The organism is Haloactinopolyspora alba (genome assembly GCF_003014555.1).
Lineage (GTDB): Bacteria > Actinomycetota > Actinomycetes > Jiangellales > Jiangellaceae > Haloactinopolyspora > Haloactinopolyspora alba.
On record NZ_PYGE01000016.1, the window covers coordinates 57,672 to 115,342 of the forward strand.

Genomic DNA, 57,671 nt, shown 5'->3' on the forward strand with positions numbered 1-57,671 from the left:
GCTGGCCCGGGACACCCCGCTGCTCGTCGACCTGAAACCGAGCGGGCGGTTCCTGATGTCGGAGTTCGCCGACGCCGGCGGCCTGCCCGCGGTACTGCGCGAGCTGTGGCCGATGCTGCACACGGATGCGCTGACGGTGGACGGGACGACCGTGGGCGAGAACGTGCGCCATGCCGGCCGGTACCTGCCCGAGGTGATCCGCGGCCGCGACGACCCCGTGCTGCCCCCGGACAGCGGGACCGCCGTGCTGCGTGGCAGCCTCTGCCCCCGCGGGGCCGTGATCAAACAGTCGGCCGCCAGCCCGGCGCTGATGCGGCACCGCGGACGTGCCGTCGTCTTCGACGACGTCGAGACGTACCAGAAAGCAGCCGAGGACCCCGCTCTCGACGTCACGGCCGACTCGGTGCTGGTGGTGCGCAACGCCGGCCCGCGCGGTTACCCCGGCATGCCCGAGATCGGGAACCTGCCGATCCCCGTCCGCCTGCTCGAGGAGGGAGTCACCGACATGGTGCGCATCTCCGACGCCCGGATGAGCGGGACGTCCTACGGCACGGTCGTCCTGCACGTCGCCCCCGAGTCGGCCGTCGGCGGGCCGCTGGCGCTCGTGCGCGACGGCGACCCGGTGGTGCTCGACGTGCCGGCCAGGAGGCTCGACCTGGACGTCGACGACGCCGAGCTCGAACACCGACGACGGGAATGGTCGCCGCCGACGCCCCGGCACGACCGGGGGTACAGCCGGATGCACGTGGAGCACGTCCTCCAGGCCGACCAGGGGGCCGACCTGGACTTCCTGGTCGGAGCCAGCGGCCACGACGTCCCGAGGACGCCGTTCTGATGGGGGCGCACGCGGACACTCGGTCCGATGGCCGCGCCGGCGTCCGTGCTCCCGCGCCGGCCGGTGTCTGCCCGGTGCTGCTGACCCCGTTCCGGCCGGACGGCGAGGTCGACGAGGACGGGTTCGTCCGCGTCGTCGACCACCTGCTGGCCGTGGGCGCGCGGTCGGTGATGTTCCCCGGCTTCGCCTCGGAGGTGCTCGCGCTCTCCGACGACGAGCGCGAGCACCTGTCGATGGTGCTGCTGGAGCGCACCGCCCGGCGCGAGGACGTCACCGCCGTCGTCTCGGTGCCCGACTACGCCACACACCACGCCGTCCGGCGAGCGGCGCGGCTCGTGGAGGCGGGAGCCGACGCCATCAACGTGTTGCCACCGCACCAGCTGGCGCCACCCGTCGAGTCGGTGCTCGCACATCTGGAGCAGCTGCTCACGGCGGTGCACCCGGTGCCGGTCGTGCTGCAGCACGCGCCGCTGCAGACCGGGACGGCGCTGACCGTGCCGACCATCCGGGCGCTGGCCGAACGCCACCGTAACCTCGCCGCCGTCAAGGTGGAGTCGCAGCCGCCCGGCCGGACGATCTCGGCGTTGCTCGACTCGGAGACGCCGATCCCGTCGATCATCGGGCACGCCGGCCAGCAGCTGCCGGACGCGCTGGACCGCGGCGCGATCGGCGTGCAGCCGGGCTGCTCGTTCACCGAGCTGTACCTGCGGGTGTGGCACCAGTGGGAGGCCGGCGAACCAGCAGCGGCACGTCGCCTGCACACCCGGATGCTTCCGTACCTGTCCTCGTGGATGCAGGATGTCAACGTGATCGTCGGGGCGGAGAAGATCGTCGCGATGCGGCGCGGGCTCATCGGCAGCGACCACTGCCGTGCGCCCGTGCGCGAGTTGGACGATGGTGAGCGGGCGTCGGTGGATGCGTTTCTGGACGAGTTCGGCGCCGAGTTGCCGGAGGTGGGGCCGTGAGCGCCGGCGGGACGCCGGGCCGGCTGGCCGGCGAGGTCATGGTCGTCACCGGCGGCGCACGCGGCATCGGACGGGCGATCGCCGAGGTCGCGCTGCGTGAGGGGGCACGAGTGATCGCCGCCGACGTCGACGGGGAGTCCGGCGCCCAGCTGATGGCCGACATGGGTGACGACGCCCGCCTGTGGTTCCGCCAGGTGGACATCACCGACGCGGACGCGGTGGCGGCCCTGGTCAGTGAGATCGAGACCGCGTACGGGGCGGTGACGGTGCTGGTGAACAACGCCGGGCGGAACGTCTACGCGGACCCGGTGGCGATGACCGAACGCGAGTGGGACGACGTGTTCGCCGTCGACCTCAAGGCGCCGTGGATCTGCACCAAGCACGTGCTGCCCGGCATGATCACGTCCGGGCGGGGGAGCATCGTGAACATCGCGTCGCTGCACGCGACGCTGACCATCGGCGGCATGTTCCCGTACGCCGCGGCCAAGTCGGGGCTGCTGGGCTTCACTCGCAGCCTCGCGCTCGAGGTCGGCCGGCACGGCGTCCGCGTCAACGCGGTCAGCCCGGGGTACGTCCGCACCGCGCTGGTCGACGAGTACTTCGCGCAGCATCCGGAGCCGGACGCCGAAGCGCTCGAGACCGACAAACAGCCGCTCGGGCGCTTCGGCGAGCCGGCCGAGATCGCCGAGGTCGTGTGCTTCCTCGCCTCGCCGGCCGCGTCGTACGTCACCGGCGCCGACTGGGCCGTGGACGGGGGACTGGGCTCACGGTTCGCCTGACCTTGCGCTACGGCGTTCGTAGCGCGCCCGCGCCAGCTCGTGCGCCTTGAGCAGCAGCTCGCGTGTCGCCGCACCCGTCCGCTCTCCGGGGTTCACCACCGCGAGCCAGCCGAGGCTGCCGTAGACGGGGTGTGCGATGACGGTGTCGTCGGCGTCGGTGTCGGCGTCGGCGTCGGTGCCCGTGCCGGGGCCGGTCGCCGTGCTCGCGGCCGGTGCGCGTGGGTCGTGGCCGGTCCAGTGCACGAAGGAATCCTTGCCGGCGGCGACGTTCACCCGGAACGCGTCCGGACGGTCGAGGCGTGACGCCTCGTCGTCCGGGTAGTTCTTCGTCACGATCGTCGCGAACGGCTGCGTCGTCGTCGGCATGACGCCGTCCGGAGCGTAGTAGAAGAACACATCGCCCCAGGCGATCTCCGGCGTGCCGTCACCGGGTCCCGGCCGGACGGTCAGGACTCCGTCGAGGTCGTCCACCAGCGCGGTGATCTCGTCGATCTTCATGGCTTCCAGCGTTCCATTAAAGTGCTCGTGGAGACTTTTGCCTCTGCATCCCAGGAGAACGGTTGCCAACCCTCGACTCGTGGCACCTGCGTACCGCGGACGTGGCGGAGCGGTCCGGCTACTCGGTGCAGCAGGTGCGCAACCTCGAACGCGACGGCGTGCTGCCGCGCGCGACGCGCACCGCTTCGGGGTATCGCGTCTACACCGAGGTCCATCTACGTTCCGCGCTGGCCTACCGCGCCCTCGCGGCCGGGACCGGCCCGGTCGAGGCGAAGCGGATCGTCCGTGCTGCGCACGAGCGTCCTGCGGCGGAACTGCTGGCCATGCTCGACGCAGTGCACGCCCGGCTGGACCGGGAACGCGCGGAGCTGAAGGCGGCTGAGGAGGCGGTCGAAGTGATCTCCGCCGAACCGATCGGCGACGTGCGCCCGGGCGATGCGATGAGCGTGTCCGAACTCGCCGGGGCGCTCGGTGTGCGCCCGTCGACGCTGCGGCACTGGGACGCAGAGCGGCTCGTGGTGCCGGACCGCCTCACCGGCCGCGGAACGCGGCGGTACTCGCCGGCCCAGGTGCGTGACGCCCGGATCGTCCACCAGCTACGCAGCGCCGGATACCGCGTCGATACGCTGCGCGCCCTGATGGCCGATCTTCCGCGCGGGCGCCGCTCGGAGGAGCTCGCCGCCGCGCTGGCCGCCCGGGACGCCAGCATCGCGGCGCGCTCCCGCGCCCTCCTTGAGGCCGCCGGCGCTCTCGCCGTGATCATCAACGATCCTCGGTACCATGACCTGGAGTATCGTTGACGATCACCAGAGGGGACGAGCCGACGGCTTTCCGAACACCTGCCGCCACACGCAGCCGTGGTGGCTATGCTGTCGCTTCAGCGTCTCGGGAGCTGCGGAGGAACGGAACAGCAATGAAGATCGTCTTACATATCGGCATGCCCAAGGCCGGCTCCACGGCCCTTCAAGAAGGGCTGAGGAGCCTCCGCGACCCGCTGGCGGAAGCCGGAGTGCTCTATCCGAAGAGCCCCGTGATCCGTAACAAGCAAGCACTGCTGGTCTCCGGCCTGACGTCGCACGGGCGGTTGCCCCGCCATTTGCGCCACAAGTACAACGATGACAGCGAGAAGATCGAGCAGGACGCGCAGACCTGGCTCCAACAGTTGCGCGAGCGGATCACGAACTCCAGTCTCGACACGGTGGTCCTCTCGGACGAGTCACTGTTCCGCATCAACAGCGAGAGCGCGCTCACGACGTTGGCCGAACGGCTACGGCCGCTGGCCGACACGATCGATGTCGTCGTCTATGTCCGTCAGCCGTCCGACTACTACCTGTCGATGGCGCAACAGACGCTGAAGGCGTCACACGAGATTCGGTCGGTAGAGCCGATCAATTACCGGGCCACGCTGGAAGGCTACGCCAAGCACGTTGCCGACACGCTTCACGTGCTGCCGTACGACCGCCGGAACTGGCCGAACGGTGACATTCTGCGGCACTTCTTCGAGAAGTTCCTGCCGAACGTAGACGTGTCACTCGACGACGTGCCGAAGCAACCGAACACCTCACTGAGCGCCGAGGCCATGTCGGTGGTGGCCGAGTACCGCAGGTTGTTCTGGTCGGACGCCAACCAGCGGTTCACGCCGGACACGGGGCGCCTCATCCGGGCCCTGAACGCTGCCGACGCGGAGGTGGACGGCTCGCGGCGCCCGCGTCTGCACGAGTCGGTCCGTCAGGCGGTCGACAACGCGTCCACCGAACTGCTGTGGCTACGCGACATGCACGGCGTCGTGTTCGACGAGCTGGGCGACTACGAAGGTGTGGGCGAGTCGGTCGAACTCCCGCCGCGCCCCGAGCGGGTCGAAGACATCTGCCAGGTCGACACCGAGCGCAAAACGGCCCTCGTCTATCGCGCCCTGCGCGAACTGGCCGAACCACCCGCGAAGTGAGTGGCGCCGCCGGGGTTTCGCCCGTCGCCACGACGCGCAACGGGCGAAGCCCCGGCGCCGTCTACGGGGTCGAGGCGACCTCGGCAGGCACACAGGTTGCCACGGCGGAGTACCACTCGCGGAAACGGTCGTCGAGCTCGGCGGGGATCGTTCCGGGCCAGAACAGCCAGTCGCGCTCCGGCTCGTCGCCCGCCTGCGCTTCCGGCGGCTCGATGTGCCGGGCCTCGTATCCGTGCGCGGCGAGGAGATGCTGTACCTCGTCACTCTCGCTCCGGCCCGGTAGCAGCTCGGCGACGATAACCGGACGGTGCGTGTCGAGCAGTTCGGCCGCACCTCGGATGACCGCCGGCTCGTGCCGCTCCACGTCGATCTTGACGACCGAAGGAACCAACCCGGACGAACGGACGTAACTGTCCAGCGTGATGGCCGGTACCGTGACGGTGCCCTTCGGCTCACGATGCCGGCTGACGAGGGAGTTGGACGCGTCGGTACGTGCGGACAGGTACAGCGTCGCCTCACCTGCCGTGTCGCTGACGGCGGCACGCTCCCAACGGACCTTGAGATCGTTGGCGGCCTGGAACGACTCACCGGCGTCGGCGACGTCCGGCGTCGGCTCGAACGCCACGGTCGTCCCGTCCGGCCGGAGCCGACCGTGCAGCGCCGCGTAGATGCCGATGTTGGCACCGACGTCGAAGAAGACGGGAGACGGTGCGAGGTCCCACGTGGCCAGCAGCGCCGCTGTCGTGGCAGCCTGCCAGCCGCTCAGGCCGTCCTCGCGGAGCAACCGTCCGATGAAGAGGCTCTTGCCATACGGCACGCTCAACTCGCCGAGCTGAGCGTCCATGCCCGCGGCCAGTGGGATCGAGATCGTTGTCCATTTCAGGTTCTTCACAGTTCGGAACTCTACCTTCTCGGCATAGCCGTTGTACTCGCCCAGCTCAGCTCGCGCTCCGGTGGCCGCGGATCCGCCCCTTGCGCACCGGCGGCCAGGGAACACCGTGATCAGCGGCCGGATCGACACGGCCCAGCGGTCCCACGAGGCCCTCTTTCATGCCGACCACCGCGAACTGCTTGCCGGTCTGGCGGACATAATCGGCGAAGTGGCTGTTGTCGCGGATGTCGTCGAAGACGACCGTGGCATCACGTGACAGCGCTGGCTCGACGGCGGCCATGGTGCGCTCGCGGCCCTCATACTCCTTGTCCGAGTCGTAGTGGAAAAAGTCCACCTCGCCACCGACGAGACGGAGAGCCTCCGGTAGGTGCTCCTGATCGGAACCGAGGAGCAGGGTCCACCGGTCGCGAAGGTGCTCGTCGACCATGATGCCCACCTGGTCGTCAGTCAGGTGTGGCTTGTCGGCCATCCGCTCGAGCCGGGAGAACGGCAGGTCGATGCTGACCAGCCGGCCGTGGTTGTTGGCGTGCATGGCGTCGAGGATGGCCCTGCTGCTCCAGCCGGCCGCCACGCCGGTCTCTACTGCCGCGGTTGGACGCAGGTGCCGCACGAGGAAGTACAGGAGTTCGTAGAGCGCCGGCCCGCCCACTCTGATACCGCGCTGCCCGCGGCTGACCGGCAGCCCAGCCAGTCGTGCCCGACCAAGCTGGTCGAGACGCTCAGCGTACTCGCTGGCTTCTTTGGCGAGCGCCGGATCAATAGTGTCGTTCATGGTTCGGAAATCCACATTGTGGCTCTCGCACCAGGTGGTGACCGGGTGTGGTCGTTTCGACTGATCCATGCCGCGGACCTTACCGCTCGTACGTCCCTGGAGGCGATACGCGTCGTTGTCAGGGTGGACGCGATTGTCGACGGACCTCCGCGCCGCGCGACCGGCGCGTGCGGTGTCTACGGATGCGCAGACGGGCGGTTCCGCTCGCCGTGCCCGATGGAGGGGCCGTGGTCGTGGACAGCGGGCCGTTTGGGCATCTTGCTCCGGGCCGCGGGACGGCCGCGCAACCGACGCACGAAGCGTCCTGCGACCCGGGCGGGCGCCATGACGCGCCACGTCCTGCTTTGCAGCACACCGACGTAGCGCTTCTGCAGGCCGTCGGCGTATTTCACGAACTCGTCCCGCTCGTGTGTGAGGCGCTGCTCCACCTCGCGGGCTTGCTGCTCGGTCTCGGCCAGCTGCTTGGCGGCGGTCGCGGCCGCCGTCCTGGCCTCTTCCCGCTCACGTTCGAGCGATCGGATGGTCGACACCTGCTCGCGGAGCGTCCCGACCTCGGTGAACAGCTCGTCGATCCGTTGCTGCAGTGCGTCGTTCGCTGTGGACAGCTCGTCGTTCTTCTGCTTGAGCTCGTCGTTGGTCTCGGACAGCTGATCGTTGCGCTTGCGCAGCCGAACGAGTTCTCGAGAGAGCTTGTACGGGTGTCGCTCGGCAAAGCTGGAGCTCACGAACGCGATGTTGGTGCGCCGCAGCACCGGGCTGTCGTCGAGCCACTCGTTGCGCTGTTCGTAGAAGCGCAGAACGCGGTAGCCGTAAGGCTGGAGTGCCTCTTCGACGTCCTTGTAGAGGACGTGCTGTTCCGAGGCGGGATCCAGGCCCGTCTCGATGTAGAGGATGTCGACGGCCTCTTCGGTCAGCGCCTTGCTGGCGCCTTCGAGTACCTGGAGTTCGTGGCCCTCGACGTCGATCTTCAGCAGGTTGATATGACCGATCCCGCTCCGCTGGATCAGGTCGTCGAGGGTCGTCGTCTCGATCTCGAACGTCCCCGAGTCGGAGGGCTCGTGCGACGGGTCGGCGACCACATGGGTCATGGAATCCTCGTCGCGCATCGTGACCGTCCCGGCGGCCGAGCTGAGTGCGATGTTGTGGCATGCGACGTGGTTGACGTTGTGGACGTCCTCGGCCGTCGCGCGCAGCGCTTCGAACGTTCGGGGATTGGGTTCGACGAGGTGCGCCTCGCGCACGTAGAAGCCGGACGCGAGCAGCTGACGGAAGACGCTGCCGTTGTGCGCGCCCGCATCGACGTACGTGACGGGCCGGCCGAAAAAGTACGGCTCGATGTCGGTGACGAACGGCCGCGCCGCCTTGCCGTCCTTGCTGATCTCGCTGGTCACGGCTCTCCCAATATGCACGACACGGCCTGGCGGATCCGCAAGGCGCGCAGGCCTTATGTCACCACGGCATCGTCAAGAGGACAAGTGCCGCAACGACATCAATATGATCTCTATCTTACGTCACTCGAAAACGTGCACGATGGGCGGTCGCGGCCCGATCGGGCCGCTGTCGTCACGAGTCCGGCGCCGCCTGCTCGGACGCCCACTCGGTGGCGACCTTGCCGGCGATACCGGCGGCCTCGGCGACGTCGCCGACCGTCGGTGCGTCCGGCTCGGAGCCGGACGAGTAGCCGAGCTCGTCGATGCTCCCGGTGACACGGACACCGGACCGGCGTAGCTCCGCGATGACCTCGTCGTTCCACTGCTCGACCTGCTCGCGGTGACCTTCCGGAATACTCACCCGCGGGCCGCGTTCCGCTCGTTCCCCGAACGCGTCGATGATTCTCTTGTCCAGACGCTTGATCGCGGGGACGGACCAACCAGCCGACGTGAGATTGAGGTTCAGGGAATTCAGTATCTCGGCCTCTGCCATGGTGACCCCGCCGTGAACGGGCGTCTTCTCCGGCGCGGAAAGTTTCGTGCCGTCGACGGCGGCGGCGTCGAGAAAGCGACTCCACAGCTGTTCGGGCGGTGATCCCGGATTGGTGATCACGGTGACGCGGTCCGTCCCGACGACGGATGCCCACCGTTCGGCGAGCCGCCCGAGCGCGAACGCGCGCCACATGGGCGTCTGCGGGTCCTTCTCGAGGACGTCCCACCCCATCGAGCGCTCACGAGCGCGTTGGTTCAGGAAGGATTCGAAGTTGGCCGAGCGGCCGTTGCGCAGGTGCTGCTGCCATGCCGACGGCAGCAGCTTGCCCAGGCCACGCGCGGTGATGAGGATATCGGTGTTGTCCGGGCAGCCGAACGCCTCCACGGTGCGGCGGGCCGCGTCCGCGCGGATCACCGACAGCGCCTCGGCCGAGACGATGGCGGTCCCGCGCCACCCGTGCACGCGATCCTGCAGTCTCTCCCACCAGCCGCGTTCCTTCTCGGCTTGCTGCTCGGAGACCCACGAGTACTCGGTGCCGAGCAGGCCGTAGGTCGCCAGCTCGTGATGGTTGATCCGATTGGTCCGCAATCGTCTGCGGCTGGGGAGCTGGTACAAGACGCCGATCTTGGCCAGCTCGTGTGCACGGTGCTGCATCAGCTGTTGCAGATATGTCGTTCCCGACTTTTGCACGCCGATGTGCAGCACGAGTCGCTCGGCCACGAATTTACTCCAGACACAAGAAGCGCGCCATGACGGCTGCGCTCTATTTCAACAGACTTGCCACCCGACGCATCCCGACCTCCGAGCCGCAGTACTCGGTCACGAACTCCGCTCCGCGTCGCGAGTATTCGTGGTATCTGTCAGCGTCGGCCCACAGCTCACGGATCGTCTCCGCGACGTCGTCAGCCTCTGCGTAGACGGCCGCGTCACCGAAGATCTCCGCGTATTCGGTGGGCAGCACGCACGGGACGCCCATGGCCATCGCCTCGGCGATGTTGCGGCCGAACTCCTCGATGTACTTGCTGTGGTGGAAGTGGACGAAGATGTCGATCTCCTGGACGAAGTCGGAGACCGCCACCGAATCGAACGGATACACCGTCCAGTTCTTGGGCCAGTAACCCAGGACCTCGTGCGCCGCTTTGGCACCACCCACGAGCCTGACGTCGTAGCCCGTGTCCGCCAGGTAGGACTTGGCCAGGGTCGAGGCGTCTTCGGGCCACTTGGTCGCGTGGTCGCGGCTGTGCCGGCCGACCACCGGAGCGCTGGCAGGACCCCGGGTGCGGATCGGCGGCGACATGTCGGCCCAGTCGACGATCGGGTACCAGTCCTCGGAGAGGATGGCCTCCGGCGGCAGCACGTCTCCCAGGTGCCGGCGCACGCGCGGGCTGATGGAGATCCAGGTCGGCTCGTCGCCGAACGCGTCCGCGTAACGACGGATGACCGACGACGTCTCGTACTGGAAGGCGCCGTGGTCCTTCATCTGCCAGGGCAGCTGATTGACCAGCAGGTAGTGCTTGGACGCCGTGATGTTGGGGTAGCCGGCGAAGGCGTAGCGCAACACCGGCGGATGGTGCACGAGCAACGCTTCGGCGGAGACGTGGTCCTCGGGCAGGATCAGGTCGACGTCGTCGGCCTGGAACAGCTCTCGGTACGACGGGTCGATGGTGCCGCTGCCACGGCTTCGATACCGCGGCATGTTGAAAACGCCGATGCGCAGGCCGAGCTTCCGCGCACAGTCGATGTACGCGAGGTTGCACCGCCTGGTGCCACCCAGCAGCGACAGGTCGGAGCCGATGATCAGGTCGTAGGACTGCGAGATCTGGTCCCGGTTGCCGGCCAGCGACCGCGGGCTGAAGAACGGTGACTTCGCGTCGCTTCGCCGATGCTCGGAGTACGAGGGAATCTCGCCTTCACCGAAGGTCTGCTGACGCCAGAACCGCGCCTGCTCGGTGTACTCCCGGCGCGCCCCGAAGTCGATCGAGCGCATGCCGGTGTCTTTGCGTTCGGTGAGGTTGTTCCCCGCGACCAGGAAGAACGACAACGGAACCTCGGTGTCGGTCTCGACAAGGGAGTCCTCGCCGAAGTGCTCACGCAACCGCTCGATGAACTCGGAGTCCGCGTGTGCGCGCACGGTGTCCCAGCCGCCGAGGTCGCGCATCGTCTGTGTCGTCGTGAGCAGGGACGTGTAGTTCCAGTGGATGGGCTCGAGCATCGGCCGGTAGGTCCGAAGCTGAAATTCCATCTGCGGGCTGACCCGAGCCAGCCGGGAGAAGGACCCGGTGGCGTTGTGTGAGCGCAGCATCTGCAACTGACGCTCGAGAAGCTGCGGGTGCGACCAGTCGTCGGCGTCGTGCACGGTGAAGTACGTGCCGGAGGCGTTCGTCAGGCCGGTGTTGCGGGCGCCGTACGCCCCTTGGTTCTGGTCGTGCCGCAGGACCTTGACCCGTGGATCGTCCGACGCCAGCGACTTGGCGACCGAGCTGGTGTTGTCGGTGCTGGCGTCGTCGACGACGAGAATCTCGATCTTGCGCAGGGTCTGTGCCCGCAGGCTGTTGACCGAGGTGACGAGTGTGGACTCGGCGTTGTAGGCCGGCACCACGATCGAGATCGTCGGATTCTCGGCCTCGGACTCCCCGACGGGCGCGATGTCGGTCTTGAGGGAGGCGAACTCCAGCGCCCTCGAACTGTCCACCAGCCGGCTGATGGGCGTCACCGCGTGCCGGTGGAACACCTCGTCGATGAGTTCGAGGCGGTCGCGGTCGGCCTGCTCGCGCGGCACGACCCCCGCCTCGGCCTGGCGCAGGCGGAGGTTGGCCTGGGCGAGGTGCAGGTCGGGCGACTGCGCGCCCCAGGTCTGGAAGAGGAGTTCGGCCTCCTCGAAGTGGCCGAGCTGAGTGAGAATGTGGTGTTCGAGCACACGGAGCCGGTCGGTGTGAAGGCTCCCGTTGAGCATGCGGGTGAAGACGAGCCGGTCGAGCGCCAAGTCGTACTTCTTCTCGGTGGCGTACCAGCGGGCCAGCGCCTCGGCGGCGCGGGCGACGGGAAGACGCGGAGTGTTCTCGATGGAGCGACGGAAACTTTCCAGCTCGGCGAGAGCATCGTCGGTGAAGCCCATCCACAGCGCACGAGAGAGCGAGCTCACGTGCCGGTCGAGCACTCGCTCGCGCTTGGTGCGGTGCTGCGACGGCTGATCGTCGTCGGTCATCGAGCCATCGGCCATACTGCGCTGGGTCAGCCCACGGCTGCTCTGCGTGCCCGTGACCATTCGCCGCAGGTACGGTCTGAACCGGCGCGGCGTCAGCCGTTTGGCGGCAGCCTTGATCGTCTGTCGGCGCTGGTGCGAAAGTCGGCCACTGACGACGCGGTACGCGCGGCGAGCTAGGTTCCTCATGCTCTCGGATTACTCCATCTGTCTCAGGCGGTCGTGGCCGAGGGCCTTCGGGCCGAGGTGTGCCGGGCGACTCGGTCTCGGGCGGGTCCACTCGCCATGGCAGTGGATCGCAGCAGTTTCTGCCGACAGTACTGGGTAATCGAGCGGCTCGACCACCGGGACTGCCGTGACAGAGCTCCACTGGCGGCGTGGTTAGGCACGGGACGTCATGATGCCACATCTGTTGTAACGACGTGGTTACGGCTGCTGCATCAACTCGAGACTGCAGCGTCCCAGCTCCTGGCTTCTGTCAGCGCGGTCTGGGCCGCCTCCGGGAGGCCAGCACGCTGAGGCTCGTCTGAGCGTGTCAGCCCGTCGCGGTGCGGTCGGCGCACGCGATGACTGACACCGACACCGCGAGGGACTACAATCACCTGGCCCAGCAACATCTGGATATGGAACAGCAGGAGGTCTACAGTGAGCGTCGAGAGCCGAGCAAGATTCAGCCTCGACAAGGTGCTCGAGCGCAAAACGGCAGCCGACTGGGAGCGCAGCACGTACATCTCCCTGAAAAATCGATATGTCTTCTTGCGCGTGGGTAAGGCTGCCAGCAGCACTGTCACACAGCACCTTGAACGAGTGGAGTCCGAGGGGTCACCGTTCACCGTGGGGAACCCCAACAGGCGCGACACGTCGCCACACCTGCTCCCGTTCCAACTGCCCGCTGATCAAGTAGCCGACATCATGGAAAGCCCGGACTGGAAACGGGTGACCTTTGTTCGGAATCCATTTACTCGCACGCTTTCGTGCTACTTGCATCGCGTTGTCGCGACCCCGAGATCACCAACTGCTCGAGCGTTCCGCAGGGTGTCCGGCGACAAAGGAACTCCAACGTTCGCACGGTTCGTCGAGGTCATCTGCCAGCAGCCGAGCGTCGAGATGGAGCGTCATTGGCGTTGCCAGGCCGACGAGGTGCTCGACGGCCTCATCGAGCTCGATTTTGTCGGGCGCCAAGAACATCTCGATCGCGACGTCCCAGAGCTGAGTAACGTGCTGTTCGGCCGGCAGGTGTTCGAGGACAGCGTGGACGTCGACAAGTCTCCGAAGCCGACGGGGGCATCCACGAAACTCGGCGAGCACTACACGGACAAGCTCGCGGCGATGCTGGTGGAGCGGTACGAGCGCGACTTCGAACTGTTCGGCTATTCGACCGACTTGTCGCAGGCAACCTGACGTAATCCGCGCGTCGTTGGTGCGGCTGTGGCGTGGCTGTACCACCTCGACGCTCCCCACCGCCGGGTTACACCACGAGCCGGTACAGCGTGTGGGGCCGCCCCGCGCCGCCCGGGTTGAGCTTGCCGGCACGTTCGGCCAGCCCTCCCAGCTCGAGGCGCTGGACGATCCGGTGCGCGGCGCGTACCCGGATGCCGAGGTGGTCGGCGATGTCGCGGGTGGTGACCGGCCGGTTGTCGGTCGCCTCACGCAGTTTCTGCAGCTCACGCAGCGTCGCGGCGGCCACGCCGACCCGGCGCGCCAGCACCGAGAGGCTGGTGGTGTCGGTCGCTCCGCGGCTGGCCGGAACGTCGAGGATCATGTCGGTGCCGTCGCGCAACGACAGGACGGCGCGGACGTCGCCGAGCACGCGGGCGCGGGCGAGGGCGTGCCGGGCCCGCGTCTCGGCCGCCGCGGCGGTGTCGCCGAGCCCGAGCCCGACCCGGACGACGCGGTGGTGGTCGGCGAGTCGGCCAAGCATCGGCAGCGAGGTGAAACCGGAGGTGGCGGCGTACAACGGACCGCGGGTCGTGATCAGCAGGTGAGAACCGCCTACCGCGGCCGCGAGACTGCCGCCCAGCGCGGCCGCTTCCGCCGCGAGCCCCACGTCGCCGCCGGAGGTCTGGATCAGCCCGACGGCGACCTGCGCGTCCTCGGCGAGCTGGTTGCTGCCGGCCAGAAGAACCTGCCGCAGGGCGACGCGGACGGACGCGGCCAGCGGCGCGAGCCGCAGCGCCGGCTGCTCACCGGCGATCGCCTCGTGGACGGCCGAGTTGCAGGTGACGGCGACGTCGGTGCCGGCGGCGTGCCGCTCGCGGTGGAAGCCGATGATCTCGGCCGGCTTCAGCCCGGGGTCGAACGGGAGCACGTGCAGGTGGTCGGTGGGCAGCCCCGCCTCGGCGTAGGTGTGGTGGACGTCGTCGAGCGGCACCGTGTCGATGGACAGCCGGGCGACGTCGTGCCCGCGCTGCGCGAGCACCAGCAGCGCCTGCGCCAGCGTGGGTCCGCTGTACTCCAGATACGTCGCGGGCGCGGTCGGGGGGCCGTGGGCGGCGACGGTGGCCGCGTACGGGGCGATGCCGGCGAACAGCCACCCGTCGACCTCGGCGAGGTGAGCGTCGACCAGGGCGGGGGCGTCGGTGTCGTCGGCGTAGGGCAGCTCGAGGATCACCGTGCCGGGCTGCTCGCGGACGACGGAGGTGATGCCGGGGATGAGGTCGGCCGGGCCGACGACTCCGATCGTGGCGCTCATCGCACGTGGATCCGGTAGAGCGTGGCGGGCCTGCCCGGAACACCGCCGGAGTCCTCGCCGGCCCGTTGCGCGAGGCCGGCGCGTTCGAGCTTCGCCAGGATCCGCCGGGCGCTGCGGGTCTGCCGGCCGAGCCGGTGGCCGAGATCCGCGGCGGTCAGCGGGGTGGTGGAGTCGAGCCGGAGCGCGCGGATGGCGGTCAGCGTCGCCGGGGCGATGCCCGCCTGCTGCGCGCGCTCGTCCATGGTCGGCTCCTGCGCGGGCGCCACGGACGTGCGGTGCGCGAGGACGACGTCCGGGTCGTTGCGGCGCGACAGCACCGCCGCGACCGGCCCGGCCCGGCGGGACCGGACCAGCGCCCGGCGGGCGAGATGCTCGGCCTCGGCGGCGGTGTGCCCGAGACCGAAGCCGACGTGGACCCGGTCGCTGACCGCGGAGAGCCGGCCGAGCAGCGGCAGGTCGGTGAACTCGGCGCTCGCCTCGGCCAGCCGGCCGCGGGTCGACGCGATCAGCACCGTGCCGTCCGCGCGCTGGCCGACGCATCCGCTGAGCTCGGAGACGTGCCGGACGACGTTCGCGGTGCCGTCGGCGGTCTCGACCAGGCCGACGACGATCTGGGCGTCGCCGAGCGCGGCCTCGTCGATGCTCAGCGTCAGGTGGTCCAGCGTGCTGCGCACGGCGTGCCGGGTGGGGCGCAGCCGGATGGTGGGCAGTTCGCCGTCGAGGCGGGCGTGCACCGACGACAGGCAGGTGATGGCGTGCGTGCCGGTGCCGTCGCGGTGCGCCCTCCGGTGGAACTCGGCGTAGTCGTCCGCGCTCAGGTCGGGCCGGAACGGGAGGACGCGCACGTGCGTCGGGTCCAGCCCGGCGTGCTCCAGGCAGCGGCGGACGGCGTTGTGCGACATGGTGTCGACCGAGAGCCGGTCGATCCGCTGGTTCGTGCGCAGCAGCCCGACCAGCGCGAGCTGGAGCGCTTCGCGGGTGTAGGGAACGTAGACGGCGGGCCGGTCGAGCACGCCGGCCCGCTCGGCGCGGGTGTACGGCCCGATCCCGGTGAACAGCCATCCGGTGACGTTGTCGGCCTGCGACTCGACGATGGCGGTCGTCTCCGTCTCGTCGGTGTAGTCCAGGCACAGCGCCGAGATGTCGGCGTGCTCCCCGCAGTACGGAGCCACCTCGTCGACGACGTCGTGTGGTCCCACCACACCGATCACGGATGCCACTTCAGTATCACCTGCCCCTGATGCCGAGCGTACGGCAGCAGGGGCAGGTGACCTGGAGTGGTGGCGCAGCCACGGGCCGGTACCGGCGCGTCGTCCGTCAGCGGCGCGGCCGGGCCAGCACCGGGCGGGACGTCTCCTCGCGGTTGCCGGCTCCGTCGACCGCGGCGGCCGTCACCCGGTGCATGCCGGGCCTGGACAGCGGGACCGGCCCGGTGTACGCGGTCCACGGGCCGTGGTCGAGCCGGTACTCGACCCGCCAGAGCCCGGAGCCGCCGGCGTCCTCGGCGTTCACCTTCACCGACGGCAGCCGTTCACCGGAGACGTACACGGTGTCGATCGACACCTGCGGAGCGGATCCGTCGTCACCCGCCGGGTCCCAGTGGAACAGCTCGGCCCCCCGGGCCAGCGCCAGGGTGCCGTCCGGCAGGACGGTGAACAGCCGGTAGCCGGACACCCCGAGGTCGGTGACCGCGCCGGTGCGGGTCCACACCTGCCACAGCCGCCCCGCCGACTTCACGTAGAGCAGCGGCGCGTCCGGAGCCTCCCGCAGGATCGCCACCGTGTTGGGGAACGTCCGGCCGCCGCCGACGGTGTCTCCCAGTTCGATGGTGCGCACGACCGTGCCGTCGGCCGGGTCGATCTCCGCGAGCGTGGTGTCGGCGATGGTCCACAACCGCCCGTCCCGGTCGGCGACGACACCGGCGTAGGACGTGGCTCCGGGAACCGGCTTGGTACGCCACAGCACCTCGTCGGCGACCGGGTCGTAGGCGAACATGTCGCCCTCGGTCAGGGTGGGCTCCGGTGCGCCGGAGCCGCCGTGGATCCAGGTGCCGCAGTACACGACGTCGCCGATGACGGCCAGGTCGCACACGGCCCGGTCACCGAGACCGACGTCGCGCACGTCGTAATCGCCGGTGCCGGTGTCGTGCACCACCAGAGCGCCGCCGAACGTGGGGCTGCGCGGCCCGGTAGCCGCGACCACCCGGTCGCCGACGCGGGCGATCGCGAAGATGCGGTCCTGCGGGTCGGCATGATCGTGCAGGTCCCAGACCTTCTCCGGGTTCGGGGCCGTGCCGGGCGGGCCGGGCGAGTACTCGACGCTGTTCCACGGCTGGTCCGGGTCGTAGCGGTACCCGCGGGCGTCCGGATAGGCACCGACCCACACCGACTCGCCGTCGTCGAGCAGGCTCTCGGTCTGCGAGAAGCGGTGGAACCGCACGCTCGCGTCGGCGGGGTCGATCCGCGCGAACCCGGCGAGGTACCCGCCGGCGAGGATCGTCCCGTCCCGAGCGGTCTCGAGCGAGATCATCTCGGCCGGCTCGCCGGGGACGGTCGGCCCGTCGGTGACCGAGTGCGCACCGGTCTGCGGGTTGTACCGCCACATCTCCCCGCGCCAGAACCAGCCGGTCAGCGTCTGCCCCGGCCATTCGGGATCGCCGAGGTCGACCCAGCCGACGCCGCGGTAGTTCCACACCCGGCCCGGGTAGACCAGCCCGGTCGCGGTGACCGTGCCGCTGACCGGGTCCCAGCCGGTCAGCTCGTTGTCGTGCATGACGTAGACGAGACCGTCCGCGTCCGGTGCGGACAGCCCCAGGCCGGCGACGTTGGCCAGCTCACCGATCCAGCTCCCGGTGGCGGGGTCGAACGCGTAGAGCGGCGCGTGCTTGATGTCCACGCCGATGCGGACGTAGAGCAGGCCGCCGGAGGCGTCGACGTCGAATACCGACACCGACGTGTCGCCCGGGGTCAGCCCGGCCGGCAGCGGCAGTTCGGTGGTGTCGCCCGACGCCGGATCCAGCCTGAACAGGTGCGCACCGCGCGACGTGCCGACGTAGACCGCGCCGTCGAGCACGCCGATGGCGCGGGCGTACTTCGTGTCCGCGGCGACCGAGCCGAAGTCGTGCACCTCGGCGGTGTTCACATCGAACGAGAAGACTCTCGTCCCCGGGTAGGTCGCTCCGTAGATGCGCGAGTCGGCGCCGGCGGCCAGCCCGAACAGGAACGTCTCGCCGGCCAGCGGCGAGCCGAGGTCGTCCACCGTCCCGGCCCGGGGGTCCACCCGGTACAGGCCGGCGTTGGAGTACGAGCCCACGTACATGTTCCCGTCGGCGCCGATCGCCGTGGCGTACGCGCCGCCCGCGCCGGGCAGCGGCCGGGTGAACAGGGCCTCCCCGGTCCGGGCGTCCACGGCCGACACCTTGGCCGGCTCTCCGCTGGTGACACCGCACAGCAGTGCTTCGCCGTCGGATCCGCCGAAGATCTGCGCGCCGACCATGTTGACGTCGGTGATCGGCACGGTCAGCAGTTCGGGCGCCGTCCCCGACGACGGTCCGAGGGCCCGGGCCGGCCCGCCCGGCCCGTCCGTCCCGGTGGTGGTGCTCGCCGTGGCGGGCAGCCAGGACGTCGCGTACGCCACGGGCGGGCCGGCCAGGGCCGCGGTCAGCAGGGTTCGTCTTCGCATCGGGTCTCCTCGTGGTTTCGGTCCGGCTTCGTTTCGGTCCGGCGGGCGCGCCGGTGTCACGCGTCGCGGGCCGGTGTCACGGCTCGCCGGCGGCGGCCAGGATCGTGGCGCGTTCGCGGGCGCTGATGATCCCGTCGTCGCGCAGGTCCGCCGAGACGGTGGCGACGTGGCGGACCCACGCGCCGTGCGTGTCGAACTCGTCCGGCGCTCCGAGCAGGTCGGACACGCGGCATCCGTCGTCGGCGTAGCGGTTCGGCACGGTGGTGTCCTCGCCCCCGACGGCCACGGTGTCGCGCTGGTCCGGTTCGGGGCACCGTGGTTCGGCCACGTCGTACCGGAACAGGTTGGCGTCGCGGCTGTAGTACAGGTCGCCGTGGTGATCGATGACGAGGCGCTCGACGTGGTTGCCGGCCAGCACGTCGACCTCCCACGTCGTGGGATGCACGCGGTGCAGGAAGCCCCCGGTCGTGACGAACAGCCGGCCGACGTCGTCGAAGACGATGTCGCGGTCGGTGCCGTAGCGGCTCACGCCGGTGTCCTGCAGCTGCTGCCGGCGGACGATCTCACGGGTCTCCGGGTCGAACGCGAACAGCCAGCCGCCGGCGAGCCCGTACAGCAGGCCGTCGGGGCCGAAGGTCAGCCCGGACAGCGACGGCTCGCCCTCGACCGGCGCGTTCTCGTACACGACCTCGCCGGTGTCCGGGTCGTAGATGAACAGCGTCCCGGACTCCTCGATCGGGTCGACGCCGTAGCCGCCCCACACGGTGGACCCGCCGTAGACGAGGCCGTCGCCTCTCGTGGCCAGCGTGACCGGGCTGCGGTTGCCCAGCACGCCCTGGTCGACGGTGAGGTCGCCGCTGACCGGGTCCCACAGTCCGATGGCGCCGTCCAGGCGGCCGGACTGCGGCACGGTGCCGACGGCCACCCGGTCGCCGAGATCGGCGAACGCGTGCGGGCGGTCCTGGAAGTGCTCCATGTAGACCGGCGGATCCTGGTCGAACCCCTCGTCCCACGGCAGGCCGGTGTCGTAGACGGACAGCACGGCCCGCGGATAGCGCCCGATCAGCAACCGGTCGCCGAAGGTGCCGAACCCCTCGACCTGGCGCACGCCGCGCAGCCGCTCGACCTTCTCGGTGTCCGGGTCCCAGCGGGCCATGCCCGACTGCGAGAGGTAGCCGCCGATGTAGATCTTGCCGTCCGGGCCGGTGCCCAGCGAGTGGATCGGCGGCGGCGCGCCCTCCAGGTCCGCGTAGACCCGCCGTGTCTCGCCGCTGGTGACGTCGAAGACCTCCATCCGGGACGAGCCCTGGTACGTGACGGCGAGCGTCGGCCCGGGGAAGTCCGGGTGGTCCAGGTCGACCCAGGCGAACCGCCCGGGGATGACGCGTGGCCGCCAGCCGATCTCCTCGTGCTCGCCGGTGCCGAGGTGGTAGCGGGCCATCTCGCCGTTCTTCAGCCGGAAGTAGACGTGCTCACCGGTGGCCGGGTCGATCGGGGAGACGGCCTGGCCCTGGAACTCGGTGACCTCGTCCACCCACTCGCCCGTCGCCAGGTCGTACACCAGGAGGACGTGCGTGGACTGCAGGAAGGCGAAGAGTTTCCCGCCGGCCGCGAACAGCCGGTAGACCGCCTTCTCGTCCTCGTACCCGGCGGGCAGCGCGATCTCGTCGACGCTGCCGGCGTCCGGGTCGATGCGGAACAGCCGCCCGCCCGGCTGGCTGCCGGCGTAGACGACACCGTCGACCTCCACGAGGCTCTGCACGTACGTCTCGCTCGGTGCGACCTGGCCGAAGTCGCGGACGTCACCGGTCTCCGGGTCGACCGAGAAGACGTGCCCGCCCGGGTAGGTGCCGCCGTAGATGGTGCCGTCGTCGCCGGTCTCGAGGCTGAAGATGCCGTCGTCCTCCAGCGGCGTGCCCAGGTCCTCGATCGTCTCGGTGCCGGTCGGGTGCCGGAACAGGTCACCCTGGCGGGTGCCGATGTACACGCTGCCGTCGGCGGCGGAGTAGTCCAGAGCCTTGCTCCGGTTGCCGCGCGGCAGCCGGGTGGAGAACGTGGTGTCGCCGGTCCGCATGTCGGTGACGACGAACTCGACCGTGTACAGCGGCTGGCCGTCGGCGACGTGGTAGGCCTGCGGGCGGCCCTCGGGGCTGCGGCCGAACTCCTGGGCGAACGCGACGACGTTGCCGGCGATGGGTGTGCCGAGGTCGGTCTCGCGGCTGTCGGCGCCCGACGGTGCCGTGGGTGCGGGCGAGGCGGCCGCTTCGGGTGCCGGTGTGGCGGCCGCGCCGAGCCCGGCTGCGCTCAGGCTCGCCGCCAGCGCGGCCACTCCTGCGCGGGCGAGGGCCGAACGGCGGCCCGCCCGGCGGTCGGTTCGAGGGTTGGCTTGAGGGCTCGTCGGGGGAATCATCGTGTGCCTCCCGGATGGGCGTCGACGCGGTGGCGGAGCAGTTCCGCGCCGTCGGTGACGTACACGTCGCCGGCGTCGCTGACGGTCAGGCGGTAGAGGTCGGGGCGGTCGTGCAGCAGCTCGACGCGCCGGCTGCGCGGATGCAGCCGGACGAGTCCGCGGCCAGGGACGGTGGCGTAGACGCGTCGGTCGGCCGGGTTGTAGGCGAGATCGCCGACGACGTAGGCGCCGTCGGACGGCCAGGTGTAGGAGGCGTAGCGCCGCCACCACACCCGTCGGCTCCCGCGCGGGTCGACGCTGAAGATCACGCCGGCCGTCAGGCCCCACAGCCGGCCGTGGCCGTCGAAGTCCAGTGCCGACACCGTCCGTTCGCCGGCCACCGGCACCATCGACCACAGCATCCGCCGTTCGGCCAGGTCGAAGGCGAACAGGACGGCCTCGGACGCGGTCTCGTCCGCTCCGTACCCGCCGTACACCGACGTCCCGGCGTAGAGCACGCCGTCGCGGTGGGCCAGCGCCATGATGCTCTGGTCGGGGACCAGGTCCGGGTAGACGTCGCGAGCGCCGGTCGCCGAGTCGTACAGGGTGAGCGCGCCGCCCAGGAACCCGCTGGACGGCACCGTTCCCACGGCGAGGTGTGCGCCCGCCGACGTCATTGCGAACGGCCGGTCCTGACCGTGGTCGGTGCCGTCGAACAGCTTCCGCGGGTTCGGCGTCTCGCCGGGCGGGACGGTGGTGTACTCCGCGCTGTAGAACGGCGTGTCCGGGTCGTAGTGGTAGATCCGCGCCTGCGGGTAGAGCCCGAGGTAGACCTCGCCGCGGTGCACGGCGATGCCCTGGTGCTCGCCGAAGCGGTGCGACTCGATCTCGTCGGTGCGTGTGTCCAGCACGGCCAGCCCGCCGACACCGGTGCCTCCGATGTAGACGCGCCCGTCGGCCCCGGCGCCGAGGGCCCGCAGCCGCACCGGCACCTTGGCGATGTCGGTCTCGAACGTCTCGCCGGCGCCGGTCTCCGGGTCGTGCCGGAAGCCGTACCCCTTCCAGCCCATGCCGATCAGCGACGGGCCGGGATAGTCGGGCAGGTCCAGTTGCCCCCAGCCGACGCCGCGGAACTGTGTGACCCGGCCCGGGAAGAGCAGGCCGGTGGGCGTGGTGGTGCCGGTGCCGGGGTCGTAGCCGGTGACCTCGCCGCCCTGGACGACGTAGACCCGCCCGTCCGGACCGGGTGCCGAGACGTCGAGGCCGCCGACGTCGTCGAGCTGGTCGACGACCTCCTCGGTCGCGACGTCGATGACCACCAGCGTCCCGGTGACGCCGGTCGGCGAGATCCGTGCGTACAGCAGCCCGTCGTGGACGTTGAGGCCGTAGACGCGGTGATCCGGCTCGATGTTCGGCGGGAGGGCGATCTCACGTCGCTCGCCGCTCGCGGTGTCGAACGCGACCAGATGGGCGTTGGGCTGGGTGCCCGCGTAGACGGTGTCGCCGTGCACGATCGTGCTGCGCGCGTACGTCTGGCCCTCGAGGGCCTGGCCGTAGTCGCGGACCTCGCCGGTCTCCGGGTGGTACCGGAAGACCCGGCCGCCGGGGTACGTCCCGCCGTACAGCCAGCCCTGGTCGTCGAACGAGATCTTGAAGATCACCCGCTCGGACTCCAGCGGCCGGCCGAGGTCTGTGAGCTGCGCCGCGCCGTGCGGCCACCGGTAGAGGTGCCCGTTCTGCGCGCCGATGTAGACGGCGCCGTCCGGTCCCGTCGTGACTCCCCAGGCTGTCTGGGTGCCGGTCAGGGGCACGGCGTGCGCGACCGACCCGTCGGACGGGTCCAGGACGTTGAACGTGCCGTCGGCTCCGGCCGAGCCGGCCGCGATGGAGTACAGCCAGGTCCGGTTCTGTGCGTCCATGCCGACCGCGCCGCCGGTGGTGGTGACGTCCTCGATCGGCGTGCCGAGTGAGTCCAGGGCCGGTGCGGCGCCCTGTCGTGGTGCGGCAGCGGCGGGCGCTGACGGCAGCACGGTGGCGGACGCGCCGGCGGCGAGTGTGCCCAGCACAGCGCGTCGTGAGACGGGGCGATGGGGGTGTTCCGAAGACATCGAGACCTCCCGATGTAGGCATGGTCTTCGAATAACGGTCGCTACCGTAATCACGGATTGTTCGAACTGACAAGATCTGACGCCGCAGATCAGCACCTCTTGACCCGGATGTTCGCCGGGCCTACATTACGGCCACGCCCTAAATTGACAGGCAGGAGCCCAGCCATGCGATCTGCCCGATGGCGAACGACATCCGCCCTCCTCTGCGGCCTGGTGCTCGCGGCGGCCCCGCTGACGGCACCGGCACAGCCCTCCGACACCATCGCCGGCACCTCCACCGGCACCTCCACCGGCACCGAGCAGGCGGCGACGGCGAGCCCGTCCACGGTCCCGACGGGCACGCCGGAGGACCTGGGACCACCGCTGCCGCAGCGGCCGCTCTCACCGGACCAGGCGCTGGGCGAGGGCCTGAACGGCGAGCCGCTCGCGTTCTTCCTGCCCCGCGGCAACGACGACGTGCCCGCGGAGTTCACCGTGGTCGACATCCGGACGCAGGAGGTGGTCTTCCGGCAGAAGGTGCCGAGCGGCAACGACTCCTGGGGAGTCGAGTACTCGGCGGCCGAGAAGGCGGTCTACCTCGGCATGCGCAGCGGTGAGCTGTACCGGTACGAGATCGGCAGCGAGACGATCGAGCCGCTGGGAACGCCGATGCCGGGCGAGCAGATCCTGATGCTCGAGGTCGCGGCGGACGGCGTCGTGTTCGGCGGCACGTATCCGAACGGGCACGTGTTCAGCTACGACCCGGCCACCGGTGACGTGCGCGACTACGGGCAGGTCCTCGGCCAGCCGTACGTGCGCAGCATCGCCGTGACCGACGACACCATCTGGGCCGGCACCAGGGGAGAGGCGCGGCTGGCCGAGATCGACCGGAGCAGCGGAGAGCTGACCGAGATCCCGCTGCCCGAGCAGTACCGGTCCAGGCTCGCCGTCTACGACCTGTTCCACGTGCGTGACGACCGGCTGTTGCTGCGCACCGAGTCACCGCCGGAGCACGAGGTCCACGTCTTCGACCTCGGCACCCGCGAGTTCGTCGACACCGTCGAGGTGGCCGGTCCCCGTATGGTCTCGCCGGTCGACCCGACGACGGGCAAGCACGTCTACTTCCGGGTGAACGAGGGCGAGCACTCCGGCCAGATCGCCCGCTACGACCTGGACGCGCTGAGCTGGGAACCGACGGACTGGTCCCCGAGGGTCATCCCGGGCGACTTCCGCTGGGTCGACATGGATGACCCGGACTTCCCCGGGCTGAGCCTCGCGGTGACCTATTACCGCGGCGACATCGACGTGCACAACTTCCGGACCGGGAACAGTACGTCCCAGGAGGCCGACCTGCACGCCCCGCCGGCGCGGCTGGCATCGCTGGACCGCAGCCCGGACGGCGACATCTACGTGTCCGGCCAGCCCGGCATGGCGAGGTGGAGCGTCGAGGACGACGCGCTGGAGGAGCTCTCCGGTGGCGGCGGCGCGCAGGGGTTCGGATCGTGGGGTGAGGACCTGCTGATCGGCAAGTACCCGGGTGGCGGCCTGCGGGTCTACGACACCGCGTCGCCGTGGGACCCGGGCGCCGGCAACCCGACGGGTTCGATGCCCATCGGCGCCGAGCAGGACCGCCCGTTCGCCTTCGCGGAGCTGCCCGGCCGCGTCGCCGTGGGGTCCGCTCCCGAGAGCGGGCTGCTCGGCGGCGCGCTGACACTGTGGAACCCCGACACCGGCGACACCGAGGTGTTCCGCGACGTCGTGGCGGACCAGAGCGTGGTGTCCCTCGCCTTCGACGGTGACCTCGTCTGGGGCGGCACCTCGATCACGGGCGGCTTCGGCGCCGAGCCGAAGGCGAGCGAGGCCGTGCTGTTCGCCTTCGACCCGCGGACCCGCGAGGTGGTCTACGAGACCGCCCCCGTCCCGGAGGCCGAAGCCGTCTCCGGGCTGGCGGTGCACGCGGGACAGGTGTGGGGGATCGCCGACGGCACCCTGTTCGCGGTGGACCTCGACACGCGCGAGGTCTCCGGCACGATCGACCTCGGCCACGACACCACCGAGCCGCACGGGCGCGACTTCGAGATCGTCGTCGACGACGCCGGCCGGATGTTCGCGAGCAGCACGAAGAAGCTGCACTACATCGACCGTGCCCGCTGGCAGGCGCACGTGCTGGCCGACAACGCGGTGGAGGACCTGGCGCTCGACGACCACGGTGACCTCTACTACCGCTCGGGCGCGCGGCTGTTCCGCTTCAGCCCGTCGCCGGCCACCGGCCCGGAGTGCGACCGGATCGTCGACGGGCACCACGCGGGCGCGCTCGCGGTCACCGACGGCGTCACCTGCGTGCACGGCGCGGCGGTCAGCGGGCGGGTCGAGGTGTCGGCGGGCGCCGGCCTGGTGGTGACCGGCGGTGAGCTGTCCGGCGGGCTGACGGCGCGCGGCGCGTCGACGGTCCGGCTGAACGGTGCCGACGTCGCCGGCGCGACCCGCATCGAGTCCACGACCGGCCCGGTCGTCGTCACCGACGCCACGATCTCCGGCGCGGTCACGCTCGCGGACAACGCCGGCGGCGAGAACGTCATCACCGGGACGACCATCAGCGGGACGCTGGCCTGCACCGGCAACGAGCCCGCCCCCGTCCACGACGGTACGACGGCCTCCGCCGGCGCCACTGGGCAGTGCGCCCCCGACGGCGCGCCCGGTATCGAGGTGCTGTCGTCACGGCCGGACGCGGTCTCCGGTGGCGACGCGCTCGTCCGGGTCACGGCGCCGCCGGGCGTCGAGCCGGGAAGCGTCGACGTCGAGCTCGACGGCGCCGACGTCACCGGTCAGCTGTCACCGGACCCGGCCGGCGGGACGCTCACCGGCGTGGTGAGCGGCCTGCCCGACGGCGCCGGCACGCTGACGGCGAGCACGGCCGACGGCACACCGGAGGCCGAGCTGCGGCTGACCAACCACCCGATCACCGGGCCGGTCTTCTCCGGCCCGCACGAGGAACCGTTCGTCTGCGACACCGAACGCTTCGAGCTGGTCACCGGTGAGCTGCTCGGCCCGCCGCTGGACGACGACTGCTCGGTGGCGACCCGTGTCGACTACATGTACCGCACGACCGGCGACCGTTGGGCTGCGCTGCCCGACGGCGAGACCCGTCCCGACGACCTCGCCTGGACCACCACCAGCACCGGCGCCGAGGTGCCGTACATCGTGCGGGTCGAGACCGGGACCATCAACCGCGGCATCTACGAGACCGCGGTGCTGCACGACCCGGAGACGGCCGCCCCGGCGCCGGGCGCACGCCCGGCGGGCTGGAACGGCCGGCTGGTCTACCGGTTCGGCGGCGGCTGCCCGCGGGGCTGGTACGTGCAGGGCGATCGCACCGGCAGGGTCCTGGACGGCGGGATGCTCGAACAGGGCTACGCGGTCGCCTCGTCGTCGCTGAACGTGTTCGGCAACAACTGCAACGACGTGCTCGCGGCGGAGACCATGAGCATGGTCAAGGAGCGCTTCGTCGAGGCCTACGGCCCGCCCGAGTCCACCCTCGGATGGGGCTCCTCCGGCGGCGCCTACCAGGTGCACCAGATCGGCGACAACTATCCGGGCCTGCTCGACGGCATCATCGCCGGCGCCAGCTTCCCGGACGTCGCCTCGGGAACGCTGCTCAGCGCGACCGACGCCGGCCTGCTGCACCGGTACTTCACCGAGACCGCACCCGGCGCGCTCACCCGCGAGCAGCAACGGGCCGTCGCCGGGTTCGGCAAGTGGGGGAGCATCGCCAAGGGCGCGAACAGCGCGCGCCGGATCGACCCACGCGACCAGTGCCCGGAGCAGCTGCCGGAATCGCTGCGCTACGACCCGGAGACCCACCCGGACGGCGCCCGCTGCGACGTCTACTCGCACCATGCGAACGTCTACGGCGTCGACGACAACGGGGTCGTGCGGCGGCCGCTGGACAACGTCGGCGTGCAGTACGGGCTCGGCGCGCTGGAGGACGGCGTCATCAGCGTGGAGGCGTTCCTCGACCTGAACGAGCGCATCGGCGGGCTCGACGCGGACGCGAACCACGTCCCGCAGCGCACCGAAGCCGACCCGGAGGCGCTGGAGACCGCGTACCGCACCGGGCGCATCCTCCGCGGCGGAGGCGGGCTGGCCGAGATCCCGATCATCGACTTCCGGCTCTACTTCGACGACCGGCCGAACGGCGACAACCACCAGCGGTACCACTCGTTCTCCACCCGGCAGCGGCTGATCGCGGCCAACGGCACGGCCGCCAACCACGTCATGCTGGTCGACGAGCGCGAGCACGGCGGATTCAACTCCCGCGACCCGGTCGGCCGCCGCGCCCTCGCCGAGCTCGACGCCTGGGTCACCGCGATCGAGAACGACGACCGGCCCGCGGACGAGCCGATCGACCGGATCGCGCGGAACCGGCCGGACTGGCTGGTCGACTCCTGCTGGACCAGGGGCGAGAACCCGCGGCGCATCCGCGAGCGCCAGCTGCCCGAGACCGAGGGCTCCACCTGCGCCGAGCAGTACCCGGTGTGGTCGTCGCCGCGGATGGTCGCCGGCGGTCCGCTGGCCAACGACGTCCTGAAGTGCCGGCTCGAGCCGGTCGGCGCCGACGACTACGCGGTCGAGTTCACCGCGGCGCAGCTGGACCGCGCGCGGGAGATCTTCGACGACGGGGTGTGCGACTGGTCCCGGCCCGGGGTCGGTCAGCAGGAGCTGGCCGGAACCTGGCTGCGGTTCCCGAGGCCCGGGGCCGGCCAGACGGAGGCGGTGCGGTGAGCGCGCACACCGGTGCACGGCGACGCCGCGAGCGCAACCGCCGCTACAGGATCGAGCTCGAGCACTACCTGCGCGGCAGCCTGGTCGACGGCTACCCCGCCCGCGCGGCATCGGCGTGGGCGCGGGACTACACCGACCCCGGCGCCTACGCCCGCAGCGTCGAGGCCAACCTGCGGCGGTGGGCGCGCTTCCTCGGCACCCCCGGCCTGGTGGCCGACGGGCCGGCCGAGATCGAGCCGCACCCGGTCCGCGACGGCGTGACCGCGAGCTGGGTGCGACTGCCGCTGTCCGGCGGACTGACGGCCGAGGCGGTGCTGGCGGTGCCCGACGGCGCCGAGCGGGCGCCGCTGGTGGTGTTCCAGCACGGCATCGCCAGCGCGCCGGAGTCCGCGTTCGACCCACCGGGCGAGAGCGGCAGCGGATACCACGAGTGCGCGGTCGCGCTGTTGCGCGCGGGCTTCGCGGTACTGGCGCCGTTCAACGTCGCCGGGATCGAGGAGCGCAATCGCTTGCAGCGGCTGGCCTGGATGGACGGGCGCCTGATCGAGGGCATCGAGCTGGCGCGGCTGCGCTGCCTGCTGGACGCGCTGCCCGGGCTCGCGCCGGTGGACCCGGACCGGATCGGGATGTGGGGGCAGAGCTGGGGCGGACTGGCCACGCAGTACTGGATGCCGGTGGAGCCGCGTATCCGCGTCGGCGTGATCTCGTCCTACTTCAACGACCGCCTGGCCAAGATGGCGGTGCCGGATCCGCGGTACACCTGTTTCCTCGAGACCGCGGAGATCCACGCGCACCACCCGGGTCTGCTCGGCGAGTTCGCCGACGCCGACCTCGTCAGCCTGATCTGCCCCAGGCCGCTGCTCGTGCAGCACGGGCGCGCGGACGACATCGGGTGGGCCCCGGCGGTCACCGCCGAGTTCGGGCGGGCGCGCCGGCACTGGGACGAGCTCGGCCTGGGTGAGCGCGTCCACCTCGAACTGCACCACGGCGGCCACGAGGTCGAGCCGGACTCGGCCGTGGACTGGCTGCGGCGATGGCTGTGAACACCACTCACGGAAGGTGTCTACCGATGCGGCGAACAACGATGGCAGCGGGCGCGCTGGCGATGGCACTGCCACTCGCGGCGTGCGGGTCGGACTCCGGCTCGGCGTCCGGCGACGGCGAGATCTCCGGCACCGTCACGATGTGGACGAACCCCATCTACGACGAGAACGCCATGCGCGAGCACTACCAGCAGCAGGCGGCCGAGTTCCAGAAGGAACACCCGGATGTCGAGGTCGAGATCACCGTCAACCCGTGGCAGGGCGCACAGGAACAGCTCACCGCGGCGCTGGCGGCGGGGGAGGGACCGGACGTCGCCTACCTGATCCCGGACCGGATACCCACGCTGGCCAGCCAGGACCTGCTGGCGCCGCTGGGTGACACGCTCGGTCAGGACCGCGACGACTTTCACCAGTCGGCGCTCGACGCGGTGACCTACGAGGACGAGATCTACGCGATCCCGGTCCTGCAGAGCGTGATCCCGCAGGTGTACGACAAGCGCGTCCTCGACGCCGCCGGTGTCGCCGAGCCGCCGACCACGTGGGACGCCTTCCTGGACGCCGCCGAGAAGGTGAAGCAGGCCGGGCACTACATGACCGAGTACCCCGGACACCTGGAGATGACGCTGAACATCAGCTTCTACCCGTGGCTCTACCAGGCCGGCGGCAGCGTCTACTCCGACGACGGCGAGTCGGTCGCGTTCAACAGCCCCGAAGGCATCGAGGCGCTCGAGTACCTCAAGACGCTCGTCGACGAGGGCTACACGCCGAAGGGCGCCATCAGCGAGCCGTCGAACATCGAGCAGTCCGAGGTCAGCCGCGGCAACGTCGCCATGGTCAGCGCCGAGCCGCAGCGCCTGATCGAGCTCTGGGGCGCGGAGAACGTGCTCATCGCGCCGCCGCTGGAGAACCAGGAACAGGTCGCCTACGGAACGGTCGGGGCGTACGGCGTGCTCGGCACGTCCGACAACACGGCCGCGGCACGCGAGTGGGTGAAGTGGATCAGCCGGCCGGAGGCGCTGCGCGAGTTCGACGTGGAGTCGGGCTACTTCGCCCCGCGGAAGTCGCTCGACGACCTGTACGCCGACGACCCGGTGCTCGGCAAGGTGGAGAAGCTGATCCCGACGACCTCCACGTTCGGCCCGCACCCGGCCAAGTCCGTCGAGGTGATGTCGACGCTGCGGGTCGAGGTCCAGGCGGCGCTGCTCGGCGAGAAGTCGCCCGAGGAGGCGCTGGCCGCTGCCGAGGAGCAGGCGAACAGGATCCTCGGCGGCAGCTGACCGGCGGCCCCGGCCGACATCACCGGAAGGAGCGTGACCGCCGTGAGCGGGCACACCGACACGTCACCCCGCGTGGACCCACCGCCCGGGCCCGAGCCGCAGAGCTCCGGTGCCCGCCGCGCGGCGAGCCGGGCTGGCGTGCTGCTGCGCCGTCGCGAGGCGCGGATCGCCTACGCCTTCATCCTGCCGTACGTCACGCTGTTCCTGATCTTCCGCGTGGTGCCGGCGGTCGGCAGCGTGGCGCTGAGCTTCGCGGACTACTCGCTGGCCGGACAGTTCAGCTGGGTCGGCCTCGACCACTACGAGCGCCTCGGCGGCGATCCGTTGTTCGTGGAGGCGCTGCGGGTGACGGCGGTCTACACGGTGATCGCGGTGCCGCTCGTCGTGGTGGGGTCGCTGGTCATGGCGCTGCTGATCCGGCGGCCCTCGCGGGGGACGAAGGTCTTCCGGTCGATCTTCTTCCTGCCGGTGATGACCAGCCTGGTCTTCGCCGGGGTGATCTGGCGCTGGATCTACTCCGACAACGGCGCGCTGAACGCCATGCTCGAGGGGATCGGGCTGTCGTCGGTGCCGTGGCTGTCGAACGAGCTGCTCGTGCTGCCGGTCCTCGCGTCGGTGGCGACCTGGGCCCGGTTCGGCTTCGACATGCTGATCTTCCTGGCGGCGCTGATGAGCGTTCCGGTGGAGCTGGAGGAAGCGGCGCGGGTGGACGGCGCGAGCTGGTGGCAGGTGTTCCGCTACGTCGTGCTGCCGCACCTGCGCCCGGCGCTGTTCTTCGTCGTCGTCATCGAGACCGTGCACTCGTTCCAGGTCTTCGACGTCATCTACGTGATGACGGCCGGTGGTCCGGTGCGGTCCAGCTCGACCCTGGTGTTCATGCTCTACCAGCGCGGATTCGAGTACTTCGAGTTCGGTTACGCGGCGGCCATCGGCGTCGTCCTGTTCGCCATCACGCTGGTGGTCGCGATCGTCCAGGGACGGTTCTTCGGAAGGAGCAGGACGTGACCGTCACCGAATCGGGCACCGGGGGTGCCGGGGGCAGCGCGGGCGGTGGAGTTCCCGGAGGCGGCGCGGACAGCCTGGACGCCGCGCCCGCGCGTCCGCCACGAGCCGGGCTCCCGCAGGTCGCGCGGTACGCGGCACTGACCGTGGCCGCCGTCGCCACGGGTTTCCCGTTCTACGCGATGATGGTGATCGCGCTGAAGCCGCCGACCGCGGTGATCGAGCTGCCCGGGTCGTTGTGGCCGTGGCCGCTGACCCTGGAGACCCTGGAGACCGCTCTGGCCGGCGGCGAGATCGCCAGGTGGGCGCTGAACAGCGTCATCTACTCGGTGGGCTCGATGGTGATCATCGTCGTGCTGTCGTCGCTGGCCGGGTACGCGTTCGCGAAGAAGCGCTTCGTGGGCCGGGACGCGATCTTCTGGAGCATCATCGCGATGATGATGATCCCGTACCACCTCACTCTGGTGCCGCTGTTCATCCTCGTGTCACAGGCCGGCGGGATCAACTCGTACTGGGGGCTGATCGTCCCCACCCTGGCGAACGTGCACGCGCTGTTCCTCATGCGTCAGTTCATCATGGGGATCCCGGACGAGATGATCGACGCGGCGCGGGTCGACGGCGCCGGCGAGCTGCGCATCTACTGGAGCCTCGTTCTCCCGCTGGTGCGACCCATCGTCGCTACGGTGGGACTGTTCATGTTCCTGTGGCACTGGAACGACTTCCTGTGGCCGCTGGTCGTGGGGCAGTCCGAACAGATGCGCACCCTGACCGTCGGCGTGGCCGGCCTGCGCCAGCAGGAGACGCTGCTGCCGCTCGAGATGGCCGGCGTCGCACTTGCGTTCCTGCCGATCATGGCGGTCTACCTGGTCGCCCAGCGGCATTTCCTCCAGGCCGCGATGATGTCCGGAATGAAAGGATGAGCACAGCAGTGCCGAAACCGCATGTCGTCCTGATCCACTGTCACGATCTCGGCACCTGGCTGAGCTGTTACGACGCGCCGAACGCGCCGACACCGCGGTTGCGGGAGCTCGCGGACGAGAGCGTGGTCTTCGACCGCGCCTTCGCCACGTCGCCGTTGTGCACGCCGGCCCGGTCCGCGCTGTTCACGGGTATCTCGCCGCACCGCAACGGCCTCGTCGGACTCACCCATCACGGCTGGCGCTACGCCGCGGGGGTGCGGACGCTGCCGGAGCGCGTCCGCGACCTGGGCTGCCGGTCGAGCCTGGTGGGGCTTCAGCACGAGGACCCGGACCCGGCCGTCCTCGGCTTCGACGAGGTGCGTGGTCTCGGGTTCCTGCCCCGGGCGCTGCAGGTCGGCCGCGAGAGCGCGGACTGGTTCGCCGAGCACGGACGCAGCGAGACGCCGTACGTCGTGACCATCGGCATGTGGGAGGTGCACCGGCCGTGGCCGGCGGAGGACTACGCCCCGTTCCCGGCGGCCGACGTCGACGTTCCGCCGTACCTGCCGGACAACGCCGACACGCGCGCGGACCTGTCCGGCCTGTACGGCTCGATCCGGCAGCTCGACGACGCGGTGGGCATGACCCTCGACGCCATCGAGCAGCACGGCGACCCGGACAACACGCTCGTGATCTTCACGACGGACCACGGCGCCGCGCTCCCGCGGGCCAAGGGCACGCTCTACGACCCGGGCGTGCGGGTGGCCATGATCGCGCGGCCGCCCCGTGCGTGGCGCGTACCGGCGGGCAGGGTGTCGTCGCTGGTCAGTCATCTCGACGTGGTGCCGACGGTGCTGGATCTGCTCGGCGCCCCGGCGGCCGGTGAGCTGGAGGGGCGCAGCCTGCGCCCGGAGCTGAGCGGCGACGCGGAGGCGCCGGCGGACAGGACGTTGTTCCTGCAGAAGACGTACCACGACAGCTACGACCCGATCCGCGCGGTGCGGACGGACCGGTTCAAGTACGTCCGCAACTACGTTCAGGGACCGAAGCTGGTGCTGAGCAAGGACCTCGAGGAGAGCCAGACGCGGCGCGGGATGGGCGACGAGCACCTCCAGCCGCGTCCGGAGGAGGAGCTCTACGACCTGGACGCCGACCCGTGGGAGATGACGAACCTGGCCGGCACCGCCGACTGGGAGCCGGTCCGGAGCCGGCTGGCCGGCCGGCTCGACGAGTCGATGGCCGACACCGGCGATCCGCTGCGGCACGGACCGATCGCCCGGCCGCCCGCCCCGGTCCGCCGGTAGCGCGCGGAGCTTCCGCGGTGCCGTTCGCTTCGGCGCCTCGGGGGAGCCGTCGTGTGCTCCGTCACTGTCGCGGTCGATTGCGTTCTATACCCCCCATGGGTATGGTCTACCATCAGATGGGTACCCCCAGCTGGTATCGGGGCCGTGTGGTGGAGGAGAGCGCATGACATCGACCGACCGATCGGCGTCCGGCGACGCACCGCCGGCCGGCGGTGCGTCGCCGGACGCCGCGGGTGACGACGCCGCGCAGGTGGAGATCGCGGTCGGCGGGATGACGTGCGCGTCGTGCGCCGCCCGGGTGGAGCGCAACCTGAACAAACTCGACGGCGTCACCGCGTCGGTGAACTTCGCGACCGAGAAGGCGAAGGTCAGCTACGCGGCCGACGTCAGCGCCGAACAGCTGGTCGCGGTGGTCGAGAAGGCCGGCTACCAGGCCACGCTGCCGCCCCCGGAGCGCGAGCCGGCGCAGCCGGCCGGGACGGACGACGCGGCCGGGGACGAGCACGACGCGGAACTGCACGCGCTGAAGAACCGGGTGATCGTCGGCGCGGTGCTGTCCGCCCCCGTCGTCGTGCTGGCGATGGTGCCGGCGCTGCAGTTCGACTACTGGCAGTGGCTCTCACTGACGCTCGCGGCGCCGGTCGTCGTGTGGGCGGGGCTGCCGTTCCACCGGGCCACCTGGGCGAACCTCAAGCACGCCACCGCGACCATGGACACGCTGATCACCATGGGCACCGGCGCGGCGATGCTGTGGTCGCTGTACGCGCTGTTCCTCGGCGACGCCGGTGTGCCGGGGATGACCCACGGGTTCGAGTTCACCACCTCCCGCGGCGACGGATCGGCGAACATCTACCTCGAGGTCGCCGCGGGCGTGATCACGTTCATCCTGCTCGGCCGCTACTTCGAGGCCCGGTCGAAACGGCGGGCGGGCTCGGCGCTGCGCGCGCTGCTCGAGCTCGGCGCCAAGGAGGTCTCGCTGCTGCGCGACGGCCGCGAGGTGCGCGTCCCGGCCGGTGAGCTGGCCGTCGACGACGTGTTCGCGGTGCGGCCGGGCGAGAAGATCGCCACCGACGGCGTGGTGATCGAGGGGTCCTCGGCGGTCGACGAGAGCATGCTCACCGGCGAGTCCGTCCCGGCCGAGGTCACCGCGGGCGATCGGGTCGTCGGCGCCACCGTGAACGCGGGCGGCCGGCTGGTGGTCCGCGCGACGCGGATCGGCAGCGACACCCAGCTCGCGCAGATGGCGAAGCTGGTCGAGGACGCCCAGTCGGGCAAGGCCGCGGTCCAGCGGCTGGCCGACCGGATCTCCGGGGTGTTCGTGCCCGTCGCCATCGCCATCGCACTCGGCACGCTCGGTGTCTGGCTCGCCGTCGGCGACTCGCCGTCCGCGGCGTTCACGGCTGCCGTCGCCGTGCTGATCATCGCCTGCCCGTGCGCGCTCGGGCTCGCCACGCCGCTCGCGCTGATGGTCGGCACCGGCCGCGGCGCACAGCTCGGCGTGCTGATCAAGGGGCCGGAGGTCCTCGAGTCCACGCGCGCGATCGACACGGTCGTCCTGGACAAGACCGGGACGGTCACGACCGGGCGGATGACCCTCGTCGACGTGCTGGTCGACGACGGTGTCGACCAGCGGGACGTGCTGCGGCTGGCCGGAGCGCTGGAGGATGCTTCGGAACACCCGATCGCGCAAGCGATCGCGAAGGGTGCGGCGCAGCGCGTCGGCGAGCTGCCCGCCGTCGAGTCGTTCGACAACGTCGAGGGCAACGGCGTGCGGGGCGTCGTCGACGGGCACGACGTCGTGGTGGGACGTGCGAGCATGCTGGCCGACCGGGACCAGCACCTCGGCCCCGAGCTGGCGGAGGCGAAAGCCGCGGCCGAACGGGCCGGGTCGACCGCCGTCGTCGTCGGCTGGGACGGCCGGGCTCGCGCCGTGCTGGTGGTCGCCGACGCGATCAAGCCGACGAGCCGCGAGGCCGTCGACCGCCTGCGCGGACTCGGCCTCACCCCGGTGCTGCTGACCGGCGACAACGACGCCGTCGCCCGGTCGGTCGCGGCGGCCGTGGGCATCGACGAGGTCGTCTCCGAGGTGCTGCCGAAGGACAAGGTCGACGTCGTCGCCGGTCTGCAGGCCGGCGGGAAGGTCGTGGCGATGGTCGGCGACGGGATCAACGACGCCGCCGCGCTGGCCCGCGCCGACCTCGGGCTGGCGATGGGCACCGGGACCGACGTCGCCATCGAGGCGTCGGACCTGACCCTGGTGCGGGGTGACCTGCGTGCGGCGGCCGATGCCATCAGGCTGTCCCGCCGGACGCTGTCCACCATCAGGACCAACCTGCTGTGGGCGTTCGGATACAACACGCTGGCCATCCCGGTAGCGGCGGCGGGCCTGCTGAACCCGATGGTGGCCGGCGCCGCGATGGCGTTCTCCAGCGTCAGCGTCGTCGCCAACAGCCTCCGCCTGCAGCGGTTCACCTCAGCGGCGTGATCTGGGTGATGGGGGTGTGGTTACTGGTGCTATGACCCCAGTAACCACACCCCCATCACAGTGGGACGCGGGTCACCGGTCCGTCCGGTGGGCGCCGAGCGTTTCGTCCGGCGCGGTCTGTGGTTCGGCCTGTTCCTGTTCCTGTTCCGCGACCTTGCGGCGCAGCTGCACGATTTCCTCGCGGCGTGCGCGAATCCGCCGGACCCCCGCTGCGAGTGCGGCCAGTCCGGCCAGCGCGACGAGACCGGTGACGACGCCGGCGACGAACACACCCCAGACGGTGGTGTCGAATTCGAGGCCAAACACGTCGACTGCCACCGAGCCGCTGCCGTCCAGCACCACGGCGACGACAACGACGACGGTGACGGCGAGCAGGAGCAACGCGAGCAATATCATGAGCATGATCTTCGTCCCCTCCAATCGCCCCCTCGACCAGTGGGTGGACGCTCCAGTCAGGATCGTGTCGAGCGCCGACACCCGACCGGCCCATACCGACATCGTTTCCAAATCCGCGCCGGTCAAACGGCTCCAGTACCCGGCGCGTGGTTCCGCTCGGCGTGCTCGCTCCGGCGCCGACTTCGATACCGCCACATGCACCTAACGGCGAACGCAGCCTCCGAAGTGCGGCTGCCGGTATCGAGGTCAGGCAAGGCCGGGCGTGACGCCGCCGATGAGCCGCCGGGTCAGCCAGAGCGGTGACGTGATCGCGTTCCCGACGACGACGGCGTGTGCGCCGGCGTCCAGCGCGCGGGTGACGTCGTCGGACGTGCGGTACCGGCCCTCGGCGATCACCGGCACCGGGACGCGCGCCACCAGCGCGGCGAGCAGGTCGAGATCGGGCCCGTCCCGGCCGGTGGTGTCCGCGGTGTAGCCCGCGAGCGTCGTGGCAACCGCGTCCGCGCCCGCGTCCACGGCGGCGACACCCTCGTCGAACGTCGAAACGTCGGCCAGCACCAGGGCGGAAGTCGTCTCGTGGACCGTGCGCACGGTGTCGGCGAACTCCTGCCCGTCCGGCCGGGGCCGTGCGGTGGCGTCGACAGCCACGATCGCGGCACCGGCGGCGGCCGCGGCGACCGCGTGCTCGGCCGTCGGTGTGATGGCCACCGGACCCGGGCCGTGCTTGATCAGGCCGATGACCGGGACGTCACAGAGCTCACCGACCGCGCGGATGTCGTCGGCACCGTTGATGCGCAGCCCGGCGGCGCCGCCGAGCACCGCACTGGCGGCGACCCTGGCCTGCACGTACGGGTCACGCATCGGGTCGTCGGGCTCGTCCGGCAGCGGCTGGCAGGAGATGACGACGCCGCCGCGCAGCTGGTCGATCGGGCTCACGTCTCCTCCTCGGTCAGGTCCGCGGCGCCGACGGCGACGGCGTCCCCGCCGAGCCGCGCCGGTACCAGGGCCACGTCGGCGTGCGGGTCGAGCAACTCGTGGCGGTACGACTCCGTGGCCGCCTCGAGCACGCTCGGCGTGACGCCGCCGGCCAGCACCACGACGTCGACATCGAGCACGGCGACGCAGCCGGCCAACGTGCGGCCGAGCACGTCCGCTGCGTGGGCGAGGACACCGGCCGCCGCCGCTTCGCCCGCGTCGGCGCGGCGAGCGATCTCGTGCGCCGGGACGTGCTCCCCGCTGGACCGTGCGTACGCGTGCGCGATCCCGGTGCCGGAGGCGACGGCCTCCAGGTGGCCGTGACGCCCGCATCCGCACGGGTCGGCGGTCTCGCCGACGTACAGGTGCGCCAGCTCCGTCGCCGTCCCGCGCGGCCCGCGGCACACCCGTCCGCCGACCACGAGCCCGCCGCCGACGCCGGTGCCCACGGCCGCGAGCAGCACCCGCCCGTGCTCGCGTCCCGCGCCGTGCCGAGCCTCGCCGAGCGCGGCGGCGTTGACGTCGTTGTCGACGCTGACCCGCCGGCCGGTGCGGTGGCGCAGCTCCGCAGCGACCGGGGTGCCCGCCCACCCGGGCAGGCTGTCGGTCGCGTACCGGACGACGCCGGTGCCCGGATCGATGGTGCCTGCGGTGCCCACGCCGACCGGGACGTCCGCGCGGGCCCCGAGGTCCCCGACGAGACCGGCGGCGTGGGCGAGCACCGCGTCGGGTCCGGAGCCCGCAGGCGTCGGTCCCGCCGACCGGTCGCGCACCGTCCCGTTCTCGACGAGCGCCGCGATCGTCTTGGTGCCGCCGATATCCACGCCGATCGCGGTCATCCCTTCAGCCCTGTCTGCGCGAGTCCCTCGACGAACTGGCGCTGCGCGAGCACGAACACCCCGAGCACCGGCAGCACCGTGAGCGTGGTGGCGGCGAGCTGCACGTTCCAGATGGGGCCGCCGTAGGCGTCGACGTACTGGGTCAGCGCCAGCGGCAGCGTGAAGTTCTCCTTGCTGGACAGGAACACCAGCGGTTCGAGGAACATGTTCCACGACTGCATGAACGTGAAGATCGCGACGGCGGCGGTCGCCGGGCGGGCGAGCGGGAACGCGATGCGCCAGAAGATCCCGGCGCGGGTCAGCCCGTCGACCTTGCCGGCGTCCTCCAGTTCGGCGGGGAGGGTGAGGAAGAACTGCCGCATGATGAACGTCGCCAGCACGCTGGGCGCTCCGATGATCGGGATGACGATCAGCGGCCAGTGCGTGTCGATCAGGCCCAGCGCGTTGACCATGCGGAACAGCGGCACGATCGTCACCTCGATCGGGATGAGCATGCCGACGAGGACGACGATGAACAGCACGTTCACGCCCGGGAACCGCACCCGGGCGAACGCGTACCCGGCCATGGCGCTGACCAGCACGGTCCCGACCGTGACCACGGCGGCGATGTAGAGGCTGTTCCAGTACTGCTGCGCGAACGGTTGCAGCTCGAAGACCTGGCCGTAGGCGTCGAACGTCGGCGACGTGGGCCACAGCGTCGGCGGCAGCCGCATGATCTCGCTCATCGGCTTGAAGCTCGACGTCACCATCCACCACGTCGGGAAGACGAACGGGACGGCCGCGACGATCATGACCACGAGCAGGACGATGCGCCCGATCGGGCGCCGCCTGCGCCGCCGCTCGCCGGAGCGACCGGCGTCGGCGTCCGCGCCGCTCGTCGCCGCGTCGTCCGGCGGCGAGGCGAGTTCAGTTCTCATGGAAGACCCACCGTTTCCGGGTTTGCCACTGCACGAGTGTCAGCACGGCGACGATGAGGAACAGCACGACGGACACCGCGCTGGCGTAGCCGAACTCCTTGAACTCGAACGCCTGCTGGTAGAGGTAGTAGACGAGCACCGTCGTGGACGTGCCGGGCCCGCCCTGGGTGAGCACCGCGATCTGCGCGAAGACCTGCAACGAGCCGACGATCGTCAGGATCGACACGAGCAGGATCGTGGGGCTGATCAGCGGCATCGTGATCTTCCAGAACGAGCGCCACGCGTTCGCGCCGTCCACGCGCGCGGCCTCGCGCAGCTCACGTGGCACGCCTTGCAGCGCCGCGAGGAACAGCACCATGTTCAGGCCCACGTTCTTGAAGACCTGGACGATGACGACCGAGAGCATGGCGGTGTCCTCGCGGCGCAGCCAGTTCGGCCCGTCGACGCCGAGCTCGGCGAGGAACCCGTTGATGCCGCCGTCGGCCTGCAGCAGGAACCCCCACACGATGGTCCAGGCGACCAGCGACACCACGACCGGCGAGAAGAAGAACGTCCGGAAGGTCGTGGTGCCCGGCAGCCGCTGGTTCAGCATCACCGCCAGCGCCAGGGCCAGGCTGACGTTCAGTACGACGAGCCCGGCGGAGAAGATGCCGGTCGCCTGCAGCGAGTCGACGAAGCTCGGGTCCGACAGCAGCCGCTCGTAGTTCTCCGCGCCGGAGAACGTGAACGTGCCCGCCAGCACGTTCCAGTCGTGCAGGCTGTACCAGACGACGGCGATCAGCGGCCCGATCACGAAGAACGCGCTGCCCAGCAGCTGCGGCGTGACGAACGCGTAGCCGGTCAGTGCGTCGCCGAGGCCGGCCCGGCGGCGCCGCGCGGTGCGGCGCCCCGGACCGGGCCGGCTCCCGGCGTCGATGGTGCTGGTCATGATGCGCGTCAGTCGCTCAGCAGCGGGGTGGCGGCTTCGCACACCGACGCCGTGACGGCCTCGACGTCCGCGTCCGCCTTCCACAGCGAGTCCAGCTCGGCCCGGATGGTCTGCTGGAGCTTGGCGAAGTTCGGGTGCGCCGGCTTGGTGACCGCGCCCTGGATGCCCTCGACGACGACCGACTGCAGTTGCTCGGCGCTGAGCTTCGGGTTCGCCGCCTTCAGCGTCTCGGCGTTCAGCAACGACGTCCGCGGCGGCGGGAAGTACTGCGCGAGCCGCTCGGAGTTCTCCGGGTTGGTGAAGTACGCCAGGAAGTCCGCGGCGGCCTCCGCGTTCGGCCCGTCGGCCAGCACGCCGATCCCGGCCTGGCCGATCACGTTCTGCTGCTGCTCCGGCCCGGCCGGCAGCGGCAGCAGGTCCCAGCCGAAGCTGCCGTCCAGCGCGGACGCGCGGCTGATCTGGGTCACCGTCATCGCGGCGTCGCCGGCGAAGAAGTCGGCCGTCGTTCCGGGTCCGGGGATGGCCGATTCGGTGAAGACCTGCTCGTGGAACCACGAGAGCGCGCCGACCATCTCGGGAGAGTCGAACTCGCAGCTCGTGCCGTCCTCCGACCACGGGCGCGCGCCCCACCCGTTCCAGATCGTGGCCAGGTTGCCCCAGTTGGAGTAGTTGAAGTCGCGGACGACGAGGCCGGACTTGCCGCTCTTCGCCGCCGCCGCGGCGGCCATGTCGGCGGCGGCGTCCCACGTCCACGTGCCGTCGGCGACCAGCTCCGCCGGCATCGGCTGTCCGGCCGCGGCCAGCTGGTCGGTGTTGACGAACACGCCGAACGGGCTGTTCGAGAACGGGTAGGCGTACAGCGCGTCGTCGGACTCCCACAGCCGCAGCGCGTCGCTGTCGAGGTCGTCGACCTGGTAGCCCTCGGTCTCCGAGAGCACCGGCCGCAGGTCCATCAACGCGCCGCTCTGGACGAACTCCGGTGCCGACGACTCGAAGATCCACGCCAGGTCCGGTGGGTTCCCGCCGGCGATCTGGGTGGTGAGGCCGGTCGTGTACTCCTCGAACGGCAACGTCTCGAACGTGACCGACGAGACCGTGTCGGCGTTCTCGGCCACGTAGGCGTCGGCGATCTCCTGGAACAACGCGAGCTGGGACTCGTCGGCGGTCCACACGGTCATCCGCAGATCGACCGGGCCGTCGGCGGACCCGCCTCCGGAGCCGTCGCCGGATCCCGACCCACACGCGCTCATGGTCAGGGTGGCCAGGACGGACATGGTGGCGAACACCCTTGCCCTTCGACTTCTACGCCACATGCGGTGCTGCATCGAAACTCCTTCGTATGGCCGGGACGGGTCAGGAGACGTCGATGCGTATCGTCGTCTCGCACGACGCCGGCCGGCCGATCTCGTCGTGGCCGGTGTAGGTGAGCGTCACGGTGCGCTCGCGCGGTCCGGAGGGGCGCAGCATGATCCAGCCGTCGGTGTCCGGGGAGCCGGTCCGCAGGCCCACGACGTCACGCGGATGGGCGTCGACATCGGTCAGCTCGAACCCGTACGGCCCGAGTGTCCCGTCGGGCAGTTCGACGTCGACGCTGACCGGCACGAGCGTGGGCCGGCGCCGGTCGTGGATCGTGGCCGGCGTCGCCGAACAGACCAGATCACGCGAGACGTCGTCCGTGGGCCGCAGGGTGCCCTTGGCGTGTCCGATGTCGGCCCTCAACCGGTGTCCGGCCTCGTAGAAGACGTGGAACTCGTCGCCATTCAGGTAGAACGTCGGGGCGGCCGAGCGTCCACTGTCCGGAGCGGTGTCCAGCGCGGAGTGGACCCGTCCCAGCGGAACGTCGCGATCGAGCGCCGGTCCCACCTCACTCACCCACATGTCGCCGTCGCTGCCGTGGTAGACGACGACGGTCTTGCCGTTCCAGTCGAGCAGATAGGCGCCGGACGCGTTCTCGCGGTTGTGCGCGTTCGGCGTCACGAGCGGTTCGGGCTGGATCTCCCACGTGCGCATGTCGTCGGAGACCGCCCAGCGGATGCGCCTGTCCCCGCTGAACCCGGGGTCGCCGATGTGGTCCATGAACGTCATCACGTACCGGTTGTCCATGCCCTCGACGCGGCGCTCGTAGACGCGCGCGTACGAGCTCTCCGGCCCGGTGATGGAGTCCGCCGTGATCGCCGGGCCGCCGTACGTCCAGTCGACGCCGTCCGTCGAGGTGGCGAAGCGGGTGACGTCGTTCTCACCGTGGAAGAACAGGAAGAACTGCTGCTCTTCCTCGTTCCAGATGACGTGCGGACTGGACACGTGGCTCACGTCGTAGTGCGGCTCCCACACATTGCTCACCAGCGGGTCGCCCGCGTACTCCGTCCACGGACCGTCCAGATCGTCGGCGTAGGCCATCGCGATCCCGCCGGGCCGTTCGTGCGGCGCGTAATAGAGGTAGTACTCGCCGAGCGGGTCCTCGAGGTAGTCCGCGGCCCGGACGACGCTCGGGAAGATCCGCTCACCGGTGGGGTCCCAGTCCGGCGCGGGCACCGGCAGATCGGTGTAGCCGAACTCCGGCAACAGGTCGGTGTGGGCCGGGACGTCGTCGGCGGCCGCCTGCGGCGCCATCGTGGCTGCCAGAGCCAGGACGCCGGTTGCCGCGGCGATCGCCCGCGGGGGTCTCGGAGCGCGCATCTCGTTCCTCCTGAAAAGGGTCGGAATTGGTCAGTAGCCGTACACACCGTCGGGCCAGTGCAGTTCGATGCCCTCGGCCACCAGCGCCGACCGGAAGTCGGCGAGCGCGCGAGGGGTGTTGCGGACGGCGGACGGCGTACTCCGGTGCTCCAGGCAGTACGCGGCGAGACGGCCGGCGACCTCGCCGATGTTCCACTCCACCGGGTGCACGCGGTAACAGCCGTTGGTGATGTGCGTGGTGCCGATGTTCTTGCTCGCCGGAAGCAGGTTCCGCATCCGCTGGGGGACGAGCGCGCCCAGCGGGATCTCGAACGGCTCGGCGGGGACGTCGAGGTAGTTGTCGCCGCCGGTCGACGGGTGCAGGTCGATCCGGTACATCCCGACGCCGACGGAGTCGTCGTACGAGACCGCGCCCTTGTCGCCGCGCGCGGCGCTGGACAGGTCCTGCTCGACGACCGTGTACTCGGCGCGGATGCGGCGCGACTCGCGCACGTACGGCGCTTGGGCGAGCCCCGTCGTGCTGCCGGTGACGTCACCGCGCAGCCGCAGCCCCGGGAAGCCGGTGCCGCCGTCGGCTCGCGGCGCCTCGGTCTGCATCCAGTACAGCACCGAGTAGGCCAGCTCCCGCGAGCCGGCGAGGTGCGCCTCGGCGTCCGGCACGTCGAACACCGGGCCGTCGAGGTAGTCGAGCATCGGCCAGTTCACCAGCGTGATGTCGCTGGGGTGATGCCCGGGAGCGAAGTTGCGGCGCGCGGCGATGCGCCGGAATGTCCAGAGGTCGTCACCTCCCGGGTTGATCCGCTGGTCGGCCAGGACGCTCTGCGGGTCGTCGTCGGGGTTCGGGGTGAACGCGCGACGCACGGTCTCCAGCGTCCGCGGGTCGGGTGCGGTCCACGACAGCAGCCGGTCGCCCCAGAACGGCGGCTGGTAGGCGCGCCAGTAGTCGTAGCTCGCGGGCCGGTCGATGGTGTGGTCGCCGTCGACGTGGTCGATCGCGAAGCAGTACGAGACCGCCTGCATGTTCAGCGGCTGTGCCACGTCCGGGGCGTTGGGCTCACCCGTGTCGGCTCCGGACTCGAATCCGGTGACGTACTCGGCGCCGGTCAGCGGCAGCAGCTCGCCGGTCTCGGTGGCGTCGACGACGTAGGCCGCCTCGACCGTCGTCGTGGCGCCGTCGTGCTCGTGCCGGACGGTGACCGCGCGGACGGTGTCGCCGTCGACGTCGGCGTGCACCGGCCGGGTCGGTTGCAGAACGGTCAGCCGCCCGGCCGAGCGTGCGGGCGCGAGCATCGACTCGATGACCGCGAGCGCGACGCGGGGCTCGTGACACAGCCGGGAGACGTAACCGGCGCCCGGGTTGAGGTCGGCCTGGGCGCGCGCGGCGTCGGTCAGCGGGAAGTTCGCGCGGTAGTAGTCGCGGACGCGGTCACGCAAGGTGCGGTAGGTCGCGGTCACGCCGAACTCCTCGACCCAGGAGTGCTCGTCCGGCGGAACCGCCTGGGACGTGAGCTGCCCGCCGAGCCAGTCGTACTGCTCGGTCAGCACCACCGAGCGCCCGGCGCGTAGCGCCGCGACCGCGGCCGCGACACCACCGAGGCCTCCGCCGACGACGAGTACATCTGTGCGCACTATCTCCCCCTTGGGTTCGGTTGATCCGGTTGTTCCGGTGGGACGAGGGTTCCGCGGTCCGTGACCTCACACGGCAACAGCCGCTGGATGTCGGTGTCCTCGCCGCGGAGCAGCGCCGACAGGATGTCGACGGCCTGCGCGCCCATCTCGCGGCGCGGGATGCGGAAGCCGGTGAACTCACGGTCGGACCCGTCGGCCATCGGGTCTCCGAGCGCGACGACGGACAGCTCGGCGGGCACGCGCATCCCGCGTGCCTCGGCCGTCTCGGCGAGCGCCGTGGCGGCCGCGTGCTCCTCGGCGAAGACCGCGGTGACACCGGTGTCCAGCAGGAAGTCGAGGATCTCGGCCGTCGGGCGCCGCCCGTCGTCGTGCCGGCGGCCACCGGCGGAGCTGAAGCCGCGCAGGCGGTCGACCGCGGACTCGGCGCCGCCGCCCGGCCCGACGTAGGCGAGCTCTCGGTGGCCCAGAGCGTGCGCGCGTTCGACGAGCTCCGCGGTCGCTTCGGCATAGCCGGCGCCGACATAGGGGACCGGTCCGTGCGCGTCGTCGCGGCGGCCGACCGCGATGTAGGGGTGGGCCTCGTCGTTGAGCCGGGCGAGCTCGTCGGCCGGGATCTCGCGGCCCAGTAGGATGCATCCGTCGGCCAGCCGCAGCCGGTTGTTCTCGTGGAAGATGCGCCGTCCCTGGCCCGTGGGTGCGCTGGTGAACAGCAGCAGGTCGCAGCCCAGCTGCTCCGAGCTCTCCTCGATGCCGACGAGGAACGGGTGGAAGAAGTCCGCGCTGGTGCTCGGGAACACGCGTTCGTAGGTGAAGACGCCGAAGATCTGGTTGTGCTGAGCGAGCAGCCGTCGTGCGACCGGGTCGGCGACGTAGCCGGTCTCGTTGATGACGCGCAGGACGCGGTCCCTGGTCTCCTGCGAGATGCGCACGCTCGGCAGGTGCCGGTCGTTCAGGACCATCGAGACGGTGGTCTGGCTGACCTGGGCGAGCCGCGCGATGTCGCGCTGGGTGAGGCGTCCGGAACGGGTCGGCACCTGCGGCTCCCTTCGATTGATAATGCGCAACTTCAGCGCGTGTACCGAGGACACTGCAGCGCCCGGAATGGCCGTGTCAAGACGTGGAGCCGGTGATAATCCGAATTAGTACAGCGGCAACCCTTGACGCCGCTGTGCCGCGCCGTCGAAAGTCAACGCACCGAGGCCGACCCCCCGGAAGGTTCACGGCCCGAGGAACGAGTCACCACGGAGAGGAGATCGTCGTGATGCTCACGCCACGTCGAGACGGAGGAGGTCCGGCGTCGTGGCCGGTGCCGCCGCCGACGCCGTCGACGAGGCGACCTTCGAGTGCTCGAGCCTCTACCCGACGCTGTACGGCTGGTGGGACATCGTCGCGGACGTGTTCGCGCAGCAGCCGCGGGCCCGGGAGCCGCACACGAACCCGCGTGGCAGCGCATGCTGCGCAGCGACGGCTGACCACCGGTGCCGCCGTTTCCGGCGCCGTCCACGACCTCGTCCGACCTGACGGAAAAGGTGATCCACGCTGATGTCCGTTCATCGTTCAACCGCGCTCGCCCGAATGCTGGCGCTGTCGACCGTCTCGGTGCTGGCCGCCGGAGCCGGCCTCGCGACACCCGCCGCCGCGTCGCCGGAGCCGGGCGGTTCCGCGCCCGGCCCGTCGGCGCCCGCGCCGGAGCACGGTTCCGAGCTGGCGATCGTCCCGCTGGACGACCGTCCGGCGAACACGTACTTCCCGGAGATGACCGCCGCGGCGGCCGATGTCGGCACCACGTTCCCGCCGGACGAGGCGATCGGGACGTTCACCACGCCGGGCGACGGCGCCGCCGTCGGCGACTGGCTGCTCGAGCAGGACGACGCGGACGGGTACGTGGTCTCGGTGAGCATGCTCGCCTACGGCGGGCTGATCGCCTCACGCACCGGCACGCTCTCCGAGGAGCAGGCGCGTGAGAACGTGGCCGCCCTGCGCGAACTGCGCGCCCAGAACCCCGGCACCCCGATCTACGTCTACGACACCATCCAGCGCCTGGCCGTCACCTCGCTGGGTGAGGACGCGGTGGACCTCTACGACCTGATCCGGCGCTGGGCCATCCTGGTCGACCGGGTCGAGAACCTGGGCCAGGAGGAATACCGCGCGGAACTCGAGCAGGTCCGTTCGCAGATCCCGGACGACGTCCTCGAGGACTATCTCGCCGCCCGCGCCCGCAACCACGAGATCAACCGGCTGCTGGTCCGCTGGGCCGCCGAGGGCGTCATCGACCACCTGGTGCTGGCCCAGGACGACGCGGCGCCGTACGGGCTGCACCGCGCCGAGCGCGAGCAGCTGGCGGACCTGGTCGAGCAGCTCGGCGCCGGCGACCGGGTGCAGATCTTCCCCGGTGCCGACGAGGTCGACGCGACGCTGATCAGCCGGTTCGTGCTGGAGCAGCGGGACGTGCGCCCGACGGTCAGTGTCGAGTACTCCGGGGTGGACGGCGCCGACTGGACCGCCCCGCTCGAGGACACCACGTTCGACGTGAACATCTCCCGGCACGTCCGGGCCGCCGGCGCGGTCCCGGTCGACGAGGGCGGCGACATCCGACTGATGGTGAACACGCCGTCGGCCGACGGCAGCGACCGCGGGGCCGACCTGGACGCGTTCGTCGACCGGATGGCGTCGTTGCAGGCCGCCGGCGAGGACGTCGTCGTGGTCGACGCGGTCGAGGTGAACCGCGCCGACGCGGCGCTGGTCGAGCGGATGGAGTCCGAGGTGTCGCTGAGCGGGCTGCTCGCCTACTCGGGCTGGAACACCGCCGGCAACTCGCTCGGCATCGCGACCGGGCACGGCTTCGCCCGGTGGGGCCTGCTGCAGCGGCCGGGCGATCGCAGCGTTCCCGCGCTGGCGGAGGCCGCCGGTGCGCACGTGTCGTACCTGCTGCACCGGTACGTGCTCGACGACCGCTGGAAGAACGTCGTCCAGCCCGACGCCTACGAGTTCGCCCGTGACCGCGGGTGGAACGTGTTCGGCCTGACCCCGGAGCAGACCGCGACCATGCAGGACCGGGTCCGCGACGCGCTCGTGCCGCTGACCGAGGCGTTCTACACCGAGCACTTCGCCGGGCGGACGGTGACCGTCGGCCGGCGTGGTGAGCACACGTTCACCGGGGTGATCGACGGCCTGGACGCGGTGGACGTCGCGCTGCCGTGGCCGCGGCTGTTCGAGACGGAGCTGGAGCCGGAGGTCGCGTTGAGCTGGCCCGCGCCCTGACTCCTCATGATCATGGGAGGACGATGCGCCGCACGCTGTCACGGAGCAGCGTGCGGCGCTGCTCGTGCAGGTCCGCCGGTTCCTCGGCGGTGGCGGCGTAGACGTTGCTGACCGGTGACCAGGCCATGGACATGGCGATCACCATGGCCATCAGGTCGAACGGGTCGCCGTCGCGGACGAGCCCCGCCGCCTGCGCGTCGGAGATGGCGCGCAGCTTCGCGTCGTCCATGCGCTCGGCGTCGTCGACGAGGTGCCCGGCCGGGCGCCGTTCCAGCCGGGCCCAGGTGGCCAGCCGGATCAGGTCCGGACGGCGCAGGTACTCGTCGTAGAGGCGCACCGCCCAGTCGGCGAGATCGGTGGCGTCGATCGGGACGACGTTCATGATCCGTTCCAGCGAGCCGAAGAAGATGGCGTCGAACAGCCCTTCCTTGCTGCCGAAGTAGCCGTAGAGCTGGGCCTTGTTGGTGCGAGCCTCGGCCACGATCCGCTCGACGCGCGCTCCGGCGATCCCGTACTCGGCGAACTCCCGGGTCGCCACGTCGAGAATGCGCTGCTTCGTCGCCTCGCCGCGTGAGGTCAGGGGCTTGTCCGCCATGGCTCGAGCCTAACAAACAGACCATTCGGTTTGCTGTTGCGGCGTGCGGGTGCCTAGTGTTGAACAGACCGAACAGTCTGTTTATCTGGAGTGGATATGCGAGCGACGACAGGGTGGCAGGCGGACAGTGCCGGAGCCGGGCTGCGGCGGGCGACGCTCGAACGCCGCGACCTGCGCCCCGACGACGTCGCGGTGCGAGTGGACTACTGCGGCGTCTGCCACAGCGACCTGCACGCCTTGCACACCCTGGCCGACGGTGCGCCGCCGTTGGTGCCGGGGCACGAGTTCACCGGTGTCGTGACCGAGGTCGGGAGTGCGGTCACCCGGTTCACCGCCGGCGACGCGGTCGCCGTCGGCAACATCGTCGACTCCTGCGGCGTGTGCACCATGTGCCGCCAGGGTCAGGAGAACTTCTGCCGCGAGTTCCCGACCCTGACGTACGGAGGCGTCGACCGGCACGACGGTTCCACGACCATGGGCGGGTACTCGCGCGAGTACATCGCCCGCGACCGGTTCGCCCACCCGCTTCCCGCGACGCTCGACCCCGCGGCCGCGGCGCCGCTGCTGTGTGCGGGCGTCACCGTGTGGGAGCCGTTGCGCTCGCTCGGCGTCGGTCCCGGCACGCGGGTGGCGGTGGCCGGGCTGGGCGGTCTCGGGCACCTCGCCGTCAAGATCGCCGTCGCCCTCGGCGCCGAGACCACGGTCGTCAGCCGATCGACGGACAAGGCCGACGACGCGCGTCGCCTCGGCGCTCACGGCCTGGTCGTGTCCACCGACGAACGGCAGATGGCCGACGCCCGGGACGGATTCGACGTCGTCGTCGACACCATCGCGGCCCCGCACGACCTCGGCCGCTACCTGGGGCTGGTCGCCCTGGACGGGACTCTCAGCCACCTCGGGCACCTCGGTCCGGTCACTGTGGAGACCATCGACCTGCTCATCGGGCGCAAGAGCCTCAGTTCCGGCGGCAGCGGCGGCCTCGCCTCGACTGCCGCGATGCTCGACTTCTGCGCCGAGCACGACATCACCGCCGACGTCGAGGTGCTGCCGTCAACGCGGGTGAACGAAGCACTCGACCGTCTCGAGCGCAACGACGTCCGCTACCGCTTCGTCCTGGACATGTCCGACCTGTCGTGACCACCTCGGCGGAACTCGCCGACCGGGAGTATGTCTGACGCCACGGTGCCGGATGAGAGAATCGATCACCGTGCGCAAGACGTGCCGAGTTCGACGACCATGAGCAGCGGTACGCGGCCCGGTCGAGTGGCGACCCCATGGCACCTGTGGGTCGTCGCCGGATTCTTCTTGCTGTTGTACGCCATCGGCGCCTACGACTACGTGCAGGTGCTGCTGGAGAACGACAGCTACTTCGATGCCCAGGGGTACGGGCCGGAGCAGGTCGAGTACTTCACCGACTACCCGCGGCTGCCGTTGTTCTTCTGGACCGCCAACGTGGCGAGCGGCCTGGCCGTCGTCGTGTTGCTGGTCCTGCGGTCACGGTGGGCGGTGCTCGCCGCCGCGACGGCGACCCAGGCACAGGTGTACCTGCAGATCATCACGTTCGGGTTCATGGACCGGTGGAACGTGCTGGGGGTGCGCCTGGCGGTCACCGACATCGTCGTCCTGCTGCTGACCGCCGCCGTGTGGCTGTATGGCCGCCGGATGCGGCGCGCGAACGTGCTCACCTGACGGCATTGACCGGTAGGGGACGGGCTCAGGGCTCGTCGCGGTCCGGGCGCGCCCGGGCGGCCAGCGTCGCGAGCGCGCGCAGGAAGGTGTCGCGCTCGTCGTCCGGCAGGTGAGCCAGCCAGTTCTCGTCCTCGCCGCGCTGGATGTCCCGCTTGGCGGCGTCGCGCAGCCGCTCGCCCGCGGCGGTGAGCCCCAGCAGGCGCGCGCGCCGGTCCTCCGGGTCCGGTTCGCGCTGGATCAGTCCGCGGTCCTGCAGGTCGTCCAGGGTGGCGATGATCCGCGTCTTGTCCGCGCCGATGGCCTGGGCCAGCGCCGCCTGGGTGCGCAACGGGGTCCGGTCCAGCGTGCTGAGCACCGCGTAGGCCCACATGGACAGCCCGTGCCGCTGCAGGATCGGCAGCTCGTCGTTCATGAGCGCCTTGCCGAGCGGGCCGATCATCGCCGCGAGGTCGGCGCGTTCGGTCGGTCGATGGCCGGCGCTGCCGTCTGTCACGTCCACGGATCCTATCGTTGACAATCAATAAGCAGATGCATACGGTAAGCATATGCATAGCGACTTGAACGAACTGGTGAAGATGGACGAGCGCGTGGCCCGGCAGACCGCCGAGGTGGTGGACCAGGTGCGCGCGGGCGACCTCACGCGGTCGACGCCGTGCGCCGACTGGGACCTCGGTGAGCTGCTGGCGCACATGACGGCGCAGCACCACGGCTTCGCGGCGGCAGCCGCCGGGCGGGGCGAGGACCCGGTGGCCTGGCAGCACCCGCAGCTCGGCGACGATCCGGCGGCGACGTATCGCGCGTCCGTCGACGCGGTGGTGGCGGCGTTCGCGGTCGACGGCCTCGACGAGCAGCTGTTCGCGGTGCCCGACTTCGGGCCGGACGTGCGACTGCCGGCCGTGCAGGCCGTCAGCGCGCACCTCGTCGACTACATCGTGCACGGGTGGGACGTGGCCCGGAGCCTGGACGTGCCGTTCGAGCCGGACGCGGACGCCGTGCGCGCCGCGCTCGACGTCGCGGAACAGATCCCGGACGGGCCGGAGCGGCGTGAGCCGGGTTCTCCGTTCGCGCCCGCGGTGCCCGTGTCCGACGGCGCCGCGCCGCTGCGCCGTCTGCTGGCGCTGCTCGGGCGCGACCCCGACGCGTGATCATCGGCACTTTCCTGTCATACAGGCCGGAAAGTGCCGATGATCATGGGGCAAGGCGAGGCTGACGCGGGGACTGTCGCTTTCGGTGCGGGCTGCGAGATGATGCCGCCATGGGTGAATCGTCGGCCGCCGGGTCCCGCGAGCAGGTGGTGTTGCTGGACGAGGACGGCAACGCCGCCGGTGTGGCGGACAAGAGCACGACCCACCACGCGAACACGCCGTTGCACCTGGCGTTCTCGTGCTACGTCTTCGACCGCGACGGACGGTTCCTGCTGACCCGACGCGCGTCGCACAAGCGGACCTGGCCCGGGATCTGGACCAACACCTGCTGCGGCCACCCGGCCCCGCAGGAGTCGATGGCCGACGCCGTGGCGCGTCGGCTGAAGTCCGAGCTCGGCCTCACCGCCACGGAGATCGAGCTGGTGCTACCGAGGTTCCGGTACTCCGCGACGATGGCCGACGGGGTGCGGGAGAACGAGATGTGCCCGGTCTATCGAGCCGAGGTCGACGGGGCGCCGCAGCCGGACCCGGACGAGGTGGACGGCACCACCTGGGTCCCGTGGCCGGAGTTCGCGGCGGCGCCGGGGGACGTGTCGCCGTGGTGCCGGTGGCAGGTCGAGCAGCTGAACGCGCTCGGACCCGATCCGTGGCGGTGGCCGGTGGCGCCGGACGCGGAACTGCCGCCTGCCTGCCGACCCTGACCGGAAGGGCTCACGCCCGTTCGCGACGTCCATGGGCCGGTATCTCGTGCCGTGCCCGACGAGTGTGTGCCGTCCGTGCTGCCGCCGCATCGTTGACGTGATGTCGGAAATGTTCGTTGAAAGGCCTTACGTGCCTGGCGTCGGACCTCTACGGTGAGGGTCGTCCCACAGAGCGTGACGTCCGTCACAGTTGGACGTCACGATGTGACAAGGAGGGCCTCATGAGGGTTCGGGTACCGAGTGGCCACCGGCGCCGGGCGGTGCTGGCAGCGGCTGCGAGCGCAGGGTTGGTCACGGCGACACTGGCGGCAGCGACCGCGCCGGTGTCGGCGGAACCGTCCGGCGAGGGGTGCGAGAACCGCACCAACCAGACGTACCGCAAGCTCCTGGAGTGCGTGACGCTCGACGGCGTCCGTACGCACCTGGAGGAGTTCCAGAAGATCGCCGACAACAACGACGACCCGCACTACCCGGGCACGCGGGCTGCCGGCACGCAGGGCTACGCGGACAGCGTGGACTACGTCGCAGGGCTGCTCGAGGACGCCGGCTACGAGGTGACGCTGGACGAGTTCGAGTTCGAGTTCACCTTCCCGGCGACGTTGCACCAGCTCACACCGGTCGACGCGGACTACGAGACCGGTGCGTACACCGGCTCCGGTTCGGCGGACGTGACCGGTGGCGTCGTCCCCGTCGATCTGGCGCTCGAACCCCCGCGCGAATCGACGAGCGGCTGCGAGGCGAGCGACTTCGCCGGCCTGGACTTCAGCAGCCCCGCCGACATCGCGCTGATCCAGCGCGGCGCGTGCACGTTCGCCACCAAGGCACTGAACGCGGAGGCTGCCGGCGCCGAAGCCGTCGTCATCTTCAACCAAGGCAACACGCCGACCCGGGAAGGGCTGATCGTCGGCACCCTCGGTGACGCGGACGTCAGCGTCCCGGTGGTGGGCGGAAGCTTCGCCAACGGAGTGGCGCTCGCGGAGCAGGGCGCGACCGCGCGCGTGCACGTCCGCCCGACCGAGACCCGTACCGACGTCAACGTCATCGCCGAGCTTCCCGGGCGCAACGACGACAACGTCGTGATGGCCGGTGCCCACCTCGACGCCGTGACCGAGGGTGCTGGGTACAACGACAACGGCACCGGCTCGGCCGCCATCCTCGAGACGGCACTGCAGATGGCGAAGATCAATCCGCACAACACGTTGCGGTTCGCCTGGTGGGGGGCCGAGGAGCTGGGCCTGATCGGATCGACCGCCTACGTGAACGAGTTGTCGCAGGACGAGCTCGACCGGATCGGGCTGTACCTGAACTACGACATGGTCGGCTCGCCCAACTACGTGTTCATGGCCTACGACGCCGACCAGTCCACGTTCGAGGCGCCGGTGCCGGTCCCGCCGGGTTCGCCGGCCATCGAGGACGTGTACGAGCGCTACTACACCTGGACCGGCGAGCCGTACGACGACGCCGAGTTCTCCGGACGCAGCGACTACCAGGCGTTCATCGAGAACGGCATCCCGTCCGGCGGGCTGTTCACCGGCGCCGAGGTGGTCAAGACGCCGGAGCAGCAGGCGATCTGGGGCGGCACGGCCGGCGAGCAGTTCGACCAGTGCTACCACGAGGCGTGCGACACGATCGGCAACATCGACCCGCACGCGCTGGAGGTGAACAGCGACCTGATCGCGTTCGCGCAGCTGACGTTCGCCTACTCGACCGAGTCGGTGAACGGGGTGCCGGGCGCCCAGGTGCCGGGGCGTCTCGCCGGGTTCCCGGACGAGCCTGCCGGCCCGGAGGGAACGTTCGGCTCCACCGGCGGCGGCGCCGAGCTCGACCACGGCGGCGCCGACTCGTAGGCACCACTCTCAGCTGAGGACGATCACGGGACAACCGGCCTTCCCGCCCCATCGGAGGGCCGGTTGTCCCATGATCAACGCTGGGCGTCCGGACGTTCGAACTCCGTCCCCGGGTCAGGCGGTGCCGGTCGCGAAACGACCCCGCCTCGGTTGTTGATTACCGGCGACGGACTTGGCAAGGTGCAGATCAAATGCCCGGGGCTGGGCCGGGCGCCGACCGTTCGGAGCCCGCGATGGAAGCCATCGAACCTGCATACGGCACTACCACCCTGTTGCTGATCGCCGCGGCGGCTGTCGCCGTCCTGCTCTTCTTGATCATCAAGGTGAAGCTGCACGCCTTCGTGGCGCTGGTGCTCGTGAGCGTGCTGACGGCGTTGGCTGCCGGCATCCCGGTCGGAGACGTTCCCGACGCGCTCACCTTCGGTTTCGCCGACACGATCGGCTCGGTTGCCCTGCTCGTCGGTTTCGGGGTCATGATCGGCCGGCTCCTCGAGATCACCGGTGGCGCCCAGGTGCTGGCCGACACTCTCATCGCCAGGTTCGGAGAGAAGCGGGCTCCGTTGGCGCTGGGCGTCGCGGCCTTGCTCTTCGGGTTCCCGATCTTCTTCGACGCCGGCCTCGTCGTGTTCCTGCCCATCGTCTTCACGGTCGCGCGGCGGTTCGGCGGGTCGCTCCTGCTGTACGGGCTACCGACCGCCGGAGCGTTCGCCGCCATGCACGCGCTGGTGCCGCCGCACCCCGGACCCGTCGCGGCCGCCGAGGCGCTCGAGGGCGACATCGGGCTCACGCTGCTGGTCGGCGTGCCCGTCGCGGTCGTGTCGTGGTACGTGGGCGTCATGCTCGTCTCCCGGGTCCTGGGACGCCGGGTGTACGTGGACATTCCCGATGTGCTGTTCGGGCGCGTGGACGAGGAGAACGACGAGACCGAAGGCGGCGGCACCGGCGTCCGGACCCGCACAGCACCAGCGTTCACGACCGTGCTCGGTGTGCTGCTTCTCCCCTTCGTGCTGATCTCCTTCGACACCGTGTTCGCCACCCTGACGACCGCCGGCGTGATCGAGGAGGGTGCCACGTGGGCCGAGTCGCTCATGTTGCTCGGGAACACCACGGTCGCGCTGCTCATCACCGTCCTCGTCGCCATCGTCGTCCTGGGCCGGCGCGACCGGTCGATGGCCGACATCAGCACGATCTTCGACCGGGCCCTCGGCCCCATCTGTTCGATCATCCTGATCACCGGTGCCGGAGGCATGTTCGGAGGCGTGCTGGAGCTCAGTGGTATCGGGGAGGCGCTGAGCAACTCGCTCTCGGACCTGGGCATGTCGCTGATCCTGCAGGCGTTCGTCATCGCCGCGGTGCTTCGCGTCGCGCAGGGCTCGGCCACCGTCGCCTTGACCACCGCCGCGGGCCTGCTCGGCCCGGCCGCCGCCGCGGCGGACCTCGGGAGTTTCCAGATCTCCCTGCTGGTGATGGCGATCGCCGCCGGCGCGACCGTGCTCTCACACGTCAACGATTCGGGTTTCTGGCTGGTCAGCCGATTCTTCGGCATGGACGTGAAGACCACGCTCATGACCTGGACGGTCATGGAGACGACGCTCGGCCTCACGGCTTTCGGCCTCAGCGCGGCGTTGTGGGCCGTGGCCTGACCTGGCTCGTGGCCTGACCTGGCTGGTGCCGGGCGCCGCCTCGCGGGGGCGCGGTCACAGGCCGATCCGGCGCCCCTCCGCGGCCGACCGGCGCACGGCGTCGGTGAACTCCATGTAGCGCACGGCCGTGGGCACGTCGGTGAGCCGGACCTGCTCCGTGCCGCGGACGGCTCCGACGAACTCGGCTTCGACCCGCCATTCGCCGTGCTCGTCGGGCCGCGGTGTCACCACCTGCTCGTCCTGCCCTTCGCGCCGCAGGAGCAGTTGCTGCCGGTCGAGGTCGACGACGAGTGTGCCCTCGGCGCCGAACAGATGGACGGTGTTCGAGCCGCCGAAACGGGCGTGCGGGCTCAGGTCCATGGTGAGCCGGGCGTGACCAGGCAGCTCCGCGATCACCGAGAGCAGATCCGGGACGTCCGCGGGGCCGCCGTCGGTGACCGGGTCGACGATCGCTTCGCTGGCCTGCACCGAGAGCGCGTGTCCCACCCAGCGGGCGAGCTGCTCGTACATGATGCCCAGCGTCAGGACGTTGCTTCCGCTGCGGCGCCGGTCGCGGCGCCAGGCCGGGCCGGGCCGCAGCGGTCCGTCGCCGCCGCCGGAGAACACCCGGACCAGGCGCAGCGCTCCGATCTCCCCGTCCGCGAGCAGCCGCCGGATGCACTGGTCCGCCCACAGCGTGAACGGGGCCGGGGCGACCATGGTGGCGAGGTCGGGCCGCGCTGCGGCCGCCGCGGCGATGGCCCGTGCCTCGGTGGCGTCGCGGGCGATCCGCGCCTGCAGCAGGACGTGCTTGCCGGCCTCGAGGGCGGCGATCGTCACCGGGGCGTGCTGGTCGGGCCAGGTGCCGACCAGCACCGCATCGAGCTCCGGGTCGAGGACGAGGTCGCGCCACGTGTCGCGCACCCTGGGAATGCCGAGCTCGGCCGCGGCGCGTTCGCCCGACGCCCGAGTGCTGTTCGCCACGGCGTCGACGCTCACGCCGTCGATCGCGGCGAAGTTGGGCAGGTGCCGCGACCGCACGATGCCGCCGGCCCCGACGATCCCGATGCGGAGTGCGTGATCAGTCATTCTCTCCCTCTCTCCGTGCTGACCTGTGGCGTTGACCTCAGCCCGATGGCATCGGGCGCCGCTGGCGCGGCCACGAACGGAGCTGTCACCATGCCACACCCGACGTTCGACAACCGCAGTGTCCGGAACCGTGCCGGCGCCGTCCGGTGACTGGCGGAGCGGCTCGCGACCCGGCACGGATGGTCATCCGCCCCGATGTGCATCCGATTGCACCGCGTGTGCGAGCCTTGTCGCCAGCAGCGGGTGCGCCGGCCTCGCCCGCGAGACCGGGCGCGGGCTGTGTTTGCGGCCACCCCCAGGTCGCGCGCTGCGGCACTACGAACGCTCAGGAGTCTGGTCATGAATCGGGCGACCATCTACTCGATCGCGCAGGAACTCGGCATCTCGGCGTCGACGGTCTCGCGCGCGTTCACCCGCCCCGACCTGGTCCGGGAGTCGGTTCGCGAGCAGGTCCTGCAGACGGCCCGGCGGCTGGGTTACCAGCCGAACCGCTCCGCGCGCGGCCTGGCCACGGGGCGCACCGGGCTGGTCGGTGTGTTGGTGCCGGACATCACCAACCCGTTCTTCCCGCCGCTGGTCCGGGCCATCGAACAGCAGGCCGCGACGCACGACTCCGACGTGCTGCTGGTGGACTCCGGTGTCAACGGGACCGCCGAGTCGGTGCTGATCGGCCGGCTGCTGTCGCAGGTCGACGGGTTGATCCTCGCGTCGCCGCGAGCGCGCAGCGCCACGTTGAAGCAGGCCATCGCGGGCACGCCCACGGTCGTGGTGAACCGGGCGGTGCAGGGGCTGCCGACGGTCGTGTGCGACAACACCGCCGCGCTGCAACAGGCCGGGCAGCACCTGGTCGACGCCGGCCATCGGAGGGTCGCCCTGTTGTGCGGACCAGCCAGCGCGTGGGCCGCGAACCGCCGGGCGCGTGCCGTGCGGACCTGGGCGAGCGGCGCGGACGTCGAACTCGTCGAGTTCGGACCGCTCGAGGCCCAGTTCGAGGACGGGCAGCGGGCGGCCGAGGACGTCGTCGCGTCGGGTGCCACCGCCGTACTGGCCTTCGACGATCTGATGGCCTGTGGCGTCCTGGCCGGGCTGGCCGAGCTCGGACGGTCGGTCCCGGGCGAGCTGAGCGTGGTCGGCTGCGACGACGTCCTGCTGGCACGGACGCTGACGCCTCAGCTCACCACGGTCACCGCCCCCATCGAGGAGCTGGGACGCCGTGCGGTGGAGGTCCTCGGCAAGGTCGTCGACGGGGAGCCGGTCGCGAATGTGTCGCTGACCGGAACGCTGACGCTGCGCGGAACCACCGCGCCGGCCCTTTGACCGGGATGTCGGAGCACGCTAGATTGTGACTGCAACCGATTGCACATCCGGTGCTGCCGAAGGACGGATGGTCGTGAGGAACGAGCGCGCGCGGGCCGGCGCGACGACGGTGTCCCCGACGGCCGGGGAGGCCGCCGCCTCTGCCGCGACGGCGGCGGCCGAGGTGATCGTCACGGCGGTGGCCGAGCGCGGCAGCGCGACCGTCGTCTTCGCGAGTGCGCCGTCCCAGGAGCTCATGCTGGCCGCCTTGGGCGCCGACCCACGTGTCGACTGGACGCGGGTGCGCTCCCTGCACATGGACGAGTACCTCGGCCTGGACCACGACCATCCCCAGGCGTTCGGGCAGTGGCTGCGGGACCGGTTGCCGGCCGAGGCGTTGCCCGGGCTGCACCGCATCCGTGCCGACGGCGACCCCGAGGCCGAGGCGCGACGCTACGCGGAGCTGGTCGCCGCCGGGAATGTCGACCTCGTGTGCCTGGGGATGGGCGTCAACGGGCACATCGCCTTCAACGAGCCGGGGATCGCCCGATTCGACGACGACGCCCTGGCGCGGGTCGTGGAGCTCGCGGAGGTCTCCCGGATCCAGCAGGCGG

The 57,671-nt window shown here is 70.7% G+C and carries 46 protein-coding genes (2 of these 46 cut by a window edge); 23 read left to right on the forward strand and 23 right to left on the reverse strand.

Annotation, left to right across the window (positions count from 1 at the left end; genetic code table 11):
• The 3 genes in view from CLV30_RS19055 to CLV30_RS19065 are tightly spaced (each overlapping or abutting the next) and all read left to right on the forward strand, a layout consistent with a single transcriptional unit that may run on beyond the window.
• Positions 1 to 835, forward strand: the 3' portion of a protein-coding gene (locus CLV30_RS19055) for an IlvD/Edd family dehydratase (protein ID WP_106538821.1). Its footprint begins 908 nt before the window's first position; the window shows 835 of its 1,743 coding nt (coding positions 909-1,743); the start codon falls outside the window, past its left edge; its stop codon occupies positions 833 to 835.
• Positions 835 to 1,800, forward strand: coding sequence for a dihydrodipicolinate synthase family protein (locus CLV30_RS19060; protein WP_106538822.1), 966 nt, complete (start codon positions 835 to 837; stop codon positions 1,798 to 1,800). The genes CLV30_RS19055 and CLV30_RS19060 overlap by 1 nt, the downstream gene beginning before the upstream one ends.
• Positions 1,797 to 2,579 carry a glucose 1-dehydrogenase gene (locus tag CLV30_RS19065; protein WP_205740887.1) on the forward strand — a complete coding sequence of 261 codons (783 nt, stop codon included), beginning with the start codon at positions 1,797 to 1,799 and terminating at the stop codon, positions 2,577 to 2,579. The genes CLV30_RS19060 and CLV30_RS19065 overlap by 4 nt, the downstream gene beginning before the upstream one ends.
• Here CLV30_RS19065 and CLV30_RS19070 read toward each other — a convergent pair.
• Positions 2,565 to 3,077, reverse strand: coding sequence for a DUF6194 family protein (locus tag CLV30_RS19070; protein ID WP_106538823.1), 513 nt, complete (start codon positions 3,075 to 3,077; stop codon positions 2,565 to 2,567). The genes CLV30_RS19065 and CLV30_RS19070 overlap by 15 nt on opposite strands.
• A gap of 62 nt (positions 3,078 to 3,139) precedes the next feature.
• Here CLV30_RS19070 and CLV30_RS19075 point away from each other — a divergent pair, with 62 nt between their 5' ends.
• Together CLV30_RS19075 and CLV30_RS19080 are read left to right on the forward strand one after the other, a co-directional pair.
• Entirely contained in the window at positions 3,140 to 3,877 is a 738-nt protein-coding gene (locus CLV30_RS19075) for a MerR family transcriptional regulator (protein ID WP_106538824.1), read from the forward strand.
• A gap of 113 nt (positions 3,878 to 3,990) precedes the next feature.
• On the forward strand, positions 3,991 to 5,022 hold the full coding sequence (locus CLV30_RS19080; protein WP_129711027.1) for a hypothetical protein: 1,032 nt from the start codon (positions 3,991 to 3,993) through the stop codon (positions 5,020 to 5,022).
• A 61-nt stretch (positions 5,023 to 5,083) separates the two neighbouring features.
• On the opposite strand, the gene CLV30_RS19085 is transcribed toward CLV30_RS19080, so the two are convergent.
• The 5 genes from CLV30_RS19085 to CLV30_RS19105 all read right to left on the reverse strand — a co-directional run bounded on the left by CLV30_RS19085 (position 5,084) and on the right by CLV30_RS19105 (position 11,814).
• Positions 5,084 to 5,914: an FkbM family methyltransferase gene (locus CLV30_RS19085; protein WP_129711028.1), complete on the reverse strand. Its 831-nt coding sequence runs from the start codon at positions 5,912 to 5,914 to the stop codon at positions 5,084 to 5,086.
• A gap of 46 nt (positions 5,915 to 5,960) precedes the next feature.
• A complete protein-coding gene (locus CLV30_RS19090) occupies positions 5,961 to 6,755 on the reverse strand; it encodes a class I SAM-dependent methyltransferase (protein ID WP_106538827.1) in 795 nt (264 codons plus the stop codon).
• 107 nt (positions 6,756 to 6,862) lie between these two features.
• A complete protein-coding gene (locus CLV30_RS19095) occupies positions 6,863 to 8,077 on the reverse strand; it encodes an FkbM family methyltransferase (RefSeq protein ID WP_165358642.1) in 1,215 nt (404 codons plus the stop codon).
• A gap of 172 nt (positions 8,078 to 8,249) precedes the next feature.
• Positions 8,250 to 9,329 carry a hypothetical protein gene (locus CLV30_RS19100; RefSeq protein WP_106538829.1) on the reverse strand — a complete coding sequence of 360 codons (1,080 nt, stop codon included), beginning with the start codon at positions 9,327 to 9,329 and terminating at the stop codon, positions 8,250 to 8,252.
• A gap of 43 nt (positions 9,330 to 9,372) precedes the next feature.
• Positions 9,373 to 11,814, reverse strand: a complete 2,442-nt coding sequence (locus CLV30_RS19105; RefSeq protein WP_129711029.1) for a glycosyltransferase — start codon at positions 11,812 to 11,814, stop codon at positions 9,373 to 9,375.
• Positions 11,815 to 12,456: 642 nt separating this feature from the next.
• Here CLV30_RS19105 and CLV30_RS19110 point away from each other — a divergent pair.
• On the forward strand, positions 12,457 to 13,212 hold the full coding sequence (locus CLV30_RS19110) for a sulfotransferase family protein (RefSeq protein ID WP_165358643.1): 756 nt from the start codon (positions 12,457 to 12,459) through the stop codon (positions 13,210 to 13,212).
• A 67-nt stretch (positions 13,213 to 13,279) separates the two neighbouring features.
• On the opposite strand, the gene CLV30_RS19115 is transcribed toward CLV30_RS19110, so the two are convergent.
• The 5 genes from CLV30_RS19115 to CLV30_RS19135 all read right to left on the reverse strand — a co-directional run bounded on the left by CLV30_RS19115 (position 13,280) and on the right by CLV30_RS19135 (position 22,639).
• Complete coding sequence (locus tag CLV30_RS19115) at positions 13,280 to 14,503, reverse strand: helix-turn-helix domain-containing protein (protein WP_106538832.1); 1,224 nt, start codon at positions 14,501 to 14,503, stop codon at positions 13,280 to 13,282.
• The gene (locus CLV30_RS19120; RefSeq protein WP_129711030.1) at positions 14,500 to 15,723 is read right to left on the reverse strand and encodes a helix-turn-helix domain-containing protein; all 1,224 of its coding nucleotides are present in this window, start codon (positions 15,721 to 15,723) and stop codon (positions 14,500 to 14,502) included. The genes CLV30_RS19115 and CLV30_RS19120 overlap by 4 nt, the downstream gene beginning before the upstream one ends.
• A 97-nt stretch (positions 15,724 to 15,820) precedes the next feature.
• Positions 15,821 to 18,184, reverse strand: a complete 2,364-nt coding sequence (locus CLV30_RS19125) for an OmpL47-type beta-barrel domain-containing protein (protein WP_106538834.1) — start codon at positions 18,182 to 18,184, stop codon at positions 15,821 to 15,823.
• A gap of 76 nt (positions 18,185 to 18,260) precedes the next feature.
• Positions 18,261 to 20,594, reverse strand: coding sequence for a PQQ-binding-like beta-propeller repeat protein (locus CLV30_RS19130; RefSeq protein ID WP_129711031.1), 2,334 nt, complete (start codon positions 20,592 to 20,594; stop codon positions 18,261 to 18,263).
• Positions 20,591 to 22,639 (reverse strand): PQQ-binding-like beta-propeller repeat protein, encoded by a 2,049-nt coding sequence (locus CLV30_RS19135; protein ID WP_106538836.1) that lies wholly within the window; start codon positions 22,637 to 22,639, stop codon positions 20,591 to 20,593. The genes CLV30_RS19130 and CLV30_RS19135 overlap by 4 nt, the downstream gene beginning before the upstream one ends.
• 207 nt (positions 22,640 to 22,846) lie before the next feature.
• Between CLV30_RS19135 and CLV30_RS27050 the strand changes: the two genes are divergently transcribed.
• The 7 genes from CLV30_RS27050 to CLV30_RS19170 all read left to right on the forward strand — a co-directional run bounded on the left by CLV30_RS27050 (position 22,847) and on the right by CLV30_RS19170 (position 35,452).
• The gene (locus CLV30_RS27050; protein WP_205740889.1) at positions 22,847 to 27,442 is read left to right on the forward strand and encodes a DUF6351 family protein; all 4,596 of its coding nucleotides are present in this window, start codon (positions 22,847 to 22,849) and stop codon (positions 27,440 to 27,442) included.
• The gene (locus CLV30_RS19145) at positions 27,439 to 28,485 is read left to right on the forward strand and encodes an alpha/beta hydrolase family protein (RefSeq protein WP_106538837.1); all 1,047 of its coding nucleotides are present in this window, start codon (positions 27,439 to 27,441) and stop codon (positions 28,483 to 28,485) included. The genes CLV30_RS27050 and CLV30_RS19145 overlap by 4 nt, the downstream gene beginning before the upstream one ends.
• Before the next feature lie 26 nt (positions 28,486 to 28,511).
• Positions 28,512 to 29,762 (forward strand): ABC transporter substrate-binding protein, encoded by a 1,251-nt coding sequence (locus tag CLV30_RS19150; RefSeq protein ID WP_165358644.1) that lies wholly within the window; start codon positions 28,512 to 28,514, stop codon positions 29,760 to 29,762.
• A 42-nt stretch (positions 29,763 to 29,804) separates the two neighbouring features.
• The gene (locus CLV30_RS19155) at positions 29,805 to 30,767 is read left to right on the forward strand and encodes a carbohydrate ABC transporter permease (protein WP_205740890.1); all 963 of its coding nucleotides are present in this window, start codon (positions 29,805 to 29,807) and stop codon (positions 30,765 to 30,767) included.
• Complete coding sequence (locus CLV30_RS19160; protein WP_205740891.1) at positions 30,764 to 31,684, forward strand: carbohydrate ABC transporter permease; 921 nt, start codon at positions 30,764 to 30,766, stop codon at positions 31,682 to 31,684. Before CLV30_RS19155 ends, CLV30_RS19160 begins: the two co-directional genes overlap by 4 nt.
• A gap of 8 nt (positions 31,685 to 31,692) precedes the next feature.
• A complete protein-coding gene (locus CLV30_RS19165) occupies positions 31,693 to 32,967 on the forward strand; it encodes a sulfatase family protein (RefSeq protein WP_165358645.1) in 1,275 nt (424 codons plus the stop codon).
• Between the two features lie 271 nt (positions 32,968 to 33,238).
• Positions 33,239 to 35,452: a heavy metal translocating P-type ATPase gene (locus tag CLV30_RS19170; RefSeq protein ID WP_420842001.1), complete on the forward strand. Its 2,214-nt coding sequence runs from the start codon at positions 33,239 to 33,241 to the stop codon at positions 35,450 to 35,452.
• 72 nt (positions 35,453 to 35,524) lie between these two features.
• Here CLV30_RS19170 and CLV30_RS19175 read toward each other — a convergent pair whose 3' ends face one another.
• The 9 genes from CLV30_RS19175 to CLV30_RS19215 all read right to left on the reverse strand — a co-directional run bounded on the left by CLV30_RS19175 (position 35,525) and on the right by CLV30_RS19215 (position 44,846).
• Positions 35,525 to 35,974 (reverse strand): hypothetical protein, encoded by a 450-nt coding sequence (locus tag CLV30_RS19175; protein ID WP_129711032.1) that lies wholly within the window; start codon positions 35,972 to 35,974, stop codon positions 35,525 to 35,527.
• Between the two features lie 120 nt (positions 35,975 to 36,094).
• Complete coding sequence (locus CLV30_RS19180) at positions 36,095 to 36,784, reverse strand: N-acetylmannosamine-6-phosphate 2-epimerase (RefSeq protein WP_106538842.1); 690 nt, start codon at positions 36,782 to 36,784, stop codon at positions 36,095 to 36,097.
• Entirely contained in the window at positions 36,781 to 37,662 is an 882-nt protein-coding gene (locus CLV30_RS19185; RefSeq protein WP_106538843.1) for an ROK family protein, read from the reverse strand. The genes CLV30_RS19180 and CLV30_RS19185 overlap by 4 nt, the downstream gene beginning before the upstream one ends.
• Complete coding sequence (locus CLV30_RS19190; RefSeq protein ID WP_420842002.1) at positions 37,659 to 38,453, reverse strand: carbohydrate ABC transporter permease; 795 nt, start codon at positions 38,451 to 38,453, stop codon at positions 37,659 to 37,661. Before CLV30_RS19190 ends, CLV30_RS19185 begins: the two co-directional genes overlap by 4 nt.
• Positions 38,454 to 38,568: 115 nt before the next feature.
• Complete coding sequence (locus tag CLV30_RS19195; RefSeq protein ID WP_106538845.1) at positions 38,569 to 39,507, reverse strand: carbohydrate ABC transporter permease; 939 nt, start codon at positions 39,505 to 39,507, stop codon at positions 38,569 to 38,571.
• Between the two features lie 8 nt (positions 39,508 to 39,515).
• Positions 39,516 to 40,781 (reverse strand): extracellular solute-binding protein, encoded by a 1,266-nt coding sequence (locus CLV30_RS19200; RefSeq protein WP_106538886.1) that lies wholly within the window; start codon positions 40,779 to 40,781, stop codon positions 39,516 to 39,518.
• Positions 40,782 to 40,860: 79 nt separating this feature from the next.
• Positions 40,861 to 42,183, reverse strand: a complete 1,323-nt coding sequence (locus CLV30_RS19205; RefSeq protein ID WP_106538846.1) for a glycoside hydrolase family protein — start codon at positions 42,181 to 42,183, stop codon at positions 40,861 to 40,863.
• Positions 42,184 to 42,213: 30 nt separating this feature from the next.
• Positions 42,214 to 43,812 carry an FAD-dependent oxidoreductase gene (locus CLV30_RS19210; protein WP_106538847.1) on the reverse strand — a complete coding sequence of 533 codons (1,599 nt, stop codon included), beginning with the start codon at positions 43,810 to 43,812 and terminating at the stop codon, positions 42,214 to 42,216.
• The gene (locus CLV30_RS19215) at positions 43,812 to 44,846 is read right to left on the reverse strand and encodes a LacI family DNA-binding transcriptional regulator (RefSeq protein WP_106538848.1); all 1,035 of its coding nucleotides are present in this window, start codon (positions 44,844 to 44,846) and stop codon (positions 43,812 to 43,814) included. Before CLV30_RS19215 ends, CLV30_RS19210 begins: the two co-directional genes overlap by 1 nt.
• Positions 44,847 to 45,111: 265 nt before the next feature.
• Between CLV30_RS19215 and CLV30_RS19220 the strand changes: the two genes are divergently transcribed.
• A complete protein-coding gene (locus CLV30_RS19220; protein ID WP_106538849.1) occupies positions 45,112 to 45,333 on the forward strand; it encodes a hypothetical protein in 222 nt (73 codons plus the stop codon).
• Positions 45,334 to 45,354: 21 nt separating this feature from the next.
• Positions 45,355 to 47,073 (forward strand): DUF4127 family protein, encoded by a 1,719-nt coding sequence (locus tag CLV30_RS19225; RefSeq protein ID WP_106538850.1) that lies wholly within the window; start codon positions 45,355 to 45,357, stop codon positions 47,071 to 47,073.
• Between the two features lie 10 nt (positions 47,074 to 47,083).
• On the opposite strand, the gene CLV30_RS19230 is transcribed toward CLV30_RS19225, so the two are convergent.
• A complete protein-coding gene (locus CLV30_RS19230) occupies positions 47,084 to 47,668 on the reverse strand; it encodes a TetR/AcrR family transcriptional regulator (RefSeq protein WP_106538851.1) in 585 nt (194 codons plus the stop codon).
• 96 nt (positions 47,669 to 47,764) lie between these two features.
• On the opposite strand from CLV30_RS19230, the gene CLV30_RS19235 reads away from it, so the two are divergent.
• Positions 47,765 to 48,805, forward strand: coding sequence for an NAD(P)-dependent alcohol dehydrogenase (locus tag CLV30_RS19235; RefSeq protein ID WP_106538852.1), 1,041 nt, complete (start codon positions 47,765 to 47,767; stop codon positions 48,803 to 48,805).
• Positions 48,806 to 48,886: 81 nt separating this feature from the next.
• Positions 48,887 to 49,357 carry a hypothetical protein gene (locus CLV30_RS19240; RefSeq protein WP_129711033.1) on the forward strand — a complete coding sequence of 157 codons (471 nt, stop codon included), beginning with the start codon at positions 48,887 to 48,889 and terminating at the stop codon, positions 49,355 to 49,357.
• A 25-nt stretch (positions 49,358 to 49,382) separates the two neighbouring features.
• Here CLV30_RS19240 and CLV30_RS19245 read toward each other — a convergent pair whose 3' ends face one another.
• A complete protein-coding gene (locus CLV30_RS19245; protein ID WP_106538887.1) occupies positions 49,383 to 49,796 on the reverse strand; it encodes a MarR family winged helix-turn-helix transcriptional regulator in 414 nt (137 codons plus the stop codon).
• A 106-nt stretch (positions 49,797 to 49,902) separates the two neighbouring features.
• Between CLV30_RS19245 and CLV30_RS19250 the strand changes: the two genes are divergently transcribed.
• The 4 genes from CLV30_RS19250 (at position 49,903) to CLV30_RS19265 (ending at position 54,693) form a co-directional block, all read left to right on the forward strand.
• Positions 49,903 to 50,502: a TIGR03086 family metal-binding protein gene (locus CLV30_RS19250; RefSeq protein ID WP_106538854.1), complete on the forward strand. Its 600-nt coding sequence runs from the start codon at positions 49,903 to 49,905 to the stop codon at positions 50,500 to 50,502.
• A 110-nt stretch (positions 50,503 to 50,612) separates the two neighbouring features.
• Positions 50,613 to 51,203 carry an isopentenyl-diphosphate Delta-isomerase gene (idi, locus tag CLV30_RS19255; protein WP_106538855.1) on the forward strand — a complete coding sequence of 197 codons (591 nt, stop codon included), beginning with the start codon at positions 50,613 to 50,615 and terminating at the stop codon, positions 51,201 to 51,203.
• Between the two features lie 221 nt (positions 51,204 to 51,424).
• Positions 51,425 to 53,050 (forward strand): M28 family peptidase, encoded by a 1,626-nt coding sequence (locus CLV30_RS19260; RefSeq protein ID WP_106538856.1) that lies wholly within the window; start codon positions 51,425 to 51,427, stop codon positions 53,048 to 53,050.
• 233 nt (positions 53,051 to 53,283) lie between these two features.
• Positions 53,284 to 54,693, forward strand: a complete 1,410-nt coding sequence (locus tag CLV30_RS19265; protein ID WP_106538857.1) for a GntP family permease — start codon at positions 53,284 to 53,286, stop codon at positions 54,691 to 54,693.
• Positions 54,694 to 54,747: 54 nt separating this feature from the next.
• Here CLV30_RS19265 and CLV30_RS19270 read toward each other — a convergent pair whose 3' ends face one another.
• Positions 54,748 to 55,761 carry a Gfo/Idh/MocA family protein gene (locus CLV30_RS19270; protein ID WP_106538858.1) on the reverse strand — a complete coding sequence of 338 codons (1,014 nt, stop codon included), beginning with the start codon at positions 55,759 to 55,761 and terminating at the stop codon, positions 54,748 to 54,750.
• 339 nt (positions 55,762 to 56,100) lie between these two features.
• On the opposite strand from CLV30_RS19270, the gene CLV30_RS19275 reads away from it, so the two are divergent.
• A complete protein-coding gene (locus CLV30_RS19275; RefSeq protein WP_165358646.1) occupies positions 56,101 to 57,078 on the forward strand; it encodes a LacI family DNA-binding transcriptional regulator in 978 nt (325 codons plus the stop codon).
• Between the two features lie 73 nt (positions 57,079 to 57,151).
• Positions 57,152 to 57,671, forward strand: the 5' portion of a protein-coding gene (locus CLV30_RS19280) for a 6-phosphogluconolactonase (protein WP_205740894.1). 257 nt of this gene lie beyond the right edge of the window; 520 of the gene's 777 nt are visible here — the first part of the coding sequence; its start codon is at positions 57,152 to 57,154; its stop codon lies off the right edge, out of view.

Coding starts and splice junctions, on each gene's coding strand:
- CLV30_RS19060 (WP_106538822.1), top strand. CDS start 835: ATGGGGGCGCACGCGGACACTCGGTCCGATGGCCGCGCCGGCGTCCGT.
- CLV30_RS19235 (WP_106538852.1), top strand. CDS start 47,765: ATGCGAGCGACGACAGGGTGGCAGGCGGACAGTGCCGGAGCCGGGCTG.
- CLV30_RS19275 (WP_165358646.1), top strand. CDS start 56,101: ATGAATCGGGCGACCATCTACTCGATCGCGCAGGAACTCGGCATCTCG.
- CLV30_RS19170 (WP_420842001.1), top strand. CDS start 33,239: ATGACGTGCGCGTCGTGCGCCGCCCGGGTGGAGCGCAACCTGAACAAA.
- CLV30_RS27050 (WP_205740889.1), top strand. CDS start 22,847: ATGCGATCTGCCCGATGGCGAACGACATCCGCCCTCCTCTGCGGCCTG.
- CLV30_RS19225 (WP_106538850.1), top strand. CDS start 45,355: ATGTCCGTTCATCGTTCAACCGCGCTCGCCCGAATGCTGGCGCTGTCG.
- idi (WP_106538855.1), top strand. CDS start 50,613: ATGGGTGAATCGTCGGCCGCCGGGTCCCGCGAGCAGGTGGTGTTGCTG.
- CLV30_RS19270 (WP_106538858.1), bottom strand. CDS start 55,761: ATGACTGATCACGCACTCCGCATCGGGATCGTCGGGGCCGGCGGCATC.
- CLV30_RS19185 (WP_106538843.1), bottom strand. CDS start 37,662: ATGACCGCGATCGGCGTGGATATCGGCGGCACCAAGACGATCGCGGCG.
- CLV30_RS19250 (WP_106538854.1), top strand. CDS start 49,903: ATGCATAGCGACTTGAACGAACTGGTGAAGATGGACGAGCGCGTGGCC.
- CLV30_RS19190 (WP_420842002.1), bottom strand. CDS start 38,453: ATGATCGTCGCGGCCGTCCCGTTCGTCTTCCCGACGTGGTGGATGGTG.
- CLV30_RS19195 (WP_106538845.1), bottom strand. CDS start 39,507: ATGACCAGCACCATCGACGCCGGGAGCCGGCCCGGTCCGGGGCGCCGC.
- CLV30_RS19090 (WP_106538827.1), bottom strand. CDS start 6,755: ATGGATCAGTCGAAACGACCACACCCGGTCACCACCTGGTGCGAGAGC.
- CLV30_RS19230 (WP_106538851.1), bottom strand. CDS start 47,668: ATGGCGGACAAGCCCCTGACCTCACGCGGCGAGGCGACGAAGCAGCGC.
- CLV30_RS19070 (WP_106538823.1), bottom strand. CDS start 3,077: ATGAAGATCGACGAGATCACCGCGCTGGTGGACGACCTCGACGGAGTC.
- CLV30_RS19115 (WP_106538832.1), bottom strand. CDS start 14,503: ATGAGCGCCACGATCGGAGTCGTCGGCCCGGCCGACCTCATCCCCGGC.
- CLV30_RS19245 (WP_106538887.1), bottom strand. CDS start 49,796: ATGATCGGCCCGCTCGGCAAGGCGCTCATGAACGACGAGCTGCCGATC.
- CLV30_RS19150 (WP_165358644.1), top strand. CDS start 28,512: ATGCGGCGAACAACGATGGCAGCGGGCGCGCTGGCGATGGCACTGCCA.
- CLV30_RS19125 (WP_106538834.1), bottom strand. CDS start 18,184: ATGCGAAGACGAACCCTGCTGACCGCGGCCCTGGCCGGCCCGCCCGTG.
- CLV30_RS19130 (WP_129711031.1), bottom strand. CDS start 20,594: ATGATTCCCCCGACGAGCCCTCAAGCCAACCCTCGAACCGACCGCCGG.
- CLV30_RS19205 (WP_106538846.1), bottom strand. CDS start 42,183: ATGCGCGCTCCGAGACCCCCGCGGGCGATCGCCGCGGCAACCGGCGTC.
- CLV30_RS19265 (WP_106538857.1), top strand. CDS start 53,284: ATGGAAGCCATCGAACCTGCATACGGCACTACCACCCTGTTGCTGATC.
- CLV30_RS19200 (WP_106538886.1), bottom strand. CDS start 40,781: ATGTCCGTCCTGGCCACCCTGACCATGAGCGCGTGTGGGTCGGGATCC.
- CLV30_RS19080 (WP_129711027.1), top strand. CDS start 3,991: ATGAAGATCGTCTTACATATCGGCATGCCCAAGGCCGGCTCCACGGCC.
- CLV30_RS19260 (WP_106538856.1), top strand. CDS start 51,425: ATGAGGGTTCGGGTACCGAGTGGCCACCGGCGCCGGGCGGTGCTGGCA.
- CLV30_RS19105 (WP_129711029.1), bottom strand. CDS start 11,814: ATGACCGACGACGATCAGCCGTCGCAGCACCGCACCAAGCGCGAGCGA.